The 55,317-nt window shown below is 66.8% G+C and carries 61 protein-coding genes (2 of these 61 cut by a window edge); 31 read left to right on the top strand and 30 right to left on the bottom strand.

Going from position 1 to position 55,317, the window contains the following annotated elements:
• Nucleotides 1-80, bottom strand: partial view of a HemK2/MTQ2 family protein methyltransferase gene (locus G6N43_RS04680; RefSeq protein WP_163657988.1) — the 5' portion only. It extends 613 nt beyond the left edge of the window; only the first 80 of its 693 coding nucleotides appear in the window; its start codon is at nucleotides 78-80; the stop codon falls past the left edge of the window.
• Between the two features lie 133 nt (nucleotides 81-213).
• Between G6N43_RS04680 and G6N43_RS04675 the strand changes: the two genes are divergently transcribed.
• Complete coding sequence (locus G6N43_RS04675; protein WP_083157866.1) at nucleotides 214-885, top strand: phosphodiesterase; 672 nt, start codon at nucleotides 214-216, stop codon at nucleotides 883-885.
• A gap of 3 nt (nucleotides 886-888) precedes the next feature.
• Here G6N43_RS04675 and G6N43_RS30375 read toward each other — a convergent pair whose 3' ends face one another.
• The 4 genes from G6N43_RS30375 to G6N43_RS04660 are packed head-to-tail and all read right to left on the bottom strand — an operon-like array spanning nucleotide 889 to nucleotide 3,252.
• A complete protein-coding gene (locus G6N43_RS30375) occupies nucleotides 889-1,041 on the bottom strand; it encodes a hypothetical protein (protein ID WP_165761918.1) in 153 nt (50 codons plus the stop codon).
• A 27-nt stretch (nucleotides 1,042-1,068) separates the two neighbouring features.
• Nucleotides 1,069-2,055, bottom strand: coding sequence for an LLM class F420-dependent oxidoreductase (locus tag G6N43_RS04670; protein WP_083157865.1), 987 nt, complete (start codon nucleotides 2,053-2,055; stop codon nucleotides 1,069-1,071).
• A gap of 36 nt (nucleotides 2,056-2,091) precedes the next feature.
• Nucleotides 2,092-2,565: a GatB/YqeY domain-containing protein gene (locus tag G6N43_RS04665; protein WP_083157864.1), complete on the bottom strand. Its 474-nt coding sequence runs from the start codon at nucleotides 2,563-2,565 to the stop codon at nucleotides 2,092-2,094.
• Nucleotides 2,566-2,574: 9 nt separating this feature from the next.
• Entirely contained in the window at nucleotides 2,575-3,252 is a 678-nt protein-coding gene (locus G6N43_RS04660; RefSeq protein WP_083157868.1) for an SIMPL domain-containing protein, read from the bottom strand.
• An 85-nt stretch (nucleotides 3,253-3,337) separates the two neighbouring features.
• Here G6N43_RS04660 and G6N43_RS04655 point away from each other — a divergent pair, with 85 nt between their 5' ends.
• Genes G6N43_RS04655 through G6N43_RS04635 form a run of 5 tightly spaced genes read left to right on the top strand, consistent with a single transcriptional unit; the run spans nucleotide 3,338 to nucleotide 8,591 of the window.
• Nucleotides 3,338-4,498, top strand: coding sequence for a DUF7847 domain-containing protein (locus tag G6N43_RS04655; protein WP_163657986.1), 1,161 nt, complete (start codon nucleotides 3,338-3,340; stop codon nucleotides 4,496-4,498).
• Nucleotide 4,499: 1 nt separating this feature from the next.
• Nucleotides 4,500-5,153 carry a DUF4129 domain-containing protein gene (locus G6N43_RS04650; protein WP_083154766.1) on the top strand — a complete coding sequence of 218 codons (654 nt, stop codon included), beginning with the start codon at nucleotides 4,500-4,502 and terminating at the stop codon, nucleotides 5,151-5,153.
• The gene (locus G6N43_RS04645; protein ID WP_083154985.1) at nucleotides 5,150-6,289 is read left to right on the top strand and encodes a DUF4350 domain-containing protein; all 1,140 of its coding nucleotides are present in this window, start codon (nucleotides 5,150-5,152) and stop codon (nucleotides 6,287-6,289) included. Before G6N43_RS04650 ends, G6N43_RS04645 begins: the two co-directional genes overlap by 4 nt.
• On the top strand, nucleotides 6,286-7,269 hold the full coding sequence (locus tag G6N43_RS04640; RefSeq protein WP_083154768.1) for an AAA family ATPase: 984 nt from the start codon (nucleotides 6,286-6,288) through the stop codon (nucleotides 7,267-7,269). The genes G6N43_RS04645 and G6N43_RS04640 overlap by 4 nt, the downstream gene beginning before the upstream one ends.
• A complete protein-coding gene (locus G6N43_RS04635; protein ID WP_083154769.1) occupies nucleotides 7,269-8,591 on the top strand; it encodes a DUF58 domain-containing protein in 1,323 nt (440 codons plus the stop codon). Before G6N43_RS04640 ends, G6N43_RS04635 begins: the two co-directional genes overlap by 1 nt.
• On the opposite strand, the gene G6N43_RS04630 is transcribed toward G6N43_RS04635, so the two are convergent.
• The gene (locus G6N43_RS04630; RefSeq protein WP_083154771.1) at nucleotides 8,588-9,580 is read right to left on the bottom strand and encodes a stage II sporulation protein M; all 993 of its coding nucleotides are present in this window, start codon (nucleotides 9,578-9,580) and stop codon (nucleotides 8,588-8,590) included. The genes G6N43_RS04635 and G6N43_RS04630 overlap by 4 nt on opposite strands.
• 27 nt (nucleotides 9,581-9,607) lie before the next feature.
• Here G6N43_RS04630 and G6N43_RS04625 point away from each other — a divergent pair, with 27 nt between their 5' ends.
• The 4 genes from G6N43_RS04625 (at nucleotide 9,608) to G6N43_RS04610 (ending at nucleotide 12,492) form a co-directional block, all read left to right on the top strand.
• Nucleotides 9,608-10,480: an RDD family protein gene (locus G6N43_RS04625; RefSeq protein WP_083154773.1), complete on the top strand. Its 873-nt coding sequence runs from the start codon at nucleotides 9,608-9,610 to the stop codon at nucleotides 10,478-10,480.
• A gap of 112 nt (nucleotides 10,481-10,592) precedes the next feature.
• Nucleotides 10,593-10,784, top strand: a complete 192-nt coding sequence (locus G6N43_RS04620; RefSeq protein WP_083154774.1) for an Rv2628 protein family — start codon at nucleotides 10,593-10,595, stop codon at nucleotides 10,782-10,784.
• Nucleotides 10,785-10,872: 88 nt separating this feature from the next.
• Nucleotides 10,873-11,586, top strand: a complete 714-nt coding sequence (locus G6N43_RS04615) for a PadR family transcriptional regulator (RefSeq protein WP_083154987.1) — start codon at nucleotides 10,873-10,875, stop codon at nucleotides 11,584-11,586.
• 57 nt (nucleotides 11,587-11,643) lie between these two features.
• A complete protein-coding gene (locus G6N43_RS04610) occupies nucleotides 11,644-12,492 on the top strand; it encodes an oxidoreductase (RefSeq protein ID WP_083154989.1) in 849 nt (282 codons plus the stop codon).
• Nucleotides 12,493-12,540: 48 nt separating this feature from the next.
• Here G6N43_RS04610 and glpK read toward each other — a convergent pair whose 3' ends face one another.
• Nucleotides 12,541-14,058, bottom strand: coding sequence for a glycerol kinase GlpK (gene glpK, locus G6N43_RS04605; RefSeq protein WP_083154992.1), 1,518 nt, complete (start codon nucleotides 14,056-14,058; stop codon nucleotides 12,541-12,543).
• A gap of 37 nt (nucleotides 14,059-14,095) precedes the next feature.
• Between glpK and G6N43_RS04600 the strand changes: the two genes are divergently transcribed.
• The 4 genes from G6N43_RS04600 to G6N43_RS04585 are packed head-to-tail and all read left to right on the top strand — an operon-like array spanning nucleotide 14,096 to nucleotide 17,515.
• Nucleotides 14,096-14,857 carry a methyltransferase domain-containing protein gene (locus G6N43_RS04600; protein WP_179967966.1) on the top strand — a complete coding sequence of 254 codons (762 nt, stop codon included), beginning with the start codon at nucleotides 14,096-14,098 and terminating at the stop codon, nucleotides 14,855-14,857.
• Nucleotides 14,858-14,866: 9 nt separating this feature from the next.
• Entirely contained in the window at nucleotides 14,867-16,354 is a 1,488-nt protein-coding gene (locus tag G6N43_RS04595) for a glutamate-cysteine ligase family protein (protein WP_083154776.1), read from the top strand.
• The gene (locus tag G6N43_RS04590) at nucleotides 16,351-16,788 is read left to right on the top strand and encodes a hypothetical protein (RefSeq protein WP_234810176.1); all 438 of its coding nucleotides are present in this window, start codon (nucleotides 16,351-16,353) and stop codon (nucleotides 16,786-16,788) included. Before G6N43_RS04595 ends, G6N43_RS04590 begins: the two co-directional genes overlap by 4 nt.
• A 46-nt stretch (nucleotides 16,789-16,834) precedes the next feature.
• Nucleotides 16,835-17,515, top strand: a complete 681-nt coding sequence (locus tag G6N43_RS04585) for a class I SAM-dependent methyltransferase (RefSeq protein WP_083154777.1) — start codon at nucleotides 16,835-16,837, stop codon at nucleotides 17,513-17,515.
• Here G6N43_RS04585 and egtE read toward each other — a convergent pair.
• The 10 genes from egtE to G6N43_RS04535 form a co-directional block, all read right to left on the bottom strand.
• On the bottom strand, nucleotides 17,512-18,642 hold the full coding sequence (egtE, locus tag G6N43_RS04580) for an ergothioneine biosynthesis PLP-dependent enzyme EgtE (RefSeq protein WP_083154779.1): 1,131 nt from the start codon (nucleotides 18,640-18,642) through the stop codon (nucleotides 17,512-17,514). The two genes, G6N43_RS04585 and egtE, sit on opposite strands and share 4 nt — an antisense overlap.
• Entirely contained in the window at nucleotides 18,639-19,604 is a 966-nt protein-coding gene (egtD, locus tag G6N43_RS04575; protein WP_083154996.1) for an L-histidine N(alpha)-methyltransferase, read from the bottom strand. The genes egtE and egtD overlap by 4 nt, the downstream gene beginning before the upstream one ends.
• Nucleotides 19,604-20,293, bottom strand: coding sequence for an ergothioneine biosynthesis protein EgtC (gene egtC / locus G6N43_RS04570; RefSeq protein WP_083154781.1), 690 nt, complete (start codon nucleotides 20,291-20,293; stop codon nucleotides 19,604-19,606). The genes egtD and egtC overlap by 1 nt, the downstream gene beginning before the upstream one ends.
• Nucleotides 20,293-21,594 (bottom strand): ergothioneine biosynthesis protein EgtB, encoded by a 1,302-nt coding sequence (egtB, locus tag G6N43_RS04565; RefSeq protein WP_083154783.1) that lies wholly within the window; start codon nucleotides 21,592-21,594, stop codon nucleotides 20,293-20,295. The genes egtC and egtB overlap by 1 nt, the downstream gene beginning before the upstream one ends.
• Complete coding sequence (gene egtA / locus G6N43_RS04560) at nucleotides 21,591-22,880, bottom strand: ergothioneine biosynthesis glutamate--cysteine ligase EgtA (RefSeq protein WP_083154785.1); 1,290 nt, start codon at nucleotides 22,878-22,880, stop codon at nucleotides 21,591-21,593. Before egtA ends, egtB begins: the two co-directional genes overlap by 4 nt.
• A 126-nt stretch (nucleotides 22,881-23,006) precedes the next feature.
• Nucleotides 23,007-23,690 (bottom strand): sensor domain-containing protein, encoded by a 684-nt coding sequence (locus tag G6N43_RS04555; RefSeq protein ID WP_083154786.1) that lies wholly within the window; start codon nucleotides 23,688-23,690, stop codon nucleotides 23,007-23,009.
• Between the two features lie 2 nt (nucleotides 23,691-23,692).
• The gene (locus G6N43_RS04550) at nucleotides 23,693-24,121 is read right to left on the bottom strand and encodes an organic hydroperoxide resistance protein (protein ID WP_197745402.1); all 429 of its coding nucleotides are present in this window, start codon (nucleotides 24,119-24,121) and stop codon (nucleotides 23,693-23,695) included.
• 134 nt (nucleotides 24,122-24,255) lie between these two features.
• Nucleotides 24,256-25,704, bottom strand: a complete 1,449-nt coding sequence (locus G6N43_RS04545; RefSeq protein ID WP_083154788.1) for a catalase — start codon at nucleotides 25,702-25,704, stop codon at nucleotides 24,256-24,258.
• 100 nt (nucleotides 25,705-25,804) lie between these two features.
• A complete protein-coding gene (locus tag G6N43_RS04540) occupies nucleotides 25,805-26,215 on the bottom strand; it encodes a hypothetical protein (protein WP_234810177.1) in 411 nt (136 codons plus the stop codon).
• A gap of 121 nt (nucleotides 26,216-26,336) precedes the next feature.
• Nucleotides 26,337-26,723, bottom strand: coding sequence for a hypothetical protein (locus G6N43_RS04535; protein WP_083154790.1), 387 nt, complete (start codon nucleotides 26,721-26,723; stop codon nucleotides 26,337-26,339).
• A 255-nt stretch (nucleotides 26,724-26,978) separates the two neighbouring features.
• Between G6N43_RS04535 and G6N43_RS04530 the strand changes: the two genes are divergently transcribed.
• From G6N43_RS04530 to G6N43_RS04515, 4 genes are all read left to right on the top strand, one after another.
• Nucleotides 26,979-28,502, top strand: coding sequence for an FAD-dependent oxidoreductase (locus G6N43_RS04530; RefSeq protein WP_083154792.1), 1,524 nt, complete (start codon nucleotides 26,979-26,981; stop codon nucleotides 28,500-28,502).
• 64 nt (nucleotides 28,503-28,566) lie between these two features.
• Nucleotides 28,567-28,800: a DUF7218 family protein gene (locus G6N43_RS04525; protein ID WP_083154794.1), complete on the top strand. Its 234-nt coding sequence runs from the start codon at nucleotides 28,567-28,569 to the stop codon at nucleotides 28,798-28,800.
• A complete protein-coding gene (locus tag G6N43_RS04520) occupies nucleotides 28,800-29,891 on the top strand; it encodes a M42 family metallopeptidase (RefSeq protein WP_083154796.1) in 1,092 nt (363 codons plus the stop codon). Before G6N43_RS04525 ends, G6N43_RS04520 begins: the two co-directional genes overlap by 1 nt.
• 40 nt (nucleotides 29,892-29,931) lie before the next feature.
• On the top strand, nucleotides 29,932-30,630 hold the full coding sequence (locus G6N43_RS04515) for a GAF and ANTAR domain-containing protein (RefSeq protein ID WP_083154798.1): 699 nt from the start codon (nucleotides 29,932-29,934) through the stop codon (nucleotides 30,628-30,630).
• Here G6N43_RS04515 and G6N43_RS04510 read toward each other — a convergent pair.
• From G6N43_RS04510 to G6N43_RS04495, 4 genes are all read right to left on the bottom strand, one after another.
• Nucleotides 30,627-31,694, bottom strand: coding sequence for a DUF4185 domain-containing protein (locus tag G6N43_RS04510; protein WP_407664888.1), 1,068 nt, complete (start codon nucleotides 31,692-31,694; stop codon nucleotides 30,627-30,629). The two genes, G6N43_RS04515 and G6N43_RS04510, sit on opposite strands and share 4 nt — an antisense overlap.
• A gap of 57 nt (nucleotides 31,695-31,751) precedes the next feature.
• Nucleotides 31,752-32,786: an aspartate-semialdehyde dehydrogenase gene (locus G6N43_RS04505; RefSeq protein ID WP_083154799.1), complete on the bottom strand. Its 1,035-nt coding sequence runs from the start codon at nucleotides 32,784-32,786 to the stop codon at nucleotides 31,752-31,754.
• Nucleotides 32,786-34,051: an aspartate kinase gene (locus G6N43_RS04500; protein ID WP_083154800.1), complete on the bottom strand. Its 1,266-nt coding sequence runs from the start codon at nucleotides 34,049-34,051 to the stop codon at nucleotides 32,786-32,788. The genes G6N43_RS04505 and G6N43_RS04500 overlap by 1 nt, the downstream gene beginning before the upstream one ends.
• A gap of 126 nt (nucleotides 34,052-34,177) precedes the next feature.
• Nucleotides 34,178-34,633 (bottom strand): hypothetical protein, encoded by a 456-nt coding sequence (locus tag G6N43_RS04495; protein WP_083154802.1) that lies wholly within the window; start codon nucleotides 34,631-34,633, stop codon nucleotides 34,178-34,180.
• Nucleotides 34,634-34,810: 177 nt separating this feature from the next.
• On the opposite strand from G6N43_RS04495, the gene glnT reads away from it, so the two are divergent.
• From glnT to mgtE, 7 genes are all read left to right on the top strand, one after another.
• Complete coding sequence (gene glnT / locus G6N43_RS04490) at nucleotides 34,811-36,118, top strand: type III glutamate--ammonia ligase (protein ID WP_083155000.1); 1,308 nt, start codon at nucleotides 34,811-34,813, stop codon at nucleotides 36,116-36,118.
• 18 nt (nucleotides 36,119-36,136) lie between these two features.
• Nucleotides 36,137-37,015, top strand: coding sequence for a class II glutamine amidotransferase domain-containing protein (locus tag G6N43_RS04485; RefSeq protein ID WP_083154804.1), 879 nt, complete (start codon nucleotides 36,137-36,139; stop codon nucleotides 37,013-37,015).
• Entirely contained in the window at nucleotides 37,003-37,692 is a 690-nt protein-coding gene (locus G6N43_RS04480) for a GltB/FmdC/FwdC-like GXGXG domain-containing protein (protein ID WP_083154806.1), read from the top strand. The genes G6N43_RS04485 and G6N43_RS04480 overlap by 13 nt, the downstream gene beginning before the upstream one ends.
• Nucleotides 37,692-39,020, top strand: coding sequence for an FMN-binding glutamate synthase family protein (locus tag G6N43_RS04475; protein WP_083154808.1), 1,329 nt, complete (start codon nucleotides 37,692-37,694; stop codon nucleotides 39,018-39,020). Before G6N43_RS04480 ends, G6N43_RS04475 begins: the two co-directional genes overlap by 1 nt.
• On the top strand, nucleotides 39,017-40,213 hold the full coding sequence (locus G6N43_RS04470) for an NAD(P)/FAD-dependent oxidoreductase (RefSeq protein WP_083154810.1): 1,197 nt from the start codon (nucleotides 39,017-39,019) through the stop codon (nucleotides 40,211-40,213). Before G6N43_RS04475 ends, G6N43_RS04470 begins: the two co-directional genes overlap by 4 nt.
• A gap of 8 nt (nucleotides 40,214-40,221) precedes the next feature.
• Nucleotides 40,222-40,869: a helix-turn-helix domain-containing protein gene (locus G6N43_RS04465; RefSeq protein WP_083154812.1), complete on the top strand. Its 648-nt coding sequence runs from the start codon at nucleotides 40,222-40,224 to the stop codon at nucleotides 40,867-40,869.
• Nucleotides 40,870-40,936: 67 nt separating this feature from the next.
• Nucleotides 40,937-42,319 carry a magnesium transporter gene (gene mgtE, locus G6N43_RS04460; protein WP_083154814.1) on the top strand — a complete coding sequence of 461 codons (1,383 nt, stop codon included), beginning with the start codon at nucleotides 40,937-40,939 and terminating at the stop codon, nucleotides 42,317-42,319.
• Between the two features lie 56 nt (nucleotides 42,320-42,375).
• Here mgtE and G6N43_RS04455 read toward each other — a convergent pair whose 3' ends face one another.
• From G6N43_RS04455 to G6N43_RS04445, 3 genes are all read right to left on the bottom strand, one after another.
• On the bottom strand, nucleotides 42,376-43,845 hold the full coding sequence (locus G6N43_RS04455; protein ID WP_163657984.1) for a cytosine permease: 1,470 nt from the start codon (nucleotides 43,843-43,845) through the stop codon (nucleotides 42,376-42,378).
• Nucleotides 43,842-44,000, bottom strand: coding sequence for a hypothetical protein (locus G6N43_RS04450; RefSeq protein WP_163657982.1), 159 nt, complete (start codon nucleotides 43,998-44,000; stop codon nucleotides 43,842-43,844). The genes G6N43_RS04455 and G6N43_RS04450 overlap by 4 nt, the downstream gene beginning before the upstream one ends.
• Nucleotides 44,001-44,095: 95 nt before the next feature.
• A complete protein-coding gene (locus tag G6N43_RS04445) occupies nucleotides 44,096-45,148 on the bottom strand; it encodes an LLM class flavin-dependent oxidoreductase (RefSeq protein ID WP_083154818.1) in 1,053 nt (350 codons plus the stop codon).
• Nucleotides 45,149-45,237: 89 nt separating this feature from the next.
• Here G6N43_RS04445 and G6N43_RS04440 point away from each other — a divergent pair, with 89 nt between their 5' ends.
• The 3 genes from G6N43_RS04440 (at nucleotide 45,238) to G6N43_RS04430 (ending at nucleotide 49,138) form a co-directional block, all read left to right on the top strand.
• Nucleotides 45,238-46,212, top strand: a complete 975-nt coding sequence (locus G6N43_RS04440; RefSeq protein WP_110810478.1) for an Lrp/AsnC family transcriptional regulator — start codon at nucleotides 45,238-45,240, stop codon at nucleotides 46,210-46,212.
• Nucleotides 46,213-46,720: 508 nt separating this feature from the next.
• A complete protein-coding gene (leuA, locus tag G6N43_RS04435) occupies nucleotides 46,721-48,538 on the top strand; it encodes a 2-isopropylmalate synthase (RefSeq protein ID WP_083154820.1) in 1,818 nt (605 codons plus the stop codon).
• Nucleotides 48,539-48,751: 213 nt separating this feature from the next.
• Nucleotides 48,752-49,138, top strand: a complete 387-nt coding sequence (locus G6N43_RS04430) for an SHOCT domain-containing protein (protein WP_083154821.1) — start codon at nucleotides 48,752-48,754, stop codon at nucleotides 49,136-49,138.
• Here G6N43_RS04430 and G6N43_RS04425 read toward each other — a convergent pair.
• From G6N43_RS04425 to G6N43_RS04415, 3 genes are read right to left on the bottom strand one after another with little or no spacing between them, the layout of a single operon-like run.
• Nucleotides 49,135-49,701 carry a TetR/AcrR family transcriptional regulator gene (locus tag G6N43_RS04425; RefSeq protein ID WP_083154822.1) on the bottom strand — a complete coding sequence of 189 codons (567 nt, stop codon included), beginning with the start codon at nucleotides 49,699-49,701 and terminating at the stop codon, nucleotides 49,135-49,137. The genes G6N43_RS04430 and G6N43_RS04425 overlap by 4 nt on opposite strands.
• Nucleotides 49,701-50,153, bottom strand: coding sequence for a hypothetical protein (locus tag G6N43_RS04420; RefSeq protein ID WP_083154823.1), 453 nt, complete (start codon nucleotides 50,151-50,153; stop codon nucleotides 49,701-49,703). The genes G6N43_RS04425 and G6N43_RS04420 overlap by 1 nt, the downstream gene beginning before the upstream one ends.
• 43 nt (nucleotides 50,154-50,196) lie before the next feature.
• Complete coding sequence (locus G6N43_RS04415; RefSeq protein WP_083155002.1) at nucleotides 50,197-51,243, bottom strand: DEDDh family exonuclease; 1,047 nt, start codon at nucleotides 51,241-51,243, stop codon at nucleotides 50,197-50,199.
• Between the two features lie 58 nt (nucleotides 51,244-51,301).
• Between G6N43_RS04415 and G6N43_RS04410 the strand changes: the two genes are divergently transcribed.
• On the top strand, nucleotides 51,302-52,537 hold the full coding sequence (locus G6N43_RS04410) for a Mur ligase family protein (protein ID WP_083154824.1): 1,236 nt from the start codon (nucleotides 51,302-51,304) through the stop codon (nucleotides 52,535-52,537).
• On the top strand, nucleotides 52,530-53,246 hold the full coding sequence (locus G6N43_RS04405) for a type 1 glutamine amidotransferase (protein WP_083154825.1): 717 nt from the start codon (nucleotides 52,530-52,532) through the stop codon (nucleotides 53,244-53,246). Before G6N43_RS04410 ends, G6N43_RS04405 begins: the two co-directional genes overlap by 8 nt.
• Here G6N43_RS04405 and recR read toward each other — a convergent pair.
• Together recR and G6N43_RS04395 are read right to left on the bottom strand one after the other, a co-directional pair.
• The gene (recR, locus tag G6N43_RS04400) at nucleotides 53,243-53,854 is read right to left on the bottom strand and encodes a recombination mediator RecR (protein WP_083154826.1); all 612 of its coding nucleotides are present in this window, start codon (nucleotides 53,852-53,854) and stop codon (nucleotides 53,243-53,245) included. The two genes, G6N43_RS04405 and recR, sit on opposite strands and share 4 nt — an antisense overlap.
• A gap of 1 nt (nucleotide 53,855) precedes the next feature.
• Nucleotides 53,856-54,194 (bottom strand): YbaB/EbfC family nucleoid-associated protein, encoded by a 339-nt coding sequence (locus G6N43_RS04395; protein ID WP_014210482.1) that lies wholly within the window; start codon nucleotides 54,192-54,194, stop codon nucleotides 53,856-53,858.
• Nucleotides 54,195-54,282: 88 nt separating this feature from the next.
• On the opposite strand from G6N43_RS04395, the gene G6N43_RS04390 reads away from it, so the two are divergent.
• Entirely contained in the window at nucleotides 54,283-55,059 is a 777-nt protein-coding gene (locus tag G6N43_RS04390; RefSeq protein WP_234810178.1) for an Rv3717 family N-acetylmuramoyl-L-alanine amidase, read from the top strand.
• Here G6N43_RS04390 and G6N43_RS04385 read toward each other — a convergent pair.
• Nucleotides 55,056-55,317, bottom strand: partial view of an SRPBCC family protein gene (locus G6N43_RS04385; protein WP_083154829.1) — the 3' portion only. Its footprint extends 176 nt past the window's final position; the window shows 262 of its 438 coding nt (coding positions 177-438); its start codon lies beyond the right edge, outside the window; the stop codon is at nucleotides 55,056-55,058. The genes G6N43_RS04390 and G6N43_RS04385 overlap by 4 nt on opposite strands.

Genomic DNA, 55,317 nt, shown 5'->3' with positions numbered 1-55,317 from the left:
AGGAATTGGGTGTCTTCCTGCGGGGCGTAGACGCCCGCCGACGCGATCACATTATCTGCGTCGGTGTAAGCGGTTGTCACACATAGACCTTTCGACGGCTTCGACAGTGCGCGCTGCTACGTCTCAGCAGCGCCGTGGATTAATGCCCCGTATCGGGCTTGTTAAACGCCCGGGCGCAGTTTTGCGGCACGTTCGTTTGGGCACACCAGATCTGTGCAGGTTTCTGATGTGGCAGCGTTGCCCGTGAAGATCGGCGCCGCAGTACGCGGTGGTCGCCTCTTCCATCCCGCCGGCGTGCTCGCAGAAGGCATCCTCGAGCGCACAGCGCTGGACGCCGACGGATTGCCGATGAGGTCGTGTGACGTCATCGCGCGAGTGTCCAAGGGAGTCGGTGTGCCCGGTGGCGGGCCCGACGTCGTGGGTTTGGCGTTCCGCATTCCCCCGCCGCCGGATCTGAGCTCGTGTGGACCCTGGGATGTGCTGCTGGCATCGACTTTCGGCGGTAGCCGCTTCATCCTTGCGCCGGCCACGTCATGGTCCGGTGCCACGCTTTCCAGCCTGATGCCGTTGCGCTACCGCGGACGCGTGTGGTGGGTGCGGGCGCGGCTCGCGTCCGCAATCAGCGCGGACGGCTTATCCCTCGACACCATTGAAGCCGAAATCGATTCCGGTGGAATCCAATTCGACATCGAACAAGCGCCGGGCCGGGGCGAGTTTCGTCCACTGGCCCGACTGACCCTGCGCCACGTCGACCCCAGCCAGGACGATATCGCCTTCGACCCTGCGCTGCACAGTGATTGCGACGTGCAACTCGCCCCTCGGTGGCTCGCCGATTTTCGGCGCGCCGCCTATCGCCGCAGTCGCGAAGGACGCGACGCGCAGTAGCCGTCAGGCCGTGGGCTCGCTCCCGGTTTCGGCGACATCCGGCGCGTTCTCTCGGGTGGCCATGCCGCCCTCCTTGCCCTGATCGGTGGGTCCTGGCCGTCCGCCCTTCTTGTCGTTGTCCGGCTCGTCGTCGTAAATTCCCTTACCTTTGGGCATGATTCGCCTTTCAGTTTCGTTACGAGGTTACTGAGATTCGCTTCTCAGCTTTTCCAACAGTGGTCCTGCCGCTTCCTTGAGGAACAGGTCCTGGCCCTCATCACCGATCTGCACCATGGCGATATCGGTGAATCCCGCTTCCCAGTACTCGCGCACCGCATCGACGATCGCATCGAGATCCGGTCCGCACGGGATGGATTCGGCGACATCCTCGGGCCGCACAAACTGTGTCGCACCGTCGAAACCGGCTGTCGTCGGCAGATCGGAGTTGACCGCCCAGCCGCCTCCGAACCACCGGAACTGGTCGTGCGCCCGCGCGACGGCAGCGTTGCGGTCGGGGTCCCAGCAGATCGGTATCTGACCGATGACTCGCACCTCGCCCGATAGTCCGGTCGCACGCCTGGCGTCGTGCCATTCGTCGACGAGATCCTTGTTCGGCTCTACGGCGATCAAATGGTCGGACAGGGGCGCGAACGTCTCCACCGAGCGCTCACCCGAAACCGCGGTGGCGATGGCGACCGGGGTTTCCGGAACGTCCCAGAGGCGGGCGGAGTCCACTTCGAAGTGGTCGCCCTTCCAGTCGACGAGTTCGCCGGTGAACAACTCGCGGATGATCTGGATGGCCTCGCGCAGCATCTCCTGGCGCCGGCCCACCGTCGGCCAGCTCTTGCCGACGACGTGTTCGTTCAGGTTCTCGCCGCTGCCCAGGCCGAGGGTGAAGCGGCCGTCGGCGAGGATCTGTGTGGTGGCGGCCTTCTGCGCGACGATCGCGGGGTGGTAGCGCATCGTCGGGCAGGTCACGTACGTCATCAGCTCGACATGCTCGGTCGCATGGGCGACCGCCCCGAGCACCGACCACGCATATGGGGCGTGCCCCTGTGACGACAACCAGGGAAAGTAGTGGTCGGACGAGACCTCGAAGTCGAAGCCCACGCGTTCCGCCGAAACGGCATAACTGACAAGTTCTTTAGGACCGCTCTGTTCGGTCATGAGGGTGTAGCCGAAACGCGTCATGGCACTCGGGTACCCGGGTACCAATCGCCGAAACGGCTACAGCTTGGCCTTGACTGCCGCAGACAGCCGGGCGCCGTCGGCCTTACCTGCGGCGATCGCCGTGGCGACCTTCATCACCTGGCCCATCTGCTTCATGCTCGGCCGTTCGCCGAGCTCCTCGGCCACCTGGGCGATCGCGGTGTCGACCACGTCGGCGACTTCGGCGTCGCTCAACGGAGCGGGCAGGTATTCGTCGATGACGCGTGCCTCGGCGTGCTCGTTGGCGGCCAGCTCACCGCGACCGTTCTGCGCGTAGATCTCGGCCGCCTCCGCCCGCTTCCTGGCTTCCCTGGACAGCACCTTGATCACCTCGGCGTCGGACAGCTCGCGCTGATCCTTGCCTGCCACTTCCTCGGTCTGGATCGCTGCGAGCAGCATCCGCAGCGTCGCGGTCCGCAGCTTGTCCTGCGACTTCATCGCCGCGGTGAGGTCCGCGCGCAGCTTCTCCTTGAGTTCCGGCTTATCGGCCATGCCGCAAACCTACGCCGCACCGCCGGCTGTCGGACCCGCGATGAATCGCGCGTCGACGGTTGCCGACACCTCGATGTGCTCGGGGACGAGTTCAGCGACCGGGGCCGAGGCCGGCGCCGCCATCAGCCGCATGTGCTCGCCCTGGGATCCGGCCTCGGGACGGGTGTTCAGCATGCCGGCGTCGGCGATGGCGACCGGCGCGACCGTGCCGAGGCCGAGCGCGTCGGCGTACTGCTGCGCCCGGGTCACCGCGTCCTGGACCGCGCGGGTGCGCACCTCGACGAGCAGCGAGTTCCGCAGCTCGTCGGTCAGCGTCCACCTGACGTGCGAGACCCGGAACCCCTCCATATCGGCAATCCGCTGACCGACCCATTGCGCCAGCGCGTCGAAATCACGGAACTTCACCTCTACGCCGACGGCCGCGTGGTGCACCAGCGGCAGCTGCTTGCCTTTGTCATTCCACGGCCGGTTCGACCAGGTGCGCAATTGATCGGCCGACCACCAGGTCACCGCGCCCCGTTCCTCGAGGCCGACGATCGAGTCCTTCAGCACAGCCAAGTCGTTGGCCACGGCGGCATAGACCGCCTCCATCTCCGGTCCCTCGTACGAGACGGTCGTGTGGACGGTGCCGCGTTCGGCTGGACGAAACGCGGAGAATGAGCCGCGCACTGTGATCTCGGTCGACATACCGCCACCGTAACCGCGGTCCCTGGGCTGGCAGGGTGGTGCGAGAACGTTGTCAATTCGCATCACGATCGACAGGATGGTGGCCATGAACACCGAGGCCGGCAAACCCGGTATGGCCGGGCCGCCGCCCCCGGGGTATCCACCACCCGGATATCCGCCCCCGGGACACGCACCCCCGCCCGGATATCCGCCACCCGGGTACGGACCCCCGCCGGGTTACGGACCCCCGCCCGGTTATCCGCCACCCGGGTACGGGTACGGCGCACCGCCGGCTCTCAAGCCGGGCGTCATTCCTCTGCGACCGCTGACTCTGTCCGACATCTTCAACGGCGCGGTCGCCTACATCCGCGCCAACCCGAAAGCGACGCTCGGCTTCACCACCATCGTCGTCATCGTGACCCAGCTGCTGGCGCTGGTGCTCTCGGTCGGCCCGCTCGCCGCCACCGGAGCGCTCACCGAGTCATTCGCCGGCGAAGAGGTGTCGACCGGCGCCCTGATCGGCTCGTCGCTGTCGAGCATCATCGGCGGCGTCGCGACCTATTTCACCGCGATCCTGCTCAGCGGGATGCTCACCGTCGTCGTCGGACGATCGGTGTTCGGCGCGGGCATCACCATCGGTGAAGCGTGGCAACGACTGAAGGGCCGGATCTGGGCACTGATCGGGTTGGCGGTGCTCGAGGGTCTGGGTCTCGTCGTGGTGATCGTCGTGGTGGTCGGCCTCATCTTCGCCATCGGGGCCGCGGTCAACGGCACCGCTGCGGTGATCGTCGGCCTCCCGCTCGGTTTGGCACTGGTGGTCGGGCTCATCTACGTCTGGGTGAGTCTCGCCTTCGCGCCTCCGCTCATCGTGCTCGAACGCCTCGGCATCTTCGCCGCGATCGCCCGCTCGTTCCGGTTGGTGAAAAACGACTTCTGGCGCGTCTTCGGTATCCTGCTCCTCGCGACGATCGCGGTTCAGTTCGTCGCAGGCGCGGTGACGATGCCGTTCAGCCTCAGCGGTCAGCTCATGCTGATGGCGGCCTCGTCCACGGCGATGACGCTGCTGGCACTCGTCCTGTTGTCCGTGGGTGGTGTCATCGCGCAGATCATCACCGCCCCGTTCAGCGCGGGTGTCGCCGTGCTGCTCTACACCGACCGCCGGATCCGTTCCGAGGCGTTCGACCTCGTCCTGCAGACCGGTGCCGCCTACGGTCCCGCCTCACCGTCCGATTCCACCGATCATCTGTGGCTGACCCGCCAAGCCTGACGTGCCGACGATAGACATCGACAGCGATGCCGCTCACGAAGCCGCGCAACGCGAACTGCAGAAACCCATCTACCCCAAGCCATCCCTGACCGAACGTCTCGTCGAGTGGATCAACGAGCTGATCTACCGGCTGGCCAGCGAGGGCTCGCGACTTCCCGGCGGCTGGTTCACGATTTCCATCCTGCTGATCCTGCTCGTGGTCGCCGTCGTCGTCGCGATTCGGATCGCGCGGCGCACCATGCGGACCAATCGGGGCACCCGCTACGCACTGTTCGGCGAGCACGAACTCACCGCCGATGAGCACCGCGCCACCGCCGAACAACTTGCCGCCGCGGGGAATTGGGCCGCAGCCATCCGGCATCGGCTACGGGCGGTCGCTCGTCAGCTGGAGGACACGGGGGTGCTCGACGCCATTCCGGGCCGCACCGCAACCGAACTCGCACGCGATGCCGGAAAGGCACTGCCTGCCCTTGCCGCCGAATTAACCCAGGCCGCAGGCGCTTTCAACGATGTCACCTATGGCGAGCAACCGGGAACGGAGTTCGCCTACCGGATGATCGCCGACCTCGACGATCACCTGCGCTTCCGCACGCAGGCACCAGCCGATGCCACCTCGGCCGCCGCGTCATCTGGCGAATGGACGGAGGTGCGATGACCACCTCGGCTGTCGGCACCCCACCGCGGCAGCGGTGGAGCGTCGTGCGATGGGTGCTGTTGGCGCTCGTCGTCATCGTCGGAATCGCCGTCCTGACGGCCTATCTGACCGCGCCGCGGCCCGGCGGCCCAATGGATCCGACGTCCACCTCGCCGGACGGCGCCCGGGCCCTGGTGACTCTGCTGCGCGAGGGCGGCGTCGACGTTGTCGAGGCGCCGGATATCGCGACGGTCGAACGTGCCGCTCGGCCAGACACACTCATCGCGGTGCTGCAGACCTTCCAGCTGCTCGACGAAGACGTACTGCGCCGACTGGCCGACCTGCCCGGCGATCGTCTGCTCGTGTCACCGACAACGGCGACGCGGGAGGCGCTCGCACCTCGCGTTCGCCTCGCCGGAGCGGTTCCGTTCGGCGGTGCCGACCCGGACTGCGACCTGCGGGAGGCCACCCGAGCCGGCGATGTCCAGTTGGGCATGAGCGACAAGTTCATGGCCGCAGACGATTTCCCGATCACCAGCTGCTACGGCGGAGCGCTGGTCCGGTACTCCGACGACGGGCGCACGGTCACGGTCGTCGGCAGCTCCGACTTCATGACGAACGGCGGACTTCTGGCCGCCGGCAACGCCGCGTTGGCCATGAACCTCGCGGGCACCCACCCGCGGGTGATCTGGTACGCCCCGCAGGAGCGCGAAGGCTATTCCGACTCCGGCGTCGAGATCGGTGATCTGATTCCCCCTGCGGTGAAATGGATCATCTTCCAGTTGTGTGTGGCCATCGCGCTCGTCGCGCTGTGGAAGGGGCGACGCCTCGGCCCGCTCGTCGCGGAGCGGATGCCCGTTGTGGTGCGCGCATCGGAGACGGTCGAGGGTCGCGGCAGGCTGTACCGCTCCCGCCGGGCGAGGGATCGCGCCGCCGATGCGTTGCGCACCGCCGCGCTGCAGCGAATGCTCCCCCGCCTCGGCCTCGCCAACAACGCCGAGCCACCCGCGATCGTCTCCGCGATCGCACAGCGCGGCGCGGCCCACCCAGACACGTTGGCGCACATACTGTTCGGTCCGCCGCCGCAAAGCGACGACGATTTGGTCAATCTCGCCCGTGAACTCGACAACATCGAAAGGCAGGTCGCACAATCGTGACTCAGCCATACCCAGGTCAAAGTGCCTCGGCGCCGGGCGATTCGGCGCGTCAGGCGTTGCTGTCGCTGCGCGCCGAGATCGGCAAGGCCGTCGTCGGCCAGGACGCGGTGGTCAGCGGGCTGGTGATCGCGCTGCTGTGCCGCGGCCATGTGCTGTTGGAAGGGGTGCCAGGCGTAGCCAAGACGCTGCTGGTACGCACCCTCGCGGCCGCGCTGCAACTCGACTTCAAACGGGTCCAGTTCACCCCCGACCTGATGCCAGGCGACGTCACGGGTTCGCTCGTCTACGACGCCCGCACAGCCGAATTCGAGTTCCGGTCCGGACCGGTGTTCACCAATCTCCTGCTGGCCGACGAGATCAACCGGACACCGCCCAAGACCCAGGCGGCGCTGCTGGAGGCCATGGAGGAACGACAGGTCAGCGTCGAGGGCGAGGCACGCAAGCTACCGGACCCGTTCATCGTCGCCGCGACACAGAACCCGATCGAGTACGAAGGCACCTACCAGCTACCGGAAGCACAGCTCGACCGGTTCCTGTTGAAGCTCAACGTTCCCCTGCCGCCACGGGACCAGGAGATCGCGGTCCTTCATCGGCACGCGCACGGGTTCGACCCACGCGACCTGTCAGCGGTGCGACCCGTCGCCGGACCCGCCGAGCTGGCCGCGGGACGCGCCGCGGTACAGCAGGTACTTGTCGCCGACGAGGTCCTCGGATACATCGTCGATATCGCCGGTGCCACAAGGCATTCCCCATCGCTGCAGCTCGGCGTGTCACCGCGCGGCGCGACCGCACTGCTCGCCACCGCTCGGTGCTGGGCCTGGCTGTCTGGCCGGAACTACGTCACCCCCGACGACGTCAAGGCGATGGCACGGCCGACGTTGCGGCATCGCGTCCAGCTGCGGCCGGAAGCCGAACTCGAAGGCGCCAGTCCCGACGGTGTGCTGGACGGCATCCTCGCGGCCGTGCCGGTGCCACGCTAGTGATCCTCACCGGCCGCGCCGGACTGGTCGCACTCATCTGCGTGCTGCCGGTCGCCTTCTCGCCGTGGCCGGCGGTCGCATTCGTGGTTCTGCTCGGTGCGCTCGCCGCCGCGGTGACGCTCGACGTCGTACTGGCCGCGAACCCGCGCCAGCTGGTCTTCGCCCGCTCCGGAGACGCCGCGGCCAGGCTGGGCCAGCCTGTCGACGCGCTGCTTGCGGTGACGAATCCCGGGCGGCGGCGCCTGCGCGGTGTGATCCGCGATGCGTGGTCTCCCAGCGCACGCGCCGAACCACGGATGCACACCGTGAACATCGCAGCGGGACAACAGGTTCAGCTCGTCACCAGGCTGCGTCCGGTACGGCGGGGTGACCAGAGGTCGGCATTGGTGACGGCGCGGTCGGTCGGACCGCTGGGCCTGGCAGGACGCCAGAGCTCACACCGGGTGCCCTGGGAGATCCGTATCCTGCCGCCGTTCCTGTCCCGCAAGCACCTGCCCTCCCGACTCGCCAGGCTTCGCGAACTCGAGGGCAACACCCCGGTGCTGATCCGTGGTCAGGGCACCGAGTTCGACTCGTTGCGCGAGTACGTCATCGGCGACGACGTCCGGTCGATCGACTGGCGTGCCACCGCGCGTCGCGCCGACGTCGTCGTGCGGACGTGGCGACCCGAGCGGGACCGCCGGGTCGTCATTGTCTTGGAAACCGGCCGCACCTCGGCGGGCCGCGTCGGCGTCGACCCCACCGCCAACGACCCCGGCGGGTGGCCGCGGCTGGACTGGTCCATGGACGCTGCGCTGCTGTTGGCCGCACTGGCGGCGCGCGCGGGCGACCACGTCGACTTCCTCGCGCACGACCGCGTCACTCGGGCGGGCGTGTTCAACGCCTCGCGCACCGAGCTTCTCGCGCAACTGGTCACCGCGATGGCGCCGCTGGAACCGGCCTTGATCGAGTCCGACGCCAGGGCGATGGTGGCCGCGATACAGCGCCGCGTCCGACGGCGCGCGCTGGTGGTGCTGCTCACCGACCTGAACGCGTCCGCGCTCGACGAGGGTTTGATGGCGGTGCTGCCCCAGTTGTCCGCCAAACATCAAGTGCTGCTTGCCGCGGTCGCCGATCCGCGGGTCCAGACGCTGGCGGCGGGCGGCGCCGACGCCGCCCAGGTCTACGACGCGGCGGCGGCCGAACGTGCGCGCAACGACAGGCGCTCGATGGCGTCGCGGTTGCGGGCCGCAGGCGTCGACGTCGTCGACGCGCCACCGGATGAACTCGCGCCCGAACTCGCGGACCACTACCTCGCGATGAAGGCCACCGGCAGGCTCTAACGCGTCGGCACCACGTCCGGTGCATCGGGGACGTCGCCGGTCTCACCCGCAGCCGCACCCCTGCGGCCGAAATAGATCACGTATGACAGGAAGGCGATCTCGGCCGCCACGCCGATGGCGATGCGGACGAACGTCGGTAGCGGCGACGGCGTCACCAGGGACTCGATCAGCCCGGCGACCAGCAGCACGACGACCAGGCCGACGGCCACCGCGACCACGGCCCTGCCCTGCTCCGCGAGCACCTGCGTGCGTGGCCGGTGGCCCGGCGACACCACCGACCAGCCCACCCGCATGCCCGCCGCGGCGGCCAGGAACACCGCAGTCAGTTCGATGAGGCCATGAGGGGTGAGCAGACCGAGGAAGACGTCGGCCTTGTCCGCGTCGAACATGAAGCCCGCGATGACGCCGAGATTGAGGGCATTCTGAAAGAGGATGTACGGGATGGGGATTCCGCCCAGGATGGCGAATGCGATGCACTGGGCGGCCACCCAGGAGTTGTTGACCCACACCTGAAGACCGAACGATGCGGCGGGGTTCTCGCTGTAGTACTCGGCGAACTCGTGGTTCACCAATTGCTCGATCTCGCTTGGTGTGTTGAGCGCCGACTGCACTTCCTGGTTGGTCGCCACCCACACGGCGATCAGCACGGTGACGAAGAAGAACGCGATCGCCGTCCCGAGCCACCACCGCCACGCGCGGTACGCCACGACCGGAAACGACACCGTCCAGAACCTGATGAACTCGCTCCACAGCGGTGAGTGCGCACCCGTCACCACCGACCGTGCCCGCGCCACCAGACCCGACAGCCGCCCGATGAGGACGGCGTCGGTGGACGCGCTGCGCACCATCGACAGATGGGTGGACACCCGCTGGTAAAGATCGACCAGTTCGTCGACCTCGGCGCCGGTCAGCTTCCGGCGCCGCTTGATCAGCTGCTCCAGCCGCTCCCACGTCGGCCGATGCGCCACCACGAACGCGTCGACATCCACCTGGAGAATCCTAGTAGCGTTGGCCCAATGGTCAGCCAGCAAGAACCGGTGGTGACCGGCGACGCGGTGGTCCTGGATATCCAGATCGCCCAGCTGCCGGTTCGCGCACTGTCGGCGATCATCGACGTCACGGTGGTGTTCATCCTCTACATCGCCGGCATCGTGCTGTGGGCGGCCACCCTCACCCAGTTCGACCCGGCGCTGTCGGGTGCGGTGGTGATCATCTTCACCGTCCTGACGATCGTCGGGTATCCGGTGATCTTCGAGACCGCTACGCGCGGGCGCTCGTTGGGCAAGATGGCGCTGGGGCTGCGCGTCGTCTCCGACGACGGGGGCCCGGAACGCTTTCGGCAGGCGTTGTTTCGTGCGCTCGCCGGCGTGATCGAGATCTGGATGTTCACCGGCGGGCCCGCGGTGATCTGCAGCCTGCTGTCCTCCAAGGGGAAGCGCATCGGCGACGTCTTCGCGGGAACGCTGGTCATCAGCGAGCGCGCGCCGCGGCTGTCGCCGCCACCGCCGATGCCGCCGCAGCTCGCGTGGTGGGCGTCGACGCTGCAGCTGTCCGGGTTACGTCCCGAACAGGCCGAGCTGGCACGCCAGTTCCTTTCCCGCGCACCGCAACTCGATCCCCAGCTGCGCGACCAGATGGCCTACCGGATCGCCGGCGAGGTCGTCGCCCAGATATCGCCACCACCGCCGCCCGGCGCACCGCCGCAATACGTGCTCGCCGCGGTCCTGGCCGAACGCCACCGCAGGGAACTCGCGCGGCTGCAGCCCGTGCCTGCGCCAGTCCCGCCGCAGTGGCCGGGTCCGCCACAGCAGGTGCCACCTCAGGTCCCACCGCCCGCGCCCCCGCCTTCACCAACACCGGACTCTGGCGGATTCGCGCCGCCGAGCTGAGAACCCAAAGGTCGCAACGGGTCTGGAACCCGACGAGCATCAGGGCCGCCGCCATGACCCCCACACCAGCGCCAGGACCCATCCACGGGCCGGTCGGCTCCGAATCACGGGTATGCGACGTCCGACCATCTACCGCATCTCCCATCGCCTGCGCGGCGGGCTGACGGTCGCCGCCTGGCTCGCCGACCTCGGTGCCAACAGCCCGCTGCCCGACGATCTCGAGAAGGCCGTCCACGCCGGCGACTGGCCTGCGGCGCGCGCCCTCGGCGACTACCTATCCGTCGACGTCACCGTCGCCCACTGAAATTCGACGTTGCATCGCGATAGTTTCCGATATATCGTCAACGTATCGGAAGCGCAGATCGTGCTTTCTTAAGAACAAGGACATGACCATGGACACCCCATTCACACCCCCACCCGGCGGACCGTTCCAGGGCTTCGGCTTCGGAGTCGGATTCGGCCCCCAAAACCGCCGTGCGCTGCACGAACAGCGGCGCCAAGCTCGTCGCGAGTTCCGTGACCACATCCGCGAGCATCGCGGCGACGCGGGTGGCTTCGGTCCCGGTTTCGGCGGGTTCGGACCCGGCGGTTTCGGACCCGGCGGTCTCGGGTTCGGCCCCGGCTTCGCCCGTGGCGGCCGACGCGGCGGACCCCGTGGCGGCGGGCGCGGCAGACGCGGCGACGTGCGCGCCGCGATCCTCAAGCTGCTCACCGAGCGACCGATGCACGGCTACGAGATGATCCAGGAGATCAACGAGCGCAGTCAGCAGCTGTGGAAGCCCAGCCCCGGCTCGGTGTACCCGACGCTGCAACTGCTGGTCGACGAGGGTCTGCTCGTCTCCACCGAAACCGAGGGCAGCAAGAAGCTCTTCGAGCTCACCGAGGACGGCCGCGCTGCCGCCGAGAAGATCGAGACGGCTCCGTGGGACGAGATCACCGAGGGCGCCGATCCCGGTGCCATCAGCCTGCGCAGTGCCGTCGGCCAGCTGATGGGCGCCGTCGCGCAGTCCGCGCACGCCGCATCCGCTGAGCAACAGCAGCGCATCGTCGACATCGTCAACAACGCCCGCCGCGAGATCTACCACATCCTCGGAGAGGCCGAATAGCCGGCAATCCGGAATAAGCCCGGCGGGAAGCGCGTACGGACAGGTATGGCTGAATCTGTGCAAACCTTCCCGCTGGGCTCGTTCAATGTCGGCCGCGTCGGCTTCGGCGCCATGCAACTCCCCGGGCCGGGTGTCTTCGGCCCGCCGCGTGATCACGACCAGGCGATCGCGGTGTTGCGGCGCGCAATCGAGCTGGGCATCAACCACATCGACACCTCGCAGTTCTACGGACCGAATGTCGCCAATGAGCTGATTCGCGAAGCGCTGCACCCGTACCCGGCCGACTTGGCGTTGGTGAGCAAGGTCGGCGCCAAGCGCGGCCCCGCCGGCGAGTGGCTGCCCGCGCAGCAGCCCGACGAACTGCGCGCAGGGATCGAAGAGAACCTCGCGACGCTAGAGATCGACCGCCTCGCCGCGGTGAATCTCCGCATACACGACGAGGACGGCGATCAAAGCCATCCGGGCCCGGTGAACCGTGAACTGTTCGACCGTCAGCTCACCGCGATGATCAAGGCCCGCGATGAAGGGCTGATCGGCGGCATCGGGCTGAGCAGCATCACGCTCGAACATCTGCGAATCGCGTTGGACCGCACCGACATCGTCTGCGTCCAGAACGCGTATAACCTCGTCGACCGGGCGTCGCAGCCGGTGCTGGACGCCTGCGTCGAGCACGGTATCGCGTTCGTGCCGTTCTTTCCGCTCGGCTCGGCGTTCACCGCCGACAACCCGGTGCTCGGCCATCCCGACGTCAAGCGTGAGGCGGAGAAGCTGGGCCGCACGCCGGCCCAGATCGCGCTCGCATGGACGCTGTCCGTCGCACCCAACGTGTTGCTGATCCCAGGCACGTCTTCGGTGGCCCATCTCGAGGAGAACACCGCGGTGCGCGATATCACCGTTTCATTGTGATTTGTGTGCATTCGCGAGCGCTCAGCGCGCCTAAACGCACACAAATCGCTAGGAAACGTCGACCCAGTCGAGTGTGCGCTGCACCGCCTTCTGCCAACCGGCGTATCCGGCGGCGCGCTGTTCGTCCGTCCATGCCGGAGTCCAGCGCTTGTCCTCCTGCCAGTTGGCCCGCAGGTCGTCCGGGTTCTCCCAGAATCCGACCGCGAGACCGGCGGCATACGCGGCGCCAAGCGCGGTCGTCTCCGCGACGACGGGCTTGACCACGTCGACACCCAGCACGTCGGCCTGGATCTGCATGCACAGATCGTTGGCGGTAATGCCCCCGTCGACCTTGAGCACCTCCATGTGCACACCGGAGTCCGCCTCCATCGCGTCGACGACGTCGCGGCTCTGGTAGCAGATCGCCTCGAGCGTCGCCCGTGCCAGATGCGCGTTCGTATTGAACCGCGACAGCCCGACGATCGCGCCCCGCGCATCCGAACGCCAGTACGGCGCAAAGAGTCCCGAGAACGCGGGGACGAAGTAGACGCCACCGTTGTCCTCCACCTGCCGCGCCAGCGACTCGCTCTCCGACGCACCGCTGATGATGCCGAGCTGGTCGCGCAGCCACTGGACGGCCGAACCGGTCACTGCGATCGAACCCTCAAGGGCGTAAACGGGTTTCGCGTCTCCGAACTGATAGCACACCGTCGTGAGCAGTCCGTTCTCCGAGCGGACGATCTTCTCGCCGGTGTTGAGTAGCAGGAAATTGCCTGTCCCGTAGGTGTTCTTTGCCTCGCCCGCGTCGAGGCAGACCTGCCCCACCATCGCGGCCTGCTGGTCGCCGAGGATTCCCGTGATCGGCACCTGGCCCCCGACCGGGCCGTCGTCACGCGTCACACCGAAGGACTCGACGTGTGACGACGGCTTGATCTCCGGGAGCATTTGGTGCGGAATGTCGAAGAACGACAACAGCTCGTCGTCCCAGTCCAGCGTCTCGAGATTCATCAGCATCGTGCGGCTGGCGTTGGTCACATCGATGGCGTGCACACCGCCACGACTACCGCCGGTGAGGTTCCACAGCACCCAGGTGTCCGCGGTGCCGAAGATCGCGTCGCCCTTTTCCGCGTCGGCGCGCACTCCGTCGACGTTCTCCAGAATCCACTGCAGCTTGCCGCCGGAGAAGTAGGTCGCTGGCGGCAGCCCGGCCTTGCGCCGGATCACGTCGCCGCGGCCGTCGCGGTCGAGCGCCGAGGCGATGCGGTCGGTGCGGGTGTCCTGCCACACGATCGCGTTGTAGTACGGCCGTCCGGTCTTGCGGTTCCACACCAGCGACGTCTCCCGCTGGTTGGTGATGCCCAGCGCCGCCAGATCGGTGGCCGACAGCTTCGTGTTGTTCAGCGCCGACTGGATGACCGACGCGGTGCGTTCGGCGATCTCGACGGGGTTGTGCTCGACCCAGCCGGCCCTGGGCAGGATCTGTTCGTGTTCGAGCTGGTGACGCCCGACCTCGGCGCCGTCGTGGTCGAAGATCATGCACCTGGTGCTGGTGGTGCCCTGGTCGATGGCGGCGACAAAGTCAGCCAACTCGTGCTCCCTCCGGACGGCCCTGCAATCGTCCATCATGGTCCACGTGGCTCGTGAAGCAGTCGACATTGACCGCATGCCCCGCGGCGGGCCCGACGCGTCGTGCCTGGACCGGCTGCTCGAGACCGACCGGCTGGAATATCTCGACCGCGACGACGTGGCCGACGACGTCAAACGCAGCGTGATCCGGACGCTGGAGTGGACCGGCGAGTTCTTCGGCAACACCGACCGGTTCGCCAAGATCGTGATGGACGAGGTCGCCGACGTCGCAGACCCCAGGATCCTCGAGTTGGGCGCCGGACACGGCAGCCTGTCCCGAAAACTGCTGGAGTGGCACCCCACCGCCGAGCTCACCGTGACCGACATCGACGCGTCATCGGTGGCGGCGATGGCCGCGAGCGATCTGGGTGAGGACCCGCGCGCCACCGTGCGACAGATGGACGCCGTCGCCATCGACGCGCCCGACCGGCACTTCGATCTGGCCGTCTTCGTGCTGTCGTTTCACCATCTGCCGCCGGCCACGGCAGCGCGGGTGTTCGCGGAGGGCACACGCGCGGCCGACAAGCTGGTGATCCTCGATCTGCCCAGACCGCCTGCGCCCCTGCATCTCGTCCGACTCGCGACGATGCTGCCGTTCGCCCCGTTCGTTCCGTTCCTGCACGACGGGGTCATCAGCTCGCTGCGCGCCTACAGTCCGTCAGCGCTGCGGGCACTGGCCGAACACGCCGATCCGACGATCGAGGTGCAGTTGCGCGGCGGACTGCTGAATCCGCAGATCGTGGTGGCCACCCGTCGATAGGCTTCGGTCGTGGGCGAAGAAGTGCAGGACACCGAGTACTCCCGCGCGCACCGCCGCGAGTATCGGCGCAAGGTTCAGCAGTGTCTCGACATCTTCGAAACCATGCTGAAGGAGTCCAGTTTCGAGTTCGAGCGGCCGCTGACCGGGATGGAGATCGAGTGCAATCTCGTCGACTCCGACTATCAACCCGCCATGACCAATTCCGAAGTCCTGCAGGCGATCGCCGATCCGGCATACCAGACCGAGTTGGGTGCCTACAACATCGAATTCAACGTCCCACCCCGCCGGCTGCCCGGTCGCGCGGCGCTCGAACTCGAGTCCGACGTGCGGGCCAGTCTCAACGCGGCCGAGGCCAAGGCCAACGAACACGACGCGCACATCGTGATGATCGGCATCCTGCCGACGCTGATGCCCGAGCACCTTTCGGGCCGCTGGATGAGCGAGTCGGCGCGCTATAAGGCGCTCAACGATTCGATCTTCACCGCGCGCGGCGAGGACATCCTGATCGACATCAGCGGACCCGAACGGCTGAGCCTGCAAACCGAGTCGATCGCGCCGGAGTCCGCATGTACCAGCATGCAACTGCACCTGCAGGTGTCCCCCGCCGACTTCGCGCACAACTGGAACGCCGCCCAGGTGCTCGCCGGGCCGCAGCTGGCACTCGGCGCCAATTCGCCCTACTTCTACGGGCACCAGCTGTGGGCGGAGACCCGCATCGAACTCTTCGCCCAGGCCACCGACACCCGTCCCGACGAGCTCAAGACACAGGGCGTGCGCCCCCGGGTCTGGTTCGGCGAGCGGTGGATCACGTCGATCTTCGACCTGTTCGAGGAGAACGTCCGCTATTTCCCGTCGCTGCTGCCCGAATTGTCCGACGAGGACCCGGCTCGCGAACTCGCCGAGGGCCGCACGCCGCGGCTTTCCGAGCTACGGCTGCACAACGGCACCATCTACCGGTGGAATCGCCCGGTCTACGACATCGTCGAGCAGGACGGGGTGCTCCGTCCCCACCTGCGTGTGGAGAACCGAGTGCTGCCCGCGGGGCCGACCGTGGTCGACATGATGGCCAACGCCGCGTTCTACTACGGCGTGCTGCGGACGCTGGCCGAGGATGACCGGCCGCTGTGGACGAAGATGAGTTTCGCTGCGGCACAACATAACTTCACCGAATCCGCGCAGCACGGAATGAACGCGCGGCTGTACTGGCCAGGTCTGGGTGAGGTGACGCCGGACGAGTTGGTGTTGCGGCAGTTGCTGCCGATGGCCGACGAGGGGCTGCGGCGGTGGGAGGTCGCAGGTGAGGTCCGCGACCGCTACCTCGGCGTGATCGAGGGTCGCGCGAAGACCGGCCGCAACGGCTCATCGTGGCAGATCGCCACCGTGGACGCGCTACAAAACCGCGGGCTGTCCCGACCGAACGCCCTGGCCGAGATGCTGCGAATCTACTGTGAACGCATGCACAGCAACGAGCCCGTACACACCTGGGACGGGCCGTGACCAAACTCTGGATCGCCGTCGCGGCGCTGGTGCTGGCCCTCGCGGGCTGTGACAGCCGCCCGGCGCAGGCAGGCCCCATCGAGGCCGGCCTCGATCAGGAATTCGTGCTGCACGGTGGCCAGGAGGCCATGATTCAGGGTGCCGACCTGCGGCTGCGCTTCACCGACGTGCTGGAGGATTCCCGCTGCCCCACGCAGGTCGAGTGCTTCTGGACCGGCCAGGCGCGCATCTCCGTCGAAGTTGAGCAGGGGCAGCGGGTGCCGACGACCATCGAGTTCAACACGAACCCGGCGCCCGGCCAGAACAAGCAGGCGGTGCAGGTGGGCGACTACATCGTCGAGTTGAAATCGCTTGACCCGTATCCGCAGACACCCGACGACCGACCTGCGCTCACCACCTACAGCGCGATGCTGCTGGTGCGAAAGTCCGCGTAGAGCAGCCTCTTTCGTCGTTCCCAGGAACCCGGCGTAGGTTGGGGTCATGGCAGCTGAAGAGGTTATGGAATGGGACGACGCCTACCAGGAACACGGTCCCTTCGAAGGGCCGCCGCCGTGGAACATCGGCGAACCGCAGCCTGAACTCGCCGCAGTGATCGAGAGCGGCAGGGTCCGCAGCGACGTGCTGGACGCCGGCTGCGGATACGCCGAGCTGGCGCTGGCGCTGGCCGCCGCCGGCCACACCGTCGTCGGCATCGACGTGTCACCGACCGCCGTCGCGGCCGCCACCAAGGCCGCGAACGAGCGCGGTTTGAGCAATGCCACGTTCGTCCAGGACGACATCACGTCGTTCACCGGTTTCGACGGACAGTTCAACACCATCATCGACAGCACCCTGTTCCACTCGTTGCCGGTCGAAGCCCGCGACGCCTACCTGCGTGCGGTGCACCGGGCGGCCGCGCCGGGGGCGGTCTTCTACGTCCTGGTGTTCGAAAAGGGCGCGTTCCCGGAGGGGTTCGGCCCGCATACCGTCACCGAAGACGAGTTGCGCCAAGCGGTGTCGAAGCACTGGACCATCGACGATATTCGGCCCGCATTCATCCACGCGAACATGGCGGTGGCCATACCCGCCGACGCACCCTTCACGCTGCCGGCCTATGGCCAGGACGAGAAGGGCCGCGACAAGATGCCTGGCTTCCTTCTCACCGCACACAAGGACGGCTAGGTCACCGCGGCCAGCACCTTGGCGAACTGGCCGAGCTCCTCGACCGTGACGTCGACGTGCGGCGACGCCCGCAACACCGGCGACGCCATCTCGAACGGTGCCCGCAGCGTTTCGGCGTAGGTGGTGACGATGGCGTGCTCGGCGATCAGCTGTGCGCGCACCTGCTGCGGGTCGGCGCCGTCGACCGGCTCCAGCGTGGTGATCGCCGTCGGTTCGTCGACCGCCTCGACCACCCGCCATCCCCTGACGTCGGCGAGCGCCTCGCGCGTCATCCCGCCCACCTCGGCCAGCCGTTCACCGATCCGCGCGGGTCCGGCGGCCAGGTACTCGCCGAGCGCAACCGAATAGCCAACGCGCGCAGCGACATTGGCCTCGCCTTGCTCCAGCCGCTCCGTCACCGTCAACGGCAACCCCCACTCCGGGGGTGGTAGCCGCGGTTTCAGTGTTCGCGAGAGGTCGTCCCGCAGCGCCAGGAACCCGACACCGCGCGGACCGGCCACCCACTTGCGCGACGAGCTGTAGATCGCCGAAGGTGTTACAGCACAATCGAGATGGCCAAGCGCCTGCGCCGCGTCGATCACCAGTGCCAGGTCCAGATCACGGCAGACGTCGGCCAGTGCCGCCATCGGTTGAGCGATGCCACGGTGACTGGCCAGTGCCGTCAGATGCACCAGCGCGGGCCGATCCTCGGCCAGCGCGCGGCGAGCGGCATCGACGTCGAGCCGGCCCTCGCCGTCCACAGGCAATGTGCGCACCGCGAAACCGTTGGCCGCCATGATCGCCAGGTTGGGTCCGTACTCGCCGGGCAGGCAGGCGACGGTGCGCTCACCGGGCCAGCTGGACAGCAGGAGGTCAAGCGCGTTGTTGGCCCCGGTGGTGAAAACGACACCGCTGCTGTCGAGACCGGTCAGCGCCGCGATGGCCGCACGGCCCGCGTCGAGCACCGGCGCGGCGGCCGCGGCCGCGACATATCCGCCGACCTCGGCTTCATGGCGGGCATGCTGCGCCGCGGCATCGATGACCGCGAAGCTCTGCCGGGAGCACGCCGCGCTGTCGAGATGTATCCCGGCGACGGCAGGCCTGGCCGCGCGCCACTTTTCGCCGAGGCTTTCCGGTTCTGACGTCATGGCGTCGCCAGCGAGAGCCCGAAGTCGCCGGCGTCGTCGGTCCACCAATGGGTGCGGCGCAGGCCGGCGTCGGCCAGTTCGGCGGCCACCCCGTCGGGGCGGAACTTGCACGACACCTCGGTGAGCATCTCCTCGCCGTCGGCGAAGTCGACGGTCAACCCGAGTCCTTTCACGTGCACGCGCTGAGCGTGGTTGGCGCGCAACCACATCTCGATGCGCTCCTCGTCGGCGTTCCACTTGGCGACGTGGTCGAAGGCGTCGAGTACGAAATCGGCGTCCAGTTCACGGTTGACCACCGCCAGCACGTTGCGGTTGAACTTCGCCGTGATGCCCGCGCTGTCGTCGTATGCCGCAACCAACCGGTCGGCGTCCTTCACCAGGTCGGTGCCCAGCAGCAGGCTGTCACCGGGCTGAAGGGTCTCCGCCAGCGTCGACAGGAACTCGGCGCGCGGTTCCGGCGTCAGGTTGCCAATCGTCGAACCGAGGAAGGCGACCAGTCGGCGGCCGACCCGGGGAATCTTGCCGAGATGCTCCTCGAAATCCCCACACACCGCATCGATCTCGACGCCCGGATACTCCTGCTCGATCGCGGCTCCGGCAGCGCGCAGCACCGAGGCGTCGACGTCGAACGGGATGAACCGGCGCAGGGATCCGCTGTCGCGCAGCGCGTCGAGCAGCATGCGGGTCTTCTCCGACGTGCCACTGCCGAGCTCGACGAGGGTGTCCGCCCCGGACGCCGCGGCGATCTCGGCCGACCGCTCCCGCAGAATCTGCGCCTCGGTGCGGGTGGGGTAGTACTCGGGTAGGCGGGTGATCTGATCGAACAGATCGCTACCGACGGAGTCATAGAACCACTTGGGCGGCAACGTTTTCGGTGTCTGCGTCAACCCTTCGCGCACATCGCGGCGCAGGGCGTCGCCCGCCGAGTTCGCGGACAGGTAGTTCGACAGTGCGAACGTCATCATGAACCTTTCAGCGGGATCAGCTCGATATCTCGGCCGATGACGGAGATCAGATGTCGATCGGGAATCTCCTGCCAGTCGGGGTTGTCATCGTAGGGTTCGCTGGCGAGCACGACGCCGTCGTCGCATCGCAGCGCCGAGAGAGTGTCGCCCCACGTGGTGGCGAGAAGCCGAGAGCTGTTGGCGGCCAATATGTTCAGTCGGGCATTCGGATCCGCGGCGGCGACTTCGACGACGGTGTCGCCGAGCGCATCCAGCCCCCGATCGAAGATCAGCGCCGCCAACAACGCACTGTCGCAGGTGGACTCGGCCTTCGCGGAAAGCGGAAGGACGGCACGGTCGACGAGGCCGTTGTGCGACAGCAGCCAGTGACCGTCGGTGAACGGCGCGGACGCCGTGGCCTCGATCGGCATCCCGACGCTTGCCGACCGTACGGCCGCGACGATGGACCCGCTGCGCAGCATGGGCGCCACCGATGCGAACGACGCATCCCCCCACAACGGCGCGGCGCTGCGCCAGCGCCGCGGGATGGGCCCGTCGAAGAATCCGACACCCCAGCCGTCGGCGTTCATCAGTCCGTGCTTCTGCCTACGCGGTGAATACGACTGCACCAGAAGACCGTTGGGTGGCTCCAGCACCAGCGATGCAACGGAGACCGGTTTTCCGAGCCAGCCCAGGTGTCGGCACATCAGCCGACATCCCACGCGAGCCGCACACCCGAGAAGATCTGCCTCCGGTTCGGGTGGTCCCAGTTGCGGAAACTCGGCCGTAGGATGTTCGACGCGACCGCCCATGAGCCGCCGCGCAGGACCTTGTAGTCGCCGGACCCGGTGCCTTCGAAGAAGGGCGCCGAGTACTGCTCGTAGAGCATCGGCGTGAAACCCGGCCACGGCCGCAGCGGCGACGTGGTCCACTCCCATACATCGCCGAGCATCTGTTCGGCGCCATACGCCGACGCGCCTGCCGGATAGGCGCCCACCGGTGCGGGCCGCAGGGCATCACCGCCGAGGTTGGCCAGATGCGCCGTCGGCTCCGACGAACCCCACGGATAGCGGCGGCGCGCGTTGACCGCCGGGTCCCATGCGCAGGCCTTCTCCCATTCCTGCTCGGTCGGCAGCCGTGCGCCCGCCCACTTCGCGTAGGCCTCGGCCTCGAAGAACGTGATGTGCTGCACGGGCTCGTCGGCGGGGATCTCCTCGACATGGCCGAAGCGGGTCCTGGTTCCGGTCAGCTCGCCGTCGTTCCAGAACTGCGGCGCCCGCAGTCCCGCCTCCTGCCTGTGGGACCAGCCGGCATCGGACCACCAGCGGGGGTTGTCGTATCCGCCGTCGTCCATGAACTGCCGCCACTCACCGTTGGTGACCGGCACCGTGCCGATACGGAAGGCCGGCAGGTCGACCACATGCGGCCCGCGCTCGTTGTCCAGTGAGTGCGGTTCGGTCACCGCGTCGACCCCGAGGATGAACTCACCTGCGGGCACGAGCACCGACGTGCCCGCGACCCCGGACCTGCCGGACGGCAGCGGCGCGCCGCGGTCCAGCAGTGGGGGTCCGGATCGCAGATTCAGCGCCTGCAGCATCGTCTCGTCGTGCTGGTTCTCGTGGCTGATCACCAGTCCGAAGGTGAACTCGTCACCATCGTCGGCGGGTAGCGCGTCGAGGCGGTCGAGTGCCCTGTTGCGCACGGTCGCGCAGTAGGACCGAGCTTCGGTGGGCGACAGCACCGGAAGGTCGATGCGGCTGGCGCGAGGGTTGAGGAATGCGTCGTAGCACCGCTCCACCTGCGGATCGAGGAGTCCGGGACGGGCCGGGTCGTTGCCGCGCAGCAGCCACAGCTCTTCCTGCCAGCCGATGTGGGCGAGGTCCCACACCAGCGGGCTCATCAGCGGGTTGTACTGGCGGTGCAGTTCGGCGTCGTCGAAGTCGACCAGCCGCAGAGTTCTGTCACGGGCAGTCGTGAGTTCGCGGGCGAGTGTCTCGCGTCGGCTCACAGCTCCCCTTGCGCCAATTGGGTGACCGCCGGTGCGATGCCGTGTTCGACGACCCGATCGGAGAAGTCGTCGGCCGGGCACCGGCCCTGTTCGACCGAACGCACCAGCTGCTGCATCGATTCCTCGAGTTCGGCGGGAGCCCGTTCCGCGGCAGCTGTCACGCACCGTTTCGCGGCGTTGGCCAGCCTTCGGTCGCCGAGTCCGATCTGCGCGGCGCGGTCCCACGCGGTGGCGACCGATTCGGTGGCCTCGGCGGCGATATCGGCGGCGATCGGGTCGTCGAGCAGGGTGACGAGTGTGTAGGCAACGGCCGGCCACACCGCGTCGGGGACGCTGTCGAGGTACCGGATCTCCAGCCAGCGGCGTGGCCGCACCGGCGGGAACAGCGTGGTGAGGTGATAGTCGAGATCGGCCCGCGTTGGTCTGCGGTCGCCAAGCATCACGCGACCGTCGGCCCAGTCGGCGAACGGCACCCAGGACGTCACCGGAGTGACCTCGTTCTTGGCGGGCGTGTTGACCAACATGACGGGCGCCTTCAACGCATATCGCGCCCAATCGCTGGCCGGGTCGTCGCCGTTGACGCCGAGGACAGGTCCGCAGCGCGCCGAATCCAGTTGGCTCCAAACATGTTGGCGCGCCGAACGCCAGCCCGCGAACCTGCCGCCGAGCAGTGGCGAGTTGGCCGCGACCGCGATCATGGTCGGGCCGAGTGCATGCGCGAGCCGCACCCGGTCGGCCCAGCCGTCCTGCGGCCCGGCGTCGAGGTTGATCTGGATCGAGGCCGTCGACGTCATCATGGCCGCCCCGGCAGCGCCGGTCTGGCTGGCGGTGAAGAACGTCTCCATCGCCTGGTAACGGGCACCCGGGTTGACGCGCTTGGCAGGGCGCAGCGGATCGGCGCCGAGCAGCACCAATCCGAGACCCGCCTGCGCGAAGGCCGCTCGTAGCGCGGCGCGGTCGGCCTGCATCGCGGCGATGGCAGGCACCGGCCCGTCCAGCGGGGGTCCCGACAACTCGACGGCACCGCCGGGTTCGACCGTTATCGAGCTGCCACCGGGCAATGGCGGCACGGCCGCTATGGTCGCGTTGATCTCATCCCACCCGGGCCGCCGCATCGGGTCGGTCAGATCGAAGCAGTGCGCCTCGACCTCCAGACCCACCCGACCGACCGGGCCGTCGTCCAGACAGGTGTCACCGATATAGCCGGCGGCATCGTTTGCGCTGGTGAGCTCGACTTCAGTGGTTGGACACGCGTCGTCCACAGCGGACGTCATGGCAAAGGTCATGTCTTTCCGGCCCCTTCCGGGTAGGGAAACGATCGCTGCCTCCCTACATCTTCCAGACCACACCGACAAAGTCCCACGATTTTTCTCGTGACTTCGTTTAGTGGGTGTGCCGGAATGCCGCTGCCGTTACTGCCCCAGGGTGTTCTGCATGGCGCCGGCCAGCACGTTCACCGCCGGACCGCCGTTACCGGATTGACAGACTTTCGCCTGCAGCAGAACGTTCTCGCGCTTTCGGGTCGTGTTGAAGCATCGACGGTCGGTACCCGCCTCCTGCTTGACCCAGTCGAGGTCGGTCGCCGTGGCCGGCCCACCGGTGAAGCTCCACACCTGGGTGGTCATGTTGTCCAGGTGCATCGCGGTGGTCTGGCCGTTGCAGCCGAGCGTGCGGTCGACGACGCGGTGGAACGCGCGGTCGGCGGCGTCGTTGGTGGCGAAGACGCCGACCGCCTGCTTGACGAAGTTCCGTTGATCATTCGGGCCCGTCTGCGCCACCGCACCGTTGAACGACGCCAGGTCCGGGTCTGCGTACACATCGGGCAACCCGATGTCGGCCCAGTTGTTGCACGACGGGTTGTCGACCCAGAACGACTGGAACGGCGCGTTGTACGTCCACTCGAACCGAAACGGCGCGCCGACGATGTTGCTCACCGATCCCTTCGGCAGCACGGCGTAATTCACCACTCCCGGATCAGAGGGCTTGGCCGAAATCTCGGCGGCAGGCGCCGCCAGTGACAGACCCGTGCCGACACCGATGCCTGCCAGGACTGCGAGAGTTCTGCCGAGACCGTTGTGCGCCCGCCGGGCTGTCATGGTTACACCTTCGCCGACAACTTGACGTCGATGTTGCCGCGAGTGGCCTTGGAGTACGGGCACACCTGGTGGGCCTTCTCCATCAACTCGTCGGCGGCGCTCTGCTCGAGGCCGGGCAGGTAGCCGATCAGGTGCGCGTTGATGGCGAATCCGCCCGCGGGATCCTTGCCGAAGCCGATCTGCGCGGTGATGCCGGTCGCATCGTCGAGGTCGATCTTCTCGTTGCGGGCCACCAGGCGGAGCGCACCGAGGAAGCATGCGGAATAGCCTGCGGAGAACAGCTCCTCCGGGTTGGTGCCCTCGCCGCTGCCACCCATCTCCTTCGGGTGGTTGGTGTTCAGATCGATCCTGCCGGTCGATGACTTGACGTGGCCCTCGCGGCCACCTCCGGTTGCTGTGGACTCTGACGTGAATACGACTTCGATGCTCATGGGCTCGATCATGCCAGCCGTGGTTCAGAGGGCAAGACGCCCGTACTCGCCGAACGGCTTCCGCCGAGTGCACGCTTGTTGTACACGAATCGCGAGAAGACCCGAAAACAAGCGTGCACTCGGCGACAAGCTCCCTAGCCCTGTTTGGCGCGCACGCCCTCCTCGACCTTCTTGCCGAGGTCGGGATCGACATTGGTCCAGTACTCGAACACCCGAGAGAGCACCGGCTCGCGCACACCATCGAGCACGTGGCCGATGATGTTGTGCGCCAGTCGATCCCGTGCGTCGTCGTCGAGCACCTCGCGCACCAGGGTGCCTGCCTGCCCCCAGTCGTCGTCCTCGGCACGCAGCGCGTAGGCCGCGCGCACCATGTCGCCGTCGGATGCCCAGTGCACCTCGGCGGCGCGCTTGGGGTCGGCCTCCGGACCGCCCATCGAATTCGGTGCATACACCGGATCCGTGGCGTTGCGGATGCGCATCGCGCCGTCCTTTGAGTAGGCGCGGACCTCGACGTGCGGCTCGTTGACCGGGATCTGCTTGTAGTTCACGCCGAGCCGCGCACGGTGGGCGTCGGAGTAGGAGAAACCCCGGGCCAGCAGCATCTTGTCCGGACTGAGTCCGGTGCCCGGAACGATGTTGTTCGGTTCGAACGCGGCCTGCTCGATCTGCGCGTGGTAGTCCTCGACATTGCGATTGAGGGTCATCTTGCCGACCTCGTGCAGCGGGTAGTCGCCGTGCGGCCACACCTTGGTGAGGTCGAACGGATTGAACCGATAGGTCTTCGCCTCCTCGAACGGCATGATCTGCACGAACAGCGTCCACGTCGGGAAGTTGCCCTCCTCGATCGACGTGAAGAGGTCGCGCTGGTGGTAGTCACCGTCCTCACCGGCGATCCGGTCGGCGTCCTCCTGGGTGAGGAATTCGATGCCCTGGTCGGTCTTGAAGTGGTACTTCACCCAGAACAACTCGTCGGCGGCGTTGAGCCAGCTGTACGTATGGCTGGAGTATCCGTTCATGTGCCGCCAGGTCTTGGGGATACCGCGGTCGCCCATCAGCCAGGTGACCTGGTGGGCCGACTCGGGTGACAGCGTCCAGAAGTCCCATTGCATGTGGTGGTCGCGAAGATTGTTGGCGGCCATCCGCTTTTGCGAGCGAATGAAGTTCTGGAACTTCATCGGATCGCGGACAAAGAACACCGGGGTGTTGTTGCCGACCATGTCGAAGTTGCCTTCGCTGGTGTAGAACTTCAGCGCGAAGCCGCGGGGATCGCGCCACGTGTCCGGGCTGCCGCGCTCACCGGCGACGGTCGAGAATCTGGCCACCATCTCGGTCTTGGTTCCGGGCTGGAAAACCGCGGCTTTGGTGAAGTTGCTGACGTCGGCGGTCACCTCGAAATGACCGAACGCCCCACCACCCTTGGCGTGGGGCTGTCGCTCCGGGATGCGCTCCCGGTTGAAGTTGGCCATCTGCTCGATCAGGTAGTGGTCCTGCAGCAGAATCGGGCCGTCCGGACCGACCGTGAGCGAATGCTCGAGGCTGGGGATCGGATTGCCGGCGTCGTTGGTCGTGTACTTGTCGGTCATCGGGTGTCATCTCCTCGACGAGGCGTTTCAGGCCGGGTGGGCTGGGCCTCGCCGAGGAGAATGACCCGAACTAGAGTCGGTCAAAACATCAGGACGGGCTTCAGGAAGGGCGCGCCGGAGTCGTCTGGCCGGGGCCCTGCGGCTCACCGGGCGACTGCGGCGGCTGGAACCTGGGCCCACCCGGGCCGAAGCCAGGACCACCACGCCCGAAGTCGCCGGGCGGCGGAAGCATGAACGGCGGCGGACCGCGGTGGAACTCCACGAAGCCATGCTCAGGGCCGTGGTCACCCCTGGGCCCACCACGATGGCCGCCGCTGTGCGCTCCGAGGATGAATCCGGAGAAGAAGATCACGGCGACGATGAACACCACACCCGCGACGATGCCGACCCAGGCGGCAACGGTGGTCACCTTGCTGCGGCGCGGCTCCTCGCGGACAACGGGTGCTGCGGGTGGCGGGGCGACGACCGGGCCGGTCGCGGGTTCTGAGGAGGACGTCGGTGTTTCACTCATGGCCAAGATCATGCAGACGGTATTGATGTGCCAGTCATGTATTAGCTATGAATCCGCTGTGTACGCCCCGACGAGTTCGGCCCGCCACCCGGTAATGGTGGCGGGCCGAATATTCAGTTGGTCAGGGGGTCGCGATCAGGACCGGCGCCTTGTCGAACAGCGGACGCTTCGGAGTCACCGGCCTGGAGGGCTCCGAAGACGTGCCGGGCTCGGTCAGCACCGACAGGTTGCCCCCTGCCAACGGGGCGCGCACGTCGGATCCCCGTGCGGGCGGCGGCGTGGTGACGACGACCGAGCCGTTGCGGCACGAGACGATCTTGCCGTCGACGTAGACGTCTTCTCCGTTGTGGATCGGGATGTTGTAGCCGTCGGCGTCGGTGTAGTTGCAGCCGCCGGGGCCGGAATCGTCGTTGTCAGTGGCGAACGCGGTCGCGGGAGCAATGGCGAGCACGGCCAGCGCACCGACGACCGTCGCGGCGTACTTGAAGGTCTTGATGGACTTGGTCATTGGGGTTCCTCTCGGGAGTTTCGTATCGGTGCGTCGTTGCTGAAGAAATAGTCCCGAGATCGCGGGGCGACCGTAATCGCTCGCAGGCCAGACTTCGCTTCTGTCCGGGAAGGTTTTGCTATCCGTCAGGTAAGGGCGGCGACCCACACCGCGGCGTGTGGTAACGCCATGGTGCGATCGCGGCCGAATTCCCGCCGTGCGGTTACAACCGGCGTCTCACGTTTGATCAGACGCACGCCGGGTAGGTCTGGCCTCATGTCCTCGCTGTGGCTCGCCGACCAGACCGAACCCGTCACGACGCTGTCCGATATCGAAAGCGTCCGAACGTCGTCGGACGTGGTCATCGTCGGCGCCGGAATCACCGGCCTCACAACGGCTGTGTTGCTGGCCAGGGCGGGAAAGCGGGTGACCGTCGTCGAAGCCCGACACGTCGGGGCCGGGGCCACCGGCAACACCACCGGGAAAGTCAGCCTGCTGCAGGGCACCAAGTTGTCACGTATCGCCTCCAAGCACGGGCAAGACATCCTGCGGGACTACGTCACCGGCAACGCCGAGGGCCGCGACTGGCTGCTCCGCTACTACGAGGACCACGGCCTGCACGTGCAGCGCGAGGACGATTTCGCATACGCGCAGAACGTGGACGGTGTCGACACCGCCAAATCGGTTCTGCAGGCGTGCCGCGAAGCGGGACTCGACGATGCCGAGTGGGTCGATCAGGCCGACGTGCCCTTCCCGTTCCGGGGCGGCGTGCGACTGCGTGACCAGGCGCAGGTCGACCCCATGCCGTACCTGAACAGCCTGGTGACCGAACTCGAATCCAACGGCGGCACTCTGCTCCAGGGTGTGCGGGTCGCGTCGATTTCAGGCACGGGACCACTGCGGATTTCGGTGCGGGTTCCGGCATCAGCCGAAGATCCACAGCAGCAACAGATTTCGATCACCGCCGCGCAGTGTGTGTTGGCCACCGGCATTCCGATTCTGGATCGCGGCGGATTCTTCGCACGCGTGAAGCCGCAGCGCTCCTACTGCTTGGCCTTCGACGTGCCCGGCGACATCACCCGACCGATGTTCATTTCGGTCGATTCGCCGACCCGGTCGGTGCGTTACGCGCCGACCGCGGACGGCGAGAAGCTCGTCGTCGGCGGCGCCGGGCACACCGTCGGCCGTGCAGATTCGCCTGCCGCGGACATCGAGGACCTCGCGAAATGGGCTGCGCTGCACTATCCCGGTGCCGTCCAGACCCACTTCTGGTCGGCGCAGGACTACCACCCGGTGGACGAACTCCCCTATGTCGGGCCGCTGTTGCCCAAGTTCGAAAAGCTCTTCGTCGCCACGGGATTCGACAAGTGGGGCATGTCCAACGGTGTCGCTGCGGCACTGGCGCTTTCGTCGCAGATTCTCGGCGGCCGGATGGACTGGCGGCGCGCGTTCGCGAGCTGGAGCCCGCACGAGGCCGCAGGCATCACCACCGCCCTGATGGCGAACCTCGAGGTGGGGATCAACCTGGCGAAGGGATGGGTCTCGCCGATCACCGCCTCCGGGGCGACCCCGAGCGAAGGCCAAGGCGTGGTCAGCGGGCCGCCCTGGCACCTGCAAGCCAAGAGCAAGGTCGACGGCGTGACCCGCATCGTCTCACCGGTGTGCCCGCACCTCGGCGGCATCGTGAAGTGGAACGACGCCGACTGCTCATGGGATTGCCCGCTGCACGGCTCGCGGTTCGCACCCGACGGAACTCTGATCGAAGGTCCGGCCACCAAGGGGCTCACGCCAGGACCGTGACCGCCGGACGTGTGTCCCCGATCCCAATCGGGTACCCATCACCTCGTTCGGAAGGAGCAGGACGATGGCCAAAGACCACGGATCCAGCGTCAAGAACGACAAGCAATACGAGGGACTGCGCGAGAAGGGCATGAGCAAGTCGCGCGCGGCGGCGATCGCGAACTCACCGGGCGCCTCGAGCAGAGGCGGCAAGAGTTCTGGCAGCAGCCAAAGCAGCCGCAGCAGCGGTAGCGGCAGTGGCGGTAACCAGTCGCAAAAGAAGGCAGCCGGGCGCAAAGGCGGCAAGAAGTCCAGCTAGTGACCGGTCAAACCGAGCTTGACCGCGACCTCTTGCAAGAGCTGTTGTGGGCGTATGGCCCGTCCGGCCAGGAGGACGCGGTTCGCGAGGTGTGTCTGCGCGAGCTGGCCCCCTGCGTCGATGAGTCGTGGATCGACGAGGCCGGCAACGTGGTTGGCCTCATTCGCGGCAGTGGGGGCGCCTCAGCACTGAGGGTCATGGCGCACATGGATGAACTGTCGATGCTCGTCAAACGCGTGGAATCCGATGGCACTCTGCACGTGAGCCAACTGGGCACGATGTACCCCGCCAATTTCGGCCTCGGCCCTGTCGCGATCCTCGGTGATAATCAAATCCTCTGCGGCGTACTGTCTTTGGGCTCGGAACACACCACGAGGGAAAGCCAACGGATCTGGGAGACCAAACCCGACCAGGGCGACAAGGCGCTGGACTGGTCCCACGTCTATGTTTTTACCGGCCGCACCACCGATGAACTGGCGGAGGCGGGCATACGGCCAGGCACCCGGGTGTGCATCGAAAGCAGCAGGCGCACATTGGTCGAATTCGGCGACTACCTCGGTTCGTACTTCATGGACGATCGCGCACCCGCAACCGCCCTGCTGCAGACGGTGCGAGCTTTGCGCGCAGGCAACCGGCGTCCGAACGCCGATGTGTACGTGGTTTTCACCACCAGCGAGGAGATCGGCGGCGTCGGCGGCTCGTACGCGAGCCGCTCCCTGCCCGGCGATTTGACGCTGGCGCTGGAAGTCGGCCCGACCGAGGCGGAGTACGGCACGAGCGTGAGCGGGGGGCCGATCATCGCCTACAGCGACGCCGAGTGCGTCTACGACAAGAACATCGCGGACCGATTGATGCAGATCGCCACCGAGCGTGGCCTGCGCCCGCAGCCGGCGGTGTTGGGTGCGTTCGAGTCGGACGCCTCTCATGCAAAGGCTTCCGGCCTCTCGCCGAGGGCTGGTCTGCTGTGTCTGCCCACATTGAGCACGCACGGCTACGAGGTCATCGCGTGCGACGCCATTCCGGCGTTGGTCGGCGTCCTCGCCGAGTTCATGGCGCCCTACCAGGGGGGACGACGCAGACCTGCGCATTGACCGTTGACTAAACGCCCCCCGCTCGGGGTATACCTGATTTATGCCGGACGGAACCGGTCACCCGCTGGCGCAAACGCTGGGCAATCTTGCGGTGGAGATGCAGGCCCAGCGGGGCAGCACCGACACCTTGCGCACGATCGTCGACGCGGCCGCAGAGATCGTTCCCGGCGCTCGGTGGGCGGGCATTTCTCTCATCGAAGGCAGGCGGGTGATCCCCGAGGTGCCGACCGACCCGATCGTTGCCAAACTCGACGATCTGCAGACGGAGTTGGGAGACGGGCCGTGTCTCTCGGCGCTCAAAGAGCACGGCACGGTGCACATCAACGACATGAACGGTGACGTCCGCTGGCCTCAGTTCGCCACTGCAGCATTGCAACTGGGTGTCCGAAGCTTGCTGTCGTTTCAACTGTTCGTGCGCAGCAACAATCTTGGCGCCCTCAATCTGTATGGCACCGAAGCCGGCGGATTCACCGAGGATTCAGTGGATATCGGAGTGATCCTGGCTCAGCACGCCGCCGTCGCAATGGCGGGTGCGGCCGCCGAACAGCAATTCCACGCCGGTCTGGCCAGTCGCGACATCATCGGTCAGGCCAAAGGGCTGCTGATGCAGCGCAACAACCTCACGGGTGTTCAGGCGTTCGCCATGCTGACCCGCGCCTCACAGGACGTCAACATGAAGCTCGCGGATGTGGCCCGCTGGCTGGTCGAAGAACACGAACGCGGTTTGGGTGCCGATTAGGGCTTGAACGGGTTCACCGCGAATTGGATGACCCGATACGGCGTCCCGCCGCGGGGAGTGGTGTTCCACTGGCTGACGAAAACCCGTAGCTCGTCCAGTGTGGAGCCTGGCGAGATGTATCCGCCGTATGGCTGCGCCAGCCGGTTGTTCTCCGGTGGCCCAAGGTCTTCCGCGGGATCCGGCCATTCCGTGGCGACGACGACTGTCGTCACCGGTGCGGTACCCAGGCCCGTCGGGTCGTGGGCTACACGCACCTCCATGTTCCCGGTGGTGGCGTTGAAGTACGACAGCACCGTCTTGCCGTCGATCTGGCGGATGCTCATCTCGCCGGTCATGTCCGGCCACAACGGCGTCGGCGCATGTCCCCAGCCCAGGTCCTGCGACCAGCCCTGCCAACTGGAGCGGTCGGTGAAGGTCTCGGGCTGGGCGCGGTACAGCACCATCGGTCCGGTGCGGTCGAAGTTGTTGGCGACGATGTACACCCAGCCACTCTCGGAATCCGACTTCGGGATCGGGTCGTAGTAGCCGCTGATCTGCGACTGTCGCGAGTCCACATAGGCTGCGTCGCGCTCTGAACCCGGTAGCGTCGGCCAATTGCCCTGCGCGGGATCGGCTTTCACCAACCGAGAGCTCAGCGGATTGAGGTCGCGGACCGTGGTGACCATCATGTAGTTCTCACGGTTGATCTGCACCACACCGGCGGGCAGCTGCGACGTGCCGGGCTCGGTGGGGTCCGCCAGCAGCGGCCGGTCGGTGCCCGTCACGCCGTCGTAGCGCACCCCACTCGGGTCGTCGATCGAATCCGTCTCGACGTGCAACGCGATGGGTGAGTACCAGCCACCGAAGCCGACGGCCTGACCGGCGAAGCTGTCGCCGCAGACCTGCAGGATGCCGCTCGGGAACTCCATGAACTCGCAGAGGTCGGTGGCGCCGATACCGTAATCCCTAGTGGGCGTGCCCGTTCCGGCAGTCGGTGCGATCCGCACGACCTGCCCCGGAGCGAGTGGATGCAGGATCGGGTCCGGCGCGGGGACCGGCGGATCGGCATAAGCGGCAGCCGGCAAGACCAAACTCCAGCAGAGAACTACCGCGAGCAGACCTGCTGACCGGCGCAACGGCGGTTAGAGCTCGGCGGCCAGCAACTCGGCGATCTGAATCGTGTTCAGCGCCGCGCCTTTTCGCAGGTTGTCACCCGACAGGAAGAGCGCAAGCCCACGACCGTCCGGCACGCCGGGGTCCTGGCGGATACGGCCGACCAGCGTCTCGTCGATACCCGCGGCCGCCAGCGGAGTCGGCACATCGACCAGCTTCACGCCTGGCGCATCCGCAAGCAGCTCACTGGCGCGCGCCACCGACAGCGGCTCGGCGAACTCGGCGTTGATCGACAGCGAGTGTCCCGTGTACACCGGCACGCGCACACACGTCCCGCTCACGAGAAGGTCGGGAATGCCGAGGATCTTGCGGCTCTCGTTGCGTAGCTTCTGATCCTCGTCGGTCTCCCCGGATCCGTCATCCACGTAGGAGCCCGCCAGCGGCACCACGTTGAACGCAATCGGCGCAACGTATTTCGAGGCTGCAGGGAATTCGAGTGCGCTACCGTCGGCCACCAATTCCTTGCTGTTCGCGACCACGGCGCTGGCCTGGGCGTGCAACTCTTCGACACCGGCGATCCCGCTGCCCGACACCGCCTGGTAGGTCGACGCGATCATGCGCACCAGGGACGCCTCGTCGTGCAGCACCTTGAGCACCGGCATCGCGGCCATCGTCGTGCAGTTCGGGTTCGCGATGATGCCCTTGGGTCGACGCCCGGCGTCGCGTTTGTAGTTGACCTCGCTGACCACCAGCGGCACATCGGGGTCCTTGCGCCACGCCGACGAGTTGTCGATGACCACCACGCCCGCCTCCGCGAACCGCGGTGCCTGCACCCGCGACATCGTCGCGCCCGCCGAGAACAGCGCGATGTCCAGGCCGGTGGGATCGGCGGTCGCGGCGTCCTCGACCTCGATCTCCTGGCCGCGGAACGGCAGCTTCTTGCCCTGCGAACGCGCCGACGCGAAGAACCGCACGCTGGTCGCGGGGAAATCGCGCTCCTCCAGCAGCGTGCGCATGACCTGGCCGACCTGCCCGGTCGCGCCGACTACACCGATGTTGACCATTAGCGTCCCGTCCCCGCATAGACGACGGCTTCCTCGTCACCGCCGAGGCCGAACGCCTCGTGCAGCGCGACGACCGCCTTGTCCAGCTCAGTGTCCTTGACCAGCACCGAGATTCGGATCTCAGACGTGGAGATCAGGTCGATGTTCACCCCGACTTCCGCGAGCGCCTCGCAGAACCGCGCGGTGACACCGGGATGGCTGCGCATCCCCGCCCCGACGAGCGACACCTTGCCAATGTGGTCGTCGTAAAGCACCTTGGAGAAGCCGATCTCGTCCTGCAGAGACGTGAGCTTCTCCACGGCGCCCGGTCCGCTCTCGCGCGAGCAGGTGAACGTGATGTCGGTCTTGCCGTCCTCGATCTTGGAGATGTTCTGCAGCACCATGTCGATGTTCACGTCGGCGTCGGCGACGGCGCGGAACACCTTGGCGGCATACCCGGGAACGTCGGGCAGACCGACGACGGTCACCTTCGCCTCGCTGCGGTCGTGCGCTACGCCGGTGAGAATGGCGTCTTCCATCGGGATGTCCTCCATCGATCCTTTGACAAGAGTCCCTGGCTTGTCGGTGTACGACGAGCGGACGTGAATCGGAACGTCGTAGCGACGCGCGTATTCCACGCATCGCAGCATCAGCACCTTGGCGCCACACGCGGCGAGCTCGAGCATCTCCTCGAAGCTGACGGTGTCGAGGTGGCGGGCGTTGCTCACGATGCGCGGATCGGCGGTGAAGATGCCGTCCACGTCGGTGTAGATCTCACACACGTCGGCGTTCAGCGCCGCGGCCAGCGCCACCGCGGTGGTGTCCGACCCGCCGCGGCCCAGCGTGGTGACGTCCTTGCTGTCCTGGCTGACGCCCTGGAACCCGGCGACCAGCACGATCAGCCCCTCGGCGAGGGCGTCCTGCAGTCGGCTGGGGGTGACGTCGATGATCTTGGCGTTGCCGTGCGTGCTGGTGGTGATCACGCCGGCCTGCGATCCGGTGAACGAGCGGGCCTGGGCGCCCAGCGAGTCGATGGCCATCGCGACCAGCGCGTTGGAGATGCGTTCACCCGACGTCAGCAGCATGTCCATCTCGCGAGCCGGGGGCGCGGGAGACACCTGACGGGCCAGATCGAGCAGGTCGTCGGTGGTGTCGCCCATCGCGGACACGACCACGACCACGTCGTGGCCGGCCTTCTTCGTCTCGACGATGCGCTCGGCGACGCGGCGGATCCGCTCGGCGTCGGAAACCGAGGATCCACCGTACTTCTGGACGACGAGCGCCACTGGGCATGCCTTTCAAATGGTTGGGACCGCGCCTATCGGTCCAGCACAGTCCCATCAAGGATAAGGGTTTGGCGCATTCGATTTTCTCCGCCGGTCGCCCAGGCGGGACTCGGGCACTCGCAGCCGTCAGTCGCAGGCGTCCGACAGTTCGGTGAGGCCGTCGGTGATGCGCTTGTTCAGCATCGTCATCTCGAAGTACACCGGCGGCGCGGGCGTGCCCGGCTTGTGGTTTTCTGCCTCGATCCGCATCCGCGGCAGCATGGCGACGAACTGCGAGGCGGCGTGGGCGACCTGGATGGCTGTGGACGCCAGGTTTGGATCGTTTATCTCCTGGGCGCGCTGCGCGAGGCCATCGGCCCACTGCTGGTAAACGGCATCCTCGGCCACCGTCGGCACGGCGGGGTCGCTGTCGCTGGCCTTCGAGTCGATCAAGTCGCCTTGGCTCTTGTTGAACTCGAGGAAGGCCTGCACCTGCTTGCAGTCCTCGGACGTCCGGTTGAAGACGGTGTTGGACAGCACGACCGCGACGGCGGCGATGACAACGACGCCGATGGCGACCCACCACCGTCGATCAAGTCTCATCGCTGAAACTCTAGCGACCCACCGGTTTTTAACGTGCAGGCAACATCGTGCGCTTGTCTACGTAACAGAAACATTGGTTACTGACAGTGAACGGCCCAGCCTCTGGGCGGTTGCGCTGGCCGCGCCGGGCGGTCCGTCGGTATGGTGTTTCCTGAGAAGAGACAAGGTTTCCGCACAATGTCCAACGATCTCGCATCTCTGGCCGAAGAGTCCGGGACGAAGTTCATCCTCGCGCTGTTCGTCGACCTGCGCGGCAAGCCGTGCGCCAAGCTGGTGCCGGTCGAGGCCGTCGATCTGCTCGCCACCGAGGGCGTCGGTTTCGCCGGATACGCCGTCGGCGCCATGGGCCAGGAACCCAAGGACCCAGACATGATGGCCATCCCGGACGCCGGGTCCTTCACCCCGATCCCGTTCCTCAAGGAGGGGCTGGCGATCGTGCACTGCGACCCGCACGTCAACGGCGAACCGTGGCCCTACGCACCCCGGGTCATCCTCAAGTCGATCATCGCGCAGGCGTCCGACGCGGGGTTCGAACCGTGGGTCGGCGCTGAGGTCGAGTACTTCCTGCTGCACCGCGGTGCCGACGGCACACTGTCCACCGCCGATGCGGCCGACACCGCCGCGCAACCCTGCTACGACGCCCGCGGTGTCACCCGGATGTACGACCACCTCACCGCGGTCTCGACGGCGATGAACCGGCTCGGCTGGTCCAACTACGCCAACGACCACGAGGACGGCAACGGCCAGTTCGAGCAGAACTTCCAGTTCGCTGACGCACTGACCACCGCGGACCGCGTCGTCACGCTGCGCTACCTGCTGTCGATGATCGCCGCCGAGCGCGGCATGATCGCGACCTTCATGCCCAAGCCGTTCGCCGACCGCACGGGAAGCGGTCTACACCTTCATCTTTCGCTGACCAGCGGCGGATCGCCGGTGTTTCCCGCGAACGAGCCCGACGCGCGCGGGCTGGGACTTTCGGAGACCGCCTACTCGTTCATCGGCGGCATCCTCGAACATGCCTGCGCGTTGCAGGCCGTCGTCGCGCCAACGGTCAACAGCTACAAGCGGACCCGCGCGACCGGCACCGCGTCCGGCGCCTCGTGGTCGCCCAACACGCCAAGCTACGGGGGCAACGACCGCACGCACTACATCCGCGTGCCCGACGATCAGCGGGTCGAACTGCGCGGCGGCGACGGGTCGGCCAACCCCTACCTGGCGATCGCGGCGACACTCGGTGCGGGTATCGACGGCATCAAACGCAGCACCGACCCCGGAGATGTTGGCTCCCTGGGACGTTCGGCGCTGCCACCGACGCTGCTGCACGCGGTGGACGAACTCGAGGCCGACCCCGTCATCACCGGGGTGCTCGACGCCGCAGGTGAGGGTGTGGCCTCCTACTTCGCGAGCATCAAGCGTGACGAGTTCTTCGCCTACCACAGTGCCGTCACGCCGTGGGAGATCGACCACTACCTGACCGCCTTCTAAGACGAGAGGATTCGACCGATGTGCGGCATTGTGGGCCTGCACCTGCGCAATCCCGACCTGCACCCGCAGCTCGGGGAGCTGGTGACCGGCATGTTGTGCGAGATGGGCGATCGCGGCAGCGACTCGTCCGGTGTCGCGATCTACGGCGATCCGACGTGGTCGCCACCCGGGCACGGTTGCGTCTCGCTGCTCGAGGTCGACGCGAGCCCGGACGCGGTGGCCGCAACGCTCGGCGTGAACGTCACCCAGCTCGATGCCACGTATCTCCTTACCGCCCAGGGTCCTTCGGAGGAGATCCTCGCCGCCGCGAGGGCGGCCTACCCGGATGCGCTCGTCGCGGGCTTCGGCGCCGACCTCGCAGTCCTCAAGGGTGTCGGCCATCCCCGGGTGCTCACCGAGCGCTGGGGGCTGGCGAAGGCGCAGGGCTGGCAGGGCGTCGGCCACACCAGGATGGCGACCGAGTCGGCGGTGACGCCCGCGGGTTGTCACCCGTACGCGGTCGGGCCCGAGCAGTGCATGGTGCACAACGGGTCGTTCGCCAACCACGCCACCATTCGCCGTGAATTACGCGCGGCCGGAGTGACATTCGACAGCGAGAACGACACCGAGGTCGGTGCTCGCTTCATCGCCAAGCAGCTGGCCGACGGACGGGATGTCGAGGCCGCGCTCAAGGAGCTGTGCGCGGTGTTCGACGGTTTCTACACACTGCTGGTGTCCAACCGGGATTCGTTCGCCGTGGTCCGCGACGCCATCGCATGTAAGCCCGCCGTCATCGCCGAAACCGATGACTGGGTGGCCATGGGTAGCGAATACCGCGCCCTGGCGGGGCTTCCCGGTGTCGAGGCAGCCAGGATCTGGGAACCCGAACCGGAGGTGATCTACGCGTGGCGACGGTGACAGCGACCGCGTTCGACCTGGCGACCACCCCGCTGCGCGAGGTGAACGCCGCACTGCATGCGCCCGGCCTGTCGGGCGACTTCGTCATCGCGCACCCCGACGGCGCACACAACGTCGCGGTCGGCCTCAATGCGCCGATACGGGTGCGGATCGACGGCCACGTCGGCTACTACGCCGCAGGCATGAACCAACAGGCCCACGTCACGATCGAGGGCAATGCGGGCACCGGCGTCGCCGAGAACATGATGAGCGGGACCGTCTGGGTCAAGGGCAGCGCGTCCCAGTCCGCGGGCGCCACGGCACACGGCGGACTACTGGTGATCGAGGGCAGAGCCGCTGCACGGTGCGGCATTTCGATGAAAGGGGTCGACATCGTGGTGGGCGGGGACGTCGGGCACATGAGTGCCTTCATGGCGCAGGCGGGCCGACTCGTCGTGCGCGGAGACGCCGGCGAGGCGCTCGGGGACTCGATCTACGAGGCCCGCCTCTACGTCCGCGGCGACGTCGCATCGCTCGGCGCCGACTGCGTCGCCAAGGAGATGCGGCCGGAACACCACGCCGAACTCGAAGCGCTGCTGGCGGCAGCGGGATTCGATGACGACACCGCCGATTACACCCGCTACGGGTCGGCGCGCTCGCTGTACCACTTCCACGTCGACAACGCGGCGGCCTACTGATGAGCTACACCGCCGACGATCGCGCCCGCTTGGGCCTACGCGAATCAGCCACCTTCGACAGGTCGACGATCGCGGCCATCCACCGCGCCGCCGAGACCGGTATCTACGACATCCGCGGGTGGGGCGCCAAGCGCCCGCTGCCCCACTTCGACGACCTGCTGTTCCTCGGCGCGTCGATGTCACGGTATCCGCTGGAGGGCTACCGCGAGCGGTGCGACACCGATGTGGTGCTCGGCGATCGCCACGCCAAACACCCACTGCACCTTGATATTCCGGTGACCATTGCGGGCATGTCCTTCGGGGCGCTGTCCGGCCCGGCGAAAGAGGCTCTGGGTCGCGGCGCCAGCGAGGTCGGCACGTCCACCACGACGGGAGACGGCGGGATGACCCCCGAGGAACGGGGCCAGAGCAAGTACCTGGTCTACCAATACCTTCCGTCGCGATACGGGATGAATCCCGACGACCTTCGCAAGGCCGACGCGATCGAGGTCGTGCTCGGCCAGGGCGCCAAGCCCGGAGGCGGCGGAATGCTTCTGGGGCAGAAGATCTCGCCACGCGTCGCGGACATGCGCACCCTGCCCGAAGGCATCGATCAACGGTCGGCGTGCCGGCATCCCGACTGGACGGGCCCCGACGACCTGACCATCAAGATCAACGAGCTGCGGGAGATCACGGACTGGGAGAAGCCGATCTACGTCAAGGTCGGCGCCACCCGCACCTACTACGACGTGAAGCTCGCGGTGCATGCGGGTGCCGACGTCGTGGTGGTCGACGGCATGCAGGGCGGCACGGCGGCGACGCAGGAGGTGTTCATCGAGCACGTCGGGATACCGACGCTCGCGGCGGTGCCGCAGGCGGTGCAGGCGTTGCAGGAACTCGGGGTGCATAGAAAGGTCCAGCTGATCGTGTCGGGCGGCATCCGGAACGGCGCCGACGTCGCCAAGGCGCTGGCGTTGGGAGCGGATGCCGTCGCCATCGGCACCGCGGCCCTGATCGCTCTTGGCGACAACCACCCGCGCTACGCCGCCGAATACGAAAAGCTCGGCAGCGCCGCCGGGTTCTTCGACGACTTTCAGGACGGCACCGACCCGGCCGGAATCAGTACGCAGAACCCCGAGCTGGCGGCGCGGTTCGATCCGGTCGAAGGGGGCAGGCGGCTGGCCAATTACCTGCGGGTGCTGACGATGGAGGCGCAGACGATCGCGCGGGCCTGCGGTAAGTCGCACGTCTGCCATCTCGAACCCGAGGACCTGGTGGCCGTCACCATCGAGGCTGCGGCGATGGCCCGCGTTCCGCTGGCCGGCACCGAATGGATTCCGGGCCGATGACGACGACCGCGGATGTGGTGATCGTCGGCGGCGGCATCGAGGGGGCCGCCGCGGCGTGGGCGCTGTCGCAGCGCGGCGTCACGAATGTGATCGTGGCCGAACGCAATACCGTCGCGTCCGGTATGACCGGCAAGTCCAGCGGCATCGTGCGTTGCCACTACGGTGTCAGCTCACTGGCCGCGATGGCGACTGTCGGCCTCGAGGTGTTCGAGAGGGCTCAGGATTTTCTCGGGGATCACGCACTCGATATCGGATTCCGGCAGAGCGGCTATGTGGTCGGGGTCGGCGCAGGTGACGCCGACGCGCTGCGCAAGAGCCTCGCGGCGCAGCGTGCCGTCGGCGTGCAGACCGAGGAGATCGACGCGGCCGAAGTCGCCCGGCTGTGGCCGCATGCGGACCTCACCCCGTTCGAGGCGTTCGCGTGGGAGGCACGCGGCGGCTACGGCGACGCCTACCAGACGGCACAGGCCTTCGCGGTGTCGGCACGGGCGGCCGGTGTGCGGATTCTGCAGGGCGCCAACGTGACCGATCTGCTGATCGACGGCGGCAAGGTCACCGGGGTGCGACTGGCCGACGGCACCGAGATCTCCGCGGGCACCGTTGTGGTCGCGACCGGTGTCTGGACCAAGCCGTTCCTCGCGCCGTACGGCATCGACATGCCCATCCGGGTGGTTCGCGAACAACTCGTGACCATCGCGCCTGGCGTCGAACTGGGCAGTGTGCCGGTATTCTCTGACCTGGTGTCACTGCAATACATTCGCCCGGAACTGGGCGGTGAGCTGCTGTTCGGAAACAGCGATCTGTCCGACGTCGAGGACGCCGACCCCGACGCCTATCTCAACCGCGCCACCGAGGCGTTCGTCGAGAACACCGTCGAACGCGTCGGCACCCGGTTCCCCGGCTTCACCGCGGCCGCCATCACCGGCAGCTACGCCGGCTGCTACGACGTCACACCCGACTGGAACCCGGTCATCAGTAGGACCGACGTCGACGGCCTGGTGATCGCCGCCGGATTCAGTGGCCATGGATTCAAGATCGCGCCGGCCGTCGGGAAGTTGATCGCCGACCTCGTCATCGACGGCCACAGCGGCGACCCGCGCATCCCCGAAACCGACTTCCGGTTGTCGCGGTTCGTCGAAGGCGACCTGCTCACGAGTCCATATCCGTATTCCGGTGCCGGACAGATGCGTTGACGTGAGCCATGTCTGACGTCCCGCTGCTGCGCAACCAGTCCGGCACCGCGCGTGACCGCGATCCGCAGGCGCCGCTCGAGGAGCTGGAGCTGGAGGCAGCAATCGGACGGAACGTCCGCCAGCTGCGCCTTCAGAACGGGCTGACGGTCGCGGAAATGGCTGCGCGCGTGGGCATTTCGAAAGCGATGTTGTCGAAGATCGAGAACGCTCAGACGTCGTGTAGCCTGAGCACCTTGGCCCTGTTGGCCAACGGTCTCGACGTCCCGGTGACCAGCCTGTTCCGAGGCGCCGATGTCGAGCGTCCCGCGGCGTTCGTGACCGCGGGCACGGGCGCGCGCATCGTGCGCAACGGCACCAAGGAAGGCCACGAGTACCAACTGCTGGGGTCGTTGCGCGGCGAGCACAAGCGCCTGGAATGTCTGCACGTCACCCTCTCGGCGAAGAGCCAGACCTATCCGCTGTTCCAGCATCCGGGGACGGAGTTCATCTACATGCTGGAGGGCGTCATGGACTACAGCCACAGCCGCTCGGTGTACCGGCTGAACCCGGGTGACTCGCTGCAGTTCGACGGTGAGGGCGCTCACGGGCCCGTCGACCTGGTGGAGGTGCCGATCCGGTTCCTCTCGGTGATCGCGTTCCCCGACTCACAGCTCTGACGCGCCTCACTTCGCGGGGCTTCCCACGGTAGTTTTCCCTGCAGCGACGCAGAGCGAGGGAGTATCCATGGCCCCAGACACCGATCGGACCGGTTCGATCAGTTTGCGTCAGGCGATCGACCTGCAGACACCGAAGGCTCTGGAGCTGTGGCTGGACGTCGTCGGCGATCCCGCCGAACGCGCCTACGAGCTGTCGCGGCTGTCCTCCGCGGACCGGCGCCGTCTCGGCGCGGGACTCGATACCGAAGTCGGCCGCCAGTTGCTCGGAGGAGTCGACTTCCATCTGGCCGCCAAAGTCGTGAAGTCATTGCCCGTTCCGCAGGCCGCCGAAATGCTGGCCACCCTCGATACCAACCATGCGGTCAGGATTCTGCGTCGATTCGAGCACGACTCCAGAGACGCGCTACTCTCCGCGATGCCGATCGAACGGGCCAAGACCCTGCGCAAGATGTTGGCGTGGCCACCGCATTCGGTCGCTGCCCATATGTCGCCGGAACCACTGGCGCTCGGCCCGACGGCGACCGCCGAGGAGGCGGTGGCGCACATCCGTCAGCGGATCGCCGAGCAACCCAAGGACGCCCACACCGGCAACTGCGTCTACGTCACGGATTCCGACCACCAGCTGCTCGGCGCCGTTCCGTTCCGCAACCTGGTTGTCGCGCAGGCCGATCGACCTGTGGCCGACTTGATGGAAGCCGACGTCGTCACCGTCGCACCGCTGACCGAGGCCGAGCATGCCGCCCAAATGTTCGTAGGCCGGCGCCTGGAGGAGCTCGCGGTGGTCGACGGTGACAACCGACTGCTCGGAATCCTCACCGAAGACCAAGCGCTGGACATCATCGAGGAGGAGACCACAGAGGACGCTGAAAAGCAGGGTGGCTCAACGCCACTCGAGGTACCCTACCTCCGCGCTTCACCGTGGTTGCTGTGGCGTAAGCGAATCGTCTGGCTACTCGTGCTGTTCGTCGCAGAGGCCTACACCGGTACCGTGTTGCGCGCTTTCGAGGACGAGATGGAGGCCGTCGTCGCCCTCGCGTTCTTCATCCCGCTGTTGATCGGCACCGGCGGTAACACCGGCACTCAGATCACCACCACTCTCGTTCGCGCCATGGGAATGGGTCAGGTCCGATTCCGAGACCTGCCCGCTGTCGTCGCGAAAGAGATGTCCACCGGCATGCTGCTCGCCATCGCGATGGCGTTCGCAGCGTTGATCCGAGCATGGACGCTCGGCGTCGGTCCGCAGATCACGCTCACGGTCACACTGACCGTCGCCGCCATCGTGTTGTGGTCGGCGTTCGTCTCATCGATACTCCCGCTGGTGCTCAAGAAGGCGCGGGTCGACCCCGCGGTGGTGTCCGCACCGATGATCGCCACGATCGTGGACGGCACCGGCCTGATGATCTACTTCGTCATCGCCCACGCGACTCTGCCCCAGCTGGCGGGACTGTAAGCAACCGCGCTTGACACTCCCGCTCGAGACAGGGAGGTCTCGAGCCATTCGTCAAATCAGACGGCGGGTTCCGTGGACAGGTCGGCCTCGGTGTCGGCCGCGGTGGTGCGGCCGTAGCCGCCGATCCCGCTGGGGCGCAGGAACAGCAGCGCACCGACCAGGTACACCACCCCGGACACGAACGCCGCCGGGAACGACGCGGTCAGGAACTGAAACGGCGGGCGGTATACGTAGGTGACCGGGTCGAGCAGATAGATGTAGGTCACCACACCGGCGGCCAGTGCCGCGAAGCCCACCGGGTTGAACCCGGCCACGTAGTAGTAGGACGAGGTCTTGTCCCGCAGGAACAGCGACTGCACCTCAAAACGCTGGCCTCGCAACAGATACCAGTCGACAATCTGGATGCCGCACATCGGGGCGAACGCCACTCCGAGGAACGCCACGAAGACCGTGAAGAACGTCTCGGCGGAGTTGGCGAAGAACCCGACGATGATCATCGCCGGCACCGAAACCCAGAAGATCGTCCACTTCCACGACAGGCGAGACGCCCCGGGCAGCTGCCGCACCGCCAGGCTGGAGGCGTAGACGCCCATCATCGCGGTGCCGATGTTGGCGATCAGCAGGAACACCAGCATGATGCCGCCGATCACCACGCCGCCCTGGCTGACCAGGAACGACGTCGGGTCGCCCGCGGAGTCCTCGACGACCAGGCCGGTGTACAGACCGGTCAGCGAGCCGATTCCGACACCCAGGCCGAAGCCGATGACCACCGGCCACAGCGAGGTGCGAGCGCTGGGGTTGGTGCGCACGATCGCGCCGACGTAGGCCCACCAGGACAGGTTGGAGGCGATCAGCACCTCCAACGCGCTGGCCCAGTTGCCGGCAGCGTCGTCGTAGGGGGCGACGGCCACTGCGTCGAGTACACCGGCCACACCCACCCGCTGCACCAACAGCAGCAGCACCACCAAGCTCATCGCCGCGACGATCACCGCGATAACCGGGCCGCGGCTGCGCACGTACTCGGGACCCTTGCGGATCAGCGCCAGCACCAGGAACACCGCGGCGACGCCGACGATGCCCACACACCAGCTTCGGTAGCGCTCGTCCAACACGCCGAACGAGATGAGCAACTCGGCGAGGGCCCGGCCCTTGTAGATGAACAGGATGATGCTCCAGCCCATCGCCGAGCAGTACACCAGCAGCAGCGATAGGTACGAGCCGCGGGGGCCGAGCTGGGCGCGGCTGGCCACCACCGAGTCGATACCGTACTTGGCGCACATCGGCAGGGTGGCCAGCGTCACCAGCAGGATGCCGAGCAGCGCTCCTGCCAGCGTGGCGAAGGTGCCGGCGCCGGCGTTGAGGTAGTAGGCGACGAAACCACCGATGGAGAAGCACCAGGTGGCCATCGCCGCGGAGAACGCCGCCAGGAAGATCGCGACCTTGCCGAACCCCCGCTCGGAGCGCAGCAGGGGCCAGCCGTTCTCCTCGGCCAACTGATAGCTGCCGAGCGAGGTGGTGGCGGTCACAGCGCCACCCCCACGATCACCAGCAGGACCGGGACGACGATCGTCGCGACCGCGAACCATACGTAGTCACGCGCGAGCAGTGGCTCACCCTGGACGTCGCCGTCCTCGATGGCACGGCAGCGCGCCGCCAGTTCGGGCCGAAGCGTGTTGGGCATGTCTTGTTTCCTTATCTGTCTTTATCTGTCTTTATCTGTCTTTATCTGTCGATATCTGTCGATATCTGTCGATGGGGGGTGGGGGCTAAGCCCCGTCAGCGCACGGCCGGGATGACTTCGTGTCCGATCAGTTCGAGCGAGCGCTTGATGTTCTCGTGGCCGACGCCGTCGATGCGCAGCACCACCTCGTCGACGCCAATCTCTTCGAGGCGTCGCAGCCGCTCGATGAAATCGCCGGGGGTGCCGATCATCACCGACGGCGTGTACTCGCACAGCCAGTCCAGGTCGTCCTGGTGCGCGATGAGCTGGTCGAGCGTCTCGAGATACGTGTATCCCGGCTGCTTCGACAGCGGGATATAGAGGTCGAGGATGAACTTGAAGTAGCCCATCGCCTTCTCGCGGGCGATCTCGCGAGCCTGCTTGCGGTCCTCGGCGCAGAATGCGGTCGCCACGAACAACCCACGGAAGTCGTTAGGGGCCAACACATTCGAGTGGTCGGCGCTGTCGAACGCCGTCAGGTAGGCGTCCATACACTCCTGCAGGTAGTCGAAGCCGAAGTAGTTGTCGAAGGTGACCACCCCGATGCCACGCTCACCGGCGATCGTGTGGGTCTGCACGCTGGAGGCCGCCACCGACAGCGGCAGGTGCGGCTTGGTGTACGGCTTAGGCACCACCTCGACGGGCGGGATCTTCCAGATCGGGCCGTCGTGCTCGAGCTTGTCGGCGGTCATCGCCTTGAGCAGCACCGCCATCCCGTCTTCCCACTGCTCGCGGGTGGTGGCTGGGTCGACTCCAAACGCCCCAAGGGTGGTGAGGTTGTTGGACCGTGCGGTGCACAACTCGGCGCGGCCGTGGGAGACGATGTCGAGCGTGGCCATCCGCTCGGCGACCAGGATCGGATGGTTCCACTTCAGCATGACCGCAGCCATGATGCGCAGCTTGATGTTCTTGGTACGCATCGCAATCGCCGAGTAGAGCACCTCGGGGGCGGCGACGGAGAAGTTCGGCGGGCTGAAGTGCTGCTCGGACGTGCCCCAAGTGGAGAACCCCAGCTCGTCGGCCAGCGCCACCTCCTCAATCAGCTGGTGGTAGCGCTCGTAGGCGTTGGTACCGGTCAGGTCACCTTCCTGCAGCAGTCCTACGCGCATCGTGTGATCTCCTCTGGTGCGGTTGCGGTCGCCCCGGGCGGAGGCGTCCGGTCTTGTAGGGTTTTCGGCATGGCCACAAGGCTGCGCAGTTGACTGACGGCCTGAACCCCAGCGACCTCGAACTGATCGATTACCTGCAGCTCGACGGCCGGATGCCGTTCACGGAGCTGGCACGCCGAACGGGGGTGACCGAGAAGACGGTCCGGCGTCGCGTCGCGCGTCTGCTGAGTTCCCGGTTCATCACGATCGCTGCGGTGACGGACCCCAGCGCGCTCGGATTCGACTGCATGGCACTGGTTTTGATCACCGTCGACGGGTCCCGCCGACCGGTGCACATTGCCGAGGAGCTGGTCGCGCTGCCCGAGGTCGACTACGTCACGGTGACCACCGGTGAGTTCGCCCTGCAGGCCGAGGTGATCTGCACCGACAAGCAGGAGCTCTATGACATCGCCTTCGGCACCATCGGATCCGTCGCCGGGGTGGCGTCGGTCGAGGTGCTGCCATATCTGCGGTTGCACTACCAGCAGGCCCGCCACTCCGGGGCGCCCAGCGAGGCCGGGGGTGTGCGGCCCAAGCTGCTCGACGACACCGACCGCGCCATCCTGACCGAGCTCGCCGTCGACGGGCGGGCGTCCTTCCGGGACTTCGCCACCCGGCTCGGGGTGTCGGAGGCGACGGTCCGGCAGCGCTACGCCAAGCTCGTCGACTCCGGCGCCGCCCGGGTGATGTGCATCGTCAACCCGCTGCGGCTCGGCTATCGGAGCACCAGCTGGATCGGGATCCGCATCGGCGAGAAGGGCCGCGCTCAGGACGTCGCCGAGGCCCTGACCCGGCTGTCGGCCGTGTCTTACGTCGCGATCACCGCGGGCCGGTTCGACTTGATCGCCGAAGTGGTCGCCAAGACCGAGGAAGTCCTGCTGGCAGTGGTCGACGACCAGATCCGCACGATCGAAGGCGTTGCCGCGGTGGACATCTGGATGTATCTCACCCTCTTCTACAAGGCCGTGCGGCCCCGTCGTGCGGAAGGATCCGGCGGTCATGACAACGACGTCCACACGGTCTGAGTGCCCAAGTACTTCTCCAGACCCTCTGGGCCGCAACCCCTTCCGATCCGCGAGCCCTTGACTCCACGGAACGCGGTGAGGCCGTCGTCCAGCGAGTCGAACGGCTGCACCACGTAACGACGCAGTTGTCATGGATCTCCTTGGATTTCGGGGGCGTCGCGACGGGCGCGGCGGGCGCGCCGGGTCCGGACCAAGTGACCGCGGTGTCGTTATGCGTAAACTTGCCACGGTTCAGGACCGAAATGCGTATTTAAATTCGTTGTGACTGCAATCCCCAGAGGGACGCGAGCATTCTGTGAGGTATGGAGTTCCGGCCGAGGGTGAGCGCTCGGAGGGCCACCGGGCCCGGAGGGGATTTGGTTGGCCGCCCGGGTTGGGAGTACAGTTTTTGCCGTGCAGCGGGTGCTCCTTCTCGGCAGCCGCGACGGGGTCTGATCAGACCGGCTTCCCGTCGCGGGTGTTCGCGATGCGCCGGTCGTGATTCCATCGACAACCCGGAGCAACCATCGTGACCACCTTCTCTCGACCCGCACCAGATTCACCTGACGCCTTCTCGTCGGTCCGCACTCTGACCAAACCCGCAGGTCCGCCCAACCCCGGCCAGCCCGCGTGGAACACCCAGCGCGGCTCGTCGATGCCCATCAGCCGGTATCGCCCCTTCGCCGAGGAGGTCGAGCCCGTCACGCTGCCCGACCGCACGTGGCCCGACAAGGTCGTCGACCGCGCCCCCATGTGGTGTGCCGTGGACCTGCGCGACGGCAACCAGGCCCTGATCGACCCGATGAGCCCACAGCGCAAGCGCCGCATGTTCGACCTGCTGGTGCGGATGGGCTACAAGGAGATCGAGGTCGGCTTCCCGTCGGCCAGCCAGACCGACTTCGACTTCGTCCGCGAGATCATCACCGACGGCGCCATCCCCGACGACGTCACCATCCAGGTCCTGACGCAGTGCCGCCCGGAGCTGATCGAGCGGACGTTCGAGGCCTGCGAGGGCGCGCCGCGGGCGATCGTGCACTTCTACAACTCGACCTCCATCCTGCAGCGACGGGTCGTGTTCCGCGCCGACCGCGAGGCGGTGAAGAAGATCGCCACCGACGGCGCCCGCATGTGCGTCGAGGAGGCGAAGAAGTACCCCGGGACGCTGTGGCGCTACGAGTACTCGCCGGAGTCCTACACCGGCACCGAACTGGAGTACGCCGTGGACGTCTGCAACGCGGTCGCGGAGATCATCGAGCCCACCCCCGAGGTGCCGCTGATCGTGAACCTGCCCGCCACTGTAGAGATGGCCACGCCGAACGTGTACGCCGATTCGATCGAGTGGATGAACCGGCATCTGACCCCGCGCGACTCCATCATCCTGAGCCTGCATCCGCACAACGACCGCGGAACCGCCGTCGCCGCAGCGGAATTGGGCTATCAGGCCGGGGCCGACCGGATCGAGGGCTGCCTGTTCGGCAACGGCGAGCGCACCGGCAACGTATGCCTGGTCACGCTGGGCATGAACCTGTTCTCGCGCGGCGTCGACCCCCAGATCGACTTCTCCAACATCGACGAGATCCGTCGCACGGTGGAGTACTGCAACCAGCTGCCGGTGCACGAACGCCACCCGTACGGCGGCGATCTGGTGTACACCGCCTTCTCCGGCAGCCACCAGGACGCGATCAACAAGGGTCTGGACGCCATGAAGGTGTCCGCCGACGAGCAGGACGCCGATGTCGACGACATCCTGTGGCAGGTCCCGTATCTGCCGATCGACCCGCGCGACGTCGGCCGCACGTATGAGGCTGTCATCCGGGTGAATTCGCAATCCGGCAAGGGCGGCGTCGCCTACATCATGAAGGCCGACCACGGCCTGGCTCTGCCCCGGCGGCTGCAGATCGAGTTCTCCCAGGCGATCCAGAAGATCACCGACGGCGAGGGCGGCGAGGTCTCGCCGAAGGAGATGTGGGATGTCTTCGCCGAGGAGTACCTGGCGCCGATCCGGCCGCTGGAGCGCATCCGCCAGAAGGTGACCGCGTCCGAGGTGGACGGCGGCATCGACACCATCGAGGCGGTGGTGAAGGTGGACGGCGTCGAGCGCGAGATCGTCGGCGCGGGCAACGGTCCGCTCGCGGCGTTCGTCGACGCACTCGGTGCCATCGGCATCGAAGTCAATGTGCTGGATTACTCCGAACACGCGCTGTCCGCGGGTGAGGAGGCCCAGGCCGCCGCCTACGTCGAGGCCTCCATCAACGGCAAGACGGTATGGGGCGTGGGCATCGCGACGTCGATCACCACTGCGTCGCTTCGGGCCGTGGTGTCGGCCGTCAATCGCGCGTCACGCTAGCCACCGAGGAAGGCACTCAGCACGCGGTCCACAAGACCGCCATCGACCTGCGAGGTTGCGCGACACACACCCGTTGCGCATCCTGCTGAACACGCCTGCCTCGTGTCGAGGTGAAGCCGGCGGTGTCCGTAATCACACCGCCGGCTTCACCTGTAAGTAAACTGACTGGCGCGCAAACAAATTGCACATGTGACCGTCGACGAAGGAGCGGGCATGGACTGGGGTTCAACGTGGGATTTCCTCTGGCACTTCCTCATCATCTTCGGGTGGATCGCGTATCTGATTGTGCTGTTTCAGATCCTCACCGACCTGTTCTGGCGCGACCATGAAACATCCGGTGTCGTGAAGGCCATCTGGGTGTTCTTTCTGATCGTCTTCCCATGGATCACGGCACTGATCTACCTGTTGGCCCGAGGTAAGGGCATGGCGCAGCGGGCACATGCCGCGGCAGTCGCGGCCCAAAAGGCGGCCGACGAATACATCAGAGAGGCCGCGGGGCGCTCGCCGGCGCAGGAGATCGCAGACGCGAAGGCGCTCTTGGAAGCCGGCACGATTACGCAGGCCGAGTTCGACAGCCTGAAGGCGAAAGCGCTTTCCTAGTCGGGGAAGACGCTCAACAGTCGGTCCACCAGACCGTCGACGTCCTGGGTGCCCGGCTCGGGCGCGAGCGTCAAGTTGCTGAACGCAAGCCCGTTGAGCAGCCTGGCGAGTTCGTCCATCCGCTCCGGCGCCGGGGTGAAGCCCGCCGCCTCGAATATGAGCGTCGCCGACTTCACCGCGGCGGCCTGGAGTTCACGCATCATCGGCTGCAACTCCGGGCGTCGTGTGCTTTCCATGAAGAGCTCGAATCGGGCCAGCGTCCAGCGGCGCGCCTGCTCATCGGGCTCAAGCATGCGAATCATCAATGCTTTCAACGCATCCCGGCTCAGCGGACCGACGGCCGACTGCAGCATTTCGACCCGCTGCCAGTGCAGGTCGACGGTGCGGGCCGCCGTCGCCTCCAGCAACGCCTGCCGGGTGCGGAAGTAGTTTGACGTGGTGCCCGCCGGTACACCGGCGCGGCTGTCGACCTGGCGATGCGTGAGACCCCCGACGCCGTCATCGCAGAGGATGTCGATGGCGGCGTCGAGGATCTGGTTGCGGCGCTCTGGATTGGGCGGCATCAGTTCCTATATTGCAGCTTGGCGAAAAGGGTGAGGAACGCCGGGTACACGACGATCAGCAGGAACCAGCTGAACCACATCGGGAACCACGTCATCAGGGTCGTGTCCCAGATGATGTAGCTGCAGTAGATGTGTAGCGGCACACTGCCCGCGATGTAGATGACCGAGGCGGTGAACAGCGCTCGCTGCCGCTTGCTGGTGAACACGACGCGATGCTTGGCGAGCAACAGGATTCCGGTGATGCCCGCATAGCTCATCGGCACGAGCAGGATCTTGTCGGTCGTCGGCGTCACGACGTACGTCATGGCGAAGTCGTCGCCGAAGATGACCCGCAGCACGTGGAGGAGCACACCCAGCGAGATGGTCAGCGCGGCGGCCTCGCGGTAGAAGTAGCCGCGCCGGTGAAGCGTGTCCTTGAAGGACTCATGTACTACGCTTGTAGTGGTATTCATGAGCGCACAGTATCACTACATACGTAGTGGTTACAAGGGGGTCCTAGAAGAGCGCCATCTGCTGGCCGCCCAGCGTGGCGTCGGCGAATTCCTCGACGGTGCTGCCGCCCACGACGGCGTCGAGTTGGCTCATGAAATCGGCGTCGGTGATGGACGGAATGCCCAGTTCACGGGCCTGATAGCCCTTGCCTTGCTCGGGATTGGCCTCGTTGCAGATGATGACGGAGGTCTCGATGTCGACGGCATCCGCGTACGACAGCCCGGCGTGCAGAATCCGCTCGACGAGCTCCTCATGGGTGCGGTCGACCTCGGCCGCCAGCGCGACCCGCATGCCCTGGACCAACGGCCGGCCTGCGACGTAACGGCCGGGGTTGACGTACGGGCATGGCAGCCGGGCCGCCAACATCTTCAGCGGTCGCAGTTCCTCGTGTGTCACTTGTCCGTTCGGCCACTCGCGCCGCGACAGCGGACGAACCGGCAACCACACCTTGCGTTCCCGCGCGCGCACCAAAACGGGCTTGAGGATCTGCGCGAGCACCATCGCGTCGTCGAGGGCATCGTGTGGCTTCAGCTGCGTGATACCCCAATGTGCGGCAAGGGTTTCCAGGCGCAGGTTCTCGGTTCCCAGCTCTAGTCGACGAGCCAGCTCGACGGTGCACATCGCGCTGTCAATGGGCAGTTCCGCCTCGACCATTTCGGCTTCGGCGGTCAGGAACGAGTAGTCGAAGCCGACGTTGTGCGCCACCAGGGTGCGGTCGCGCAGCAGGTCGACCAGATCGCCGACGATGTCGCCGAAACAGGGCTGGCCCTCCAGCATCTCGGCGGTCAGGCCGTGGACGTGGGTGGGTCCGGGGTCGACGCCGGGATTGAGCAGTGTGTAGAGGCTCTGCTCGACGTTGCCGTCGTCGCCGAGAGCCAGGGCCGCGATGCTGATGATCCGCGCATGCCCCGGGTGGAAACCGGAGGTCTCCACGTCCACGACGGCCCAGCCTGTGCCATCTTCAGTTGCCGGCCGGCCCCAGGAGCCGGGCCGACGACTTTCGGCACCTGTTTGGCTCACGTTTTCGAGGATGGCACGAACGGGTGACATCACAGGATCACTCGACAGCGTGTCGGGCACCTGCTTCTGCCCTCTTAGACTGCCGGGGATGATCACCATTCGCGGACGAGTCGCCCTGGCGGCCGGAGCCGGGGCGCGTTGGGCGTCGCGGGTCACCGGTCGCGGTGCCGGCGCGATGATCGGTGGTCTGGTCGCGATGTCGCTGGACAAGTCGATACTGCGCCAGCTCGGTGAGGGCCGTCGCACGACGATCGTGACCGGTACGAACGGTAAATCGACCACCACGCGGATGACCGCGGCGGCGCTGAGCACCGTCGGGGCCGTCGCCACCAACGCCGAGGGCGCGAACATGGACGCCGGGCTGGTCGCAGCCCTCGCGGGCGCGCGTGACGCGACGTTGGCGGCGCTCGAAGTGGACGAGATGCACGTCCCGCATGTGGCCGACGCCCTCGATCCCGCCGTGATCGTGCTGCTGAACCTGTCCCGGGATCAGCTCGATCGCGTCGGTGAGATCAATCACATCGAGCGGACTCTCCGCCGCGGTCTCGCGCGGCATCCTTCGACGGTGGTGATCGCGAATTGCGACGACGTGCTGATGACGTCCGCCGCGTACGACAGCCCGAACGTGGTCTGGGTGGCCGCAGGCGCCGGATGGGCGAACGATTCGGTGAGCTGCCCGCGCTCGGGTGAGGTGATCGTGCGCGACGGCAATCACTGGTATTCGACGGGAACGGATTTCAAACGTCCGTCACCGCAGTGGTGGTACGACGACACTCACATCTACGGGCCTCACGGTGTGACGTTACCGATGGAGCTGGCGCTGCCCGGAAACATCAACCGCGGCAATGCGACTCAGGCCGTCGCCGCTGCAGTTACGCTCGGCGCCGACCCAGCCGCCGCGGTGGCCGCCGTGTCTGGTGTCGACGAGGTCGCGGGCCGCTACAGCACGGTGTCGCTGGGGCAGCACACGGTGCGGATGCTACTGGCCAAGAACCCGGCGGGCTGGCAGGAGGCGCTGTCGATGGTCGACACCAACGCGGGCTCTGTGGTGATCTCGGTGAACGGTCAGGTGCCCGACGGCGAGGACCTGTCGTGGCTGTGGGACGTCAACTTCGAGCATTTCGTCGACAAACCCGTTGTCGCCGCCGGTGAACGGGGTACCGATCTCGCGGTGCGGCTGGGCTACGCGGGCGTCGAACACACGTTGGTGCACAACGCCGTTGAGGCGATCACGTCCTGCCCACCGGGGCACGTCGAGGTCGTCGCCAATTACACGGCGTTCCTGTCCCTGCAACGAACGTTCGGGAGGGCCGGCCGTGCGTGAGTCGGCGGTGCGCATCGGGCTGGTCCTGCCCGACGTGATGGGAACCTATGGGGACGGCGGCAATTCGGTCGTGTTGCGCCAACGCCTGCGCTTGCGCGGCTTCGACGCGGAGATCGTCGAGATCACGCTGGCCGATGCGGTGCCCACCGAGTTGGACCTGTACACCCTTGGCGGAGCTGAGGATTACGCGCAGCGGCTGGCCACCAGGCACCTGCAGCGGTATCCGGGTCTGCAGCGCGCCGCAGAGCGGGGTGCGCCGGTGCTCGCGATCTGCGCGGCGATCCAGGTGCTGGGCCACTGGTATGAGACGTCGTCGGGTGAGCGGGTCGACGGCGTCGGGATGCTCGATGTGACGACGTCCCCGCAGGACAAGCGGACGATCGGTGAAGTGGTGTCGCAGCCGCTCATCCCCGAACTGTCCGAACGCTTGACGGGTTTCGAGAACCACCGCGGCGGAACGGTATTGGGCCCTGCCGCGCAGCCGTTGGCGCGGATCATCAGCGGGGCGGGCAATCGTGCGGGCGACGGCTTCGACGGCGCGGTGCAGGGAAGTGTCGTCGCCACGTACTTGCACGGGCCGTGTCTGGCGCGCAACCCGCAGCTCGCGGACTATCTACTTTCGCGCGTGGTCGGGGATCTCGCCCCGTTGCAGATCGACGAGGTCGACCTGTTGCGCACGGAGCGTCTCTCCGCACCCCGGCGCGTCTAGGCCATTGCGCGACGGCCCGCGAGCGCGCGGCCCAGCGTCAACTCATCCGCGAACTCGAGGTCCCCACCCATCGGTAGCCCGGACGCGATCCGCGTCACCGTGAGTCCCGGGATGTCGCGCAGCATCCGCACCAGATAGGTCGCCGTCGCCTCGCCCTCGGTGTTCGGGTCGGTCGCGATGATCACCTCGGTGATCTCCACACCGTCCACCCGTTCGCCAATCCTGTTCAGCAGCTCACGGATTCGCAGCTGTTCGGGCCCGACGCCGGACAACGGATCCAACGCCCCACCCAGTACGTGATACCTGCCGCGGAACTCCCGGGTCCGCTCGACGGCCTGCACGTCCTTGGGTTCCTCGACGACGCACACCACGGAGCCGTCGCGACGGGTGTCGGAACAGATGCGACACCGGTCGTCGTCGGAGACGTTGCCGCACACGGCGCAGAACTTGACCCCGTCGCGCACCTTGTTCAATACGGCCGTGAGCCGGTCGATGTCCGGCGGCTCGACGGACAACAGGTGGAATGCGATCCGCTGCGCACTCTTCGGACCGATGCCCGGCAGCTTGCCGAGCTCGTCGATCAGATCCTGGACCGGCCCCTCGAACAACTCAGATTCCCGGCAGTCCCATGTCGCCCATTCCACCCGCCAACGGGCCGAGACGGTCGTGCGCCAGGATCGTCACCTGTTTCGACGCGTCGGCGATCGCTCCGACGACGAGATCCTGCAGCGTCTCCACGTCCTCCGGATCGACCACCTTCGGGTCGATCCGCACCGCGATCACCTCGCCGCTGCCCTTCATCGTCACCTGCACCAGACCACCGCCCGCCTGGCCGTTGACCTCGGCGGCGGCCAGCGCGGCCTGCGCCTCCATCAGCTGCTGCTGCACCTGTTGCGCCTGGGCCAACAGCGCCGACATATCGGGCTGGCCACTACCACCGGGTTGCATGACGATCCCCTTGCGTATTGGTCTCGACTTGATTGCTTCGTCGGGTCGAGCTTCAACAGTAGTCGGGGTCAGCGCTACGGTGGCGCCCGTGCATCCCCGCCTGCGTGTCGGTACCACGAGAGCACTGCGGTCCAGCGCCGCGGTGGCGACCGGACTGCTCGTCGCCGCATCGACGCTAGTCAGCCCGGCCTTGCCGGTCTCGCACGCGGCGCCGGCCAATATCGCAGGCAAGATCGTGTTCCTCGATCCAGGCCACAACGCCGTCAACGACGAGTCCATCAGCCGCCAGGTGCCGACCGGCCGCGGCGGCACCAAGGACTGCCAGGCCAGCGGCACGTCCACCGACGACGGCTACGCCGAGCACGCGTTCACGTGGGAGACCACGCTGCGCATCCGCCAGGCCCTGACCGCGCTCGGCGTCCGCACCGCGATGTCACGCGGCGACGACAACAGCGTCGGCCCCTGCGTCGACCAACGCGCCGCCCTGGCCAACTCGGTGAAGCCCGACGCGATCATCAGCATCCACGCCGACGGCGGGCCGGCCAACGGCCGAGGCTTCCACGTCCTGTACTCATCGCCGCCGCTCAACGAGGCGCAGGCCGGGCCCGCGGTGCGACTCGCGACCGTCATGAAGGACCAGCTGCAGGCCTCGGGCCTTGTCCCGTCGACCTACATCGGCACGGGCGGCCTGAATCCGCGCTCCGACATCGCCGGGCTCAACCTCGCCCAGTACCCGGCGATCCTGATAGAGCTGGGCAACATGAAGAACCCCGCGGATTCGGCGCTGATGAAGACGCCCGAGGGTCGGCAGAAGTACGCCGACGCCGTGGTGCGCGGTATCGCCGGCTTCCTGGGTTCGAGCTAGCCCTCGACCTGCTTCTTCAGGTTCGCCAGCACCTCGTCCTGAATCTTGCGCAGTCCCAGCGGGGCGAACGTCTTCTCGAAGAAGCCGCCGATGCCGCCCGCACCCTTCCACGACGTCTTGACCGTCACCGACGAGCCCTCGCCTGCGGGCGCGACCGTCCAGTTCGTGATCATCGACGAGTTGGAGTCCTTCTCGATGACGGTGTGGCCGGCCACGTCGACCGTGGCCTTGACGTCGCGCACCCGCGACTTGGTGGCC

This window comes from Mycolicibacterium moriokaense, assembly GCF_010726085.1.
GTDB classification, from domain to species: Bacteria; Actinomycetota; Actinomycetes; order Mycobacteriales; family Mycobacteriaceae; genus Mycobacterium; species Mycobacterium moriokaense.
This window is presented reverse-complemented; position numbering and strand designations above follow the sequence as displayed.

Excerpts from the sequence above, each read along its gene's own strand:
- G6N43_RS04525 (WP_083154794.1), top strand. The coding sequence starts at position 28,567 with ATGGCCAAAGACCACGGATCCAGCGTCAAGAACGACAAGCAATACGAG.
- G6N43_RS04425 (WP_083154822.1), bottom strand. The coding sequence starts at position 49,701 with ATGCCGCCCAATCCAGAGCGCCGCAACCAGATCCTCGACGCCGCCATC.
- G6N43_RS04485 (WP_083154804.1), top strand. The coding sequence starts at position 36,137 with ATGTGCGGCATTGTGGGCCTGCACCTGCGCAATCCCGACCTGCACCCG.
- G6N43_RS30375 (WP_165761918.1), bottom strand. The coding sequence starts at position 1,041 with ATGCCCAAAGGTAAGGGAATTTACGACGACGAGCCGGACAACGACAAG.
- G6N43_RS04530 (WP_083154792.1), top strand. The coding sequence starts at position 26,979 with ATGTCCTCGCTGTGGCTCGCCGACCAGACCGAACCCGTCACGACGCTG.
- G6N43_RS04600 (WP_179967966.1), top strand. The coding sequence starts at position 14,096 with ATGGTCCACGTGGCTCGTGAAGCAGTCGACATTGACCGCATGCCCCGC.
- G6N43_RS04450 (WP_163657982.1), bottom strand. The coding sequence starts at position 44,000 with ATGCCCAACACGCTTCGGCCCGAACTGGCGGCGCGCTGCCGTGCCATC.
- G6N43_RS04475 (WP_083154808.1), top strand. The coding sequence starts at position 37,692 with ATGAGCTACACCGCCGACGATCGCGCCCGCTTGGGCCTACGCGAATCA.
- G6N43_RS04410 (WP_083154824.1), top strand. The coding sequence starts at position 51,302 with ATGATCACCATTCGCGGACGAGTCGCCCTGGCGGCCGGAGCCGGGGCG.
- glnT (WP_083155000.1), top strand. The coding sequence starts at position 34,811 with ATGTCCAACGATCTCGCATCTCTGGCCGAAGAGTCCGGGACGAAGTTC.
- G6N43_RS04515 (WP_083154798.1), top strand. The coding sequence starts at position 29,932 with ATGCCGGACGGAACCGGTCACCCGCTGGCGCAAACGCTGGGCAATCTT.
- G6N43_RS04540 (WP_234810177.1), bottom strand. The coding sequence starts at position 26,215 with ATGAGTGAAACACCGACGTCCTCCTCAGAACCCGCGACCGGCCCGGTC.
- G6N43_RS04415 (WP_083155002.1), bottom strand. The coding sequence starts at position 51,243 with ATGTCACCCGTTCGTGCCATCCTCGAAAACGTGAGCCAAACAGGTGCC.
- G6N43_RS04445 (WP_083154818.1), bottom strand. The coding sequence starts at position 45,148 with ATGCGCGTAGGACTGCTGCAGGAAGGTGACCTGACCGGTACCAACGCC.
- G6N43_RS04550 (WP_197745402.1), bottom strand. The coding sequence starts at position 24,121 with ATGAGCATCGAAGTCGTATTCACGTCAGAGTCCACAGCAACCGGAGGT.
- G6N43_RS04430 (WP_083154821.1), top strand. The coding sequence starts at position 48,752 with ATGGACTGGGGTTCAACGTGGGATTTCCTCTGGCACTTCCTCATCATC.
- G6N43_RS04535 (WP_083154790.1), bottom strand. The coding sequence starts at position 26,723 with ATGACCAAGTCCATCAAGACCTTCAAGTACGCCGCGACGGTCGTCGGT.
- mgtE (WP_083154814.1), top strand. The coding sequence starts at position 40,937 with ATGGCCCCAGACACCGATCGGACCGGTTCGATCAGTTTGCGTCAGGCG.
- G6N43_RS04585 (WP_083154777.1), top strand. The coding sequence starts at position 16,835 with ATGGCAGCTGAAGAGGTTATGGAATGGGACGACGCCTACCAGGAACAC.
- G6N43_RS04505 (WP_083154799.1), bottom strand. The coding sequence starts at position 32,786 with ATGGTCAACATCGGTGTAGTCGGCGCGACCGGGCAGGTCGGCCAGGTC.
- egtA (WP_083154785.1), bottom strand. The coding sequence starts at position 22,880 with ATGACCTTTGCCATGACGTCCGCTGTGGACGACGCGTGTCCAACCACT.
- G6N43_RS04615 (WP_083154987.1), top strand. The coding sequence starts at position 10,873 with ATGGACACCCCATTCACACCCCCACCCGGCGGACCGTTCCAGGGCTTC.
- G6N43_RS04470 (WP_083154810.1), top strand. The coding sequence starts at position 39,017 with ATGACGACGACCGCGGATGTGGTGATCGTCGGCGGCGGCATCGAGGGG.
- G6N43_RS04420 (WP_083154823.1), bottom strand. The coding sequence starts at position 50,153 with ATGAATACCACTACAAGCGTAGTACATGAGTCCTTCAAGGACACGCTT.
- G6N43_RS04670 (WP_083157865.1), bottom strand. The coding sequence starts at position 2,055 with ATGACGCGTTTCGGCTACACCCTCATGACCGAACAGAGCGGTCCTAAA.
- G6N43_RS04465 (WP_083154812.1), top strand. The coding sequence starts at position 40,222 with ATGTCTGACGTCCCGCTGCTGCGCAACCAGTCCGGCACCGCGCGTGAC.
- egtC (WP_083154781.1), bottom strand. The coding sequence starts at position 20,293 with ATGTGCCGACACCTGGGCTGGCTCGGAAAACCGGTCTCCGTTGCATCG.
- G6N43_RS04660 (WP_083157868.1), bottom strand. The coding sequence starts at position 3,252 with ATGTCGACCGAGATCACAGTGCGCGGCTCATTCTCCGCGTTTCGTCCA.
- egtE (WP_083154779.1), bottom strand. The coding sequence starts at position 18,642 with ATGACGTCAGAACCGGAAAGCCTCGGCGAAAAGTGGCGCGCGGCCAGG.
- G6N43_RS04545 (WP_083154788.1), bottom strand. The coding sequence starts at position 25,704 with ATGACCGACAAGTACACGACCAACGACGCCGGCAATCCGATCCCCAGC.
- G6N43_RS04625 (WP_083154773.1), top strand. The coding sequence starts at position 9,608 with ATGGTCAGCCAGCAAGAACCGGTGGTGACCGGCGACGCGGTGGTCCTG.
- egtD (WP_083154996.1), bottom strand. The coding sequence starts at position 19,604 with ATGACGTTCGCACTGTCGAACTACCTGTCCGCGAACTCGGCGGGCGAC.
- G6N43_RS04620 (WP_083154774.1), top strand. The coding sequence starts at position 10,593 with ATGCGACGTCCGACCATCTACCGCATCTCCCATCGCCTGCGCGGCGGG.
- G6N43_RS04665 (WP_083157864.1), bottom strand. The coding sequence starts at position 2,565 with ATGGCCGATAAGCCGGAACTCAAGGAGAAGCTGCGCGCGGACCTCACC.
- G6N43_RS04495 (WP_083154802.1), bottom strand. The coding sequence starts at position 34,633 with ATGAGACTTGATCGACGGTGGTGGGTCGCCATCGGCGTCGTTGTCATC.
- G6N43_RS04395 (WP_014210482.1), bottom strand. The coding sequence starts at position 54,194 with ATGCAACCCGGTGGTAGTGGCCAGCCCGATATGTCGGCGCTGTTGGCC.
- G6N43_RS04655 (WP_163657986.1), top strand. The coding sequence starts at position 3,338 with ATGAACACCGAGGCCGGCAAACCCGGTATGGCCGGGCCGCCGCCCCCG.
- G6N43_RS04645 (WP_083154985.1), top strand. The coding sequence starts at position 5,150 with ATGACCACCTCGGCTGTCGGCACCCCACCGCGGCAGCGGTGGAGCGTC.
- G6N43_RS04555 (WP_083154786.1), bottom strand. The coding sequence starts at position 23,690 with ATGACAGCCCGGCGGGCGCACAACGGTCTCGGCAGAACTCTCGCAGTC.